The sequence below is a fragment of the Mycoplana sp. MJR14 genome (assembly GCF_029210525.1).
GTDB lineage: Bacteria > Pseudomonadota > Alphaproteobacteria > Rhizobiales > Rhizobiaceae > Mycoplana.
The window spans coordinates 114,417-166,772 of sequence record NZ_JARGEO010000011.1; the positions used below are offsets into that span (position 1 = coordinate 114,417).

At 67.4% G+C, this 52,356-nt stretch carries 52 protein-coding genes, 2 pseudogenes and 1 riboswitch (1 of these 55 cut by a window edge); of the genes and pseudogenes, 21 read left to right on the forward strand and 33 right to left on the reverse strand.

Annotated features, from left to right (window positions below; genetic code table 11):
* The 3 genes in view from P0086_RS21300 to ccoG are tightly spaced (each overlapping or abutting the next) and all read right to left on the reverse strand, a layout consistent with a single transcriptional unit that may run on beyond the window.
* Positions 1-702, reverse strand: partial view of a heavy metal translocating P-type ATPase gene (locus P0086_RS21300; protein ID WP_275789712.1) — the 5' portion only. It extends 1,602 nt beyond the left edge of the window; only the first 702 of its 2,304 coding nucleotides appear in the window; the start codon lies at positions 700-702; its stop codon lies off the left edge, out of view.
* Complete coding sequence (locus P0086_RS21305) at positions 699-1,202, reverse strand: FixH family protein (protein ID WP_112612557.1); 504 nt, start codon at positions 1,200-1,202, stop codon at positions 699-701. Before P0086_RS21305 ends, P0086_RS21300 begins: the two co-directional genes overlap by 4 nt.
* The gene (gene ccoG, locus P0086_RS21310; RefSeq protein WP_275789715.1) at positions 1,199-2,782 is read right to left on the reverse strand and encodes a cytochrome c oxidase accessory protein CcoG; all 1,584 of its coding nucleotides are present in this window, start codon (positions 2,780-2,782) and stop codon (positions 1,199-1,201) included. The genes P0086_RS21305 and ccoG overlap by 4 nt, the downstream gene beginning before the upstream one ends.
* A 138-nt stretch (positions 2,783-2,920) precedes the next feature.
* Between ccoG and P0086_RS21315 the strand changes: the two genes are divergently transcribed.
* The 3 genes from P0086_RS21315 (at position 2,921) to P0086_RS21325 (ending at position 4,370) form a co-directional block, all read left to right on the forward strand.
* On the forward strand, positions 2,921-3,334 hold the full coding sequence (locus P0086_RS21315) for an SRPBCC family protein (RefSeq protein WP_275789717.1): 414 nt from the start codon (positions 2,921-2,923) through the stop codon (positions 3,332-3,334).
* The gene (locus tag P0086_RS21320) at positions 3,334-3,690 is read left to right on the forward strand and encodes a VOC family protein (RefSeq protein WP_275789719.1); all 357 of its coding nucleotides are present in this window, start codon (positions 3,334-3,336) and stop codon (positions 3,688-3,690) included. Before P0086_RS21315 ends, P0086_RS21320 begins: the two co-directional genes overlap by 1 nt.
* Before the next feature lie 272 nt (positions 3,691-3,962).
* Complete coding sequence (locus P0086_RS21325; RefSeq protein WP_275789721.1) at positions 3,963-4,370, forward strand: type II toxin-antitoxin system VapC family toxin; 408 nt, start codon at positions 3,963-3,965, stop codon at positions 4,368-4,370.
* 13 nt (positions 4,371-4,383) lie between these two features.
* On the opposite strand, the gene ccoP is transcribed toward P0086_RS21325, so the two are convergent.
* The 4 genes from ccoP to ccoN are packed head-to-tail and all read right to left on the reverse strand — an operon-like array spanning position 4,384 to position 7,803.
* Entirely contained in the window at positions 4,384-5,262 is an 879-nt protein-coding gene (gene ccoP, locus P0086_RS21330; RefSeq protein ID WP_275789723.1) for a cytochrome-c oxidase, cbb3-type subunit III, read from the reverse strand.
* Between the two features lie 4 nt (positions 5,263-5,266).
* On the reverse strand, positions 5,267-5,419 hold the full coding sequence (locus P0086_RS21335) for a cbb3-type cytochrome c oxidase subunit 3 (protein WP_112599491.1): 153 nt from the start codon (positions 5,417-5,419) through the stop codon (positions 5,267-5,269).
* A gap of 10 nt (positions 5,420-5,429) precedes the next feature.
* Positions 5,430-6,161: a cytochrome-c oxidase, cbb3-type subunit II gene (gene ccoO / locus P0086_RS21340; protein WP_112600889.1), complete on the reverse strand. Its 732-nt coding sequence runs from the start codon at positions 6,159-6,161 to the stop codon at positions 5,430-5,432.
* Positions 6,162-6,171: 10 nt separating this feature from the next.
* Positions 6,172-7,803: a cytochrome-c oxidase, cbb3-type subunit I gene (ccoN, locus tag P0086_RS21345; RefSeq protein ID WP_112599493.1), complete on the reverse strand. Its 1,632-nt coding sequence runs from the start codon at positions 7,801-7,803 to the stop codon at positions 6,172-6,174.
* A gap of 181 nt (positions 7,804-7,984) precedes the next feature.
* On the opposite strand from ccoN, the gene P0086_RS21350 reads away from it, so the two are divergent.
* Entirely contained in the window at positions 7,985-8,476 is a 492-nt protein-coding gene (locus tag P0086_RS21350) for a hemerythrin domain-containing protein (protein ID WP_275789726.1), read from the forward strand.
* Positions 8,477-8,492: 16 nt separating this feature from the next.
* On the opposite strand, the gene P0086_RS21355 is transcribed toward P0086_RS21350, so the two are convergent.
* From P0086_RS21355 to P0086_RS21380, 6 genes are all read right to left on the reverse strand, one after another.
* Positions 8,493-9,446, reverse strand: coding sequence for a lipid A biosynthesis lauroyl acyltransferase (locus P0086_RS21355; RefSeq protein ID WP_162714785.1), 954 nt, complete (start codon positions 9,444-9,446; stop codon positions 8,493-8,495).
* A complete protein-coding gene (locus P0086_RS21360) occupies positions 9,443-10,471 on the reverse strand; it encodes a zinc-binding dehydrogenase (RefSeq protein WP_112599496.1) in 1,029 nt (342 codons plus the stop codon). The genes P0086_RS21355 and P0086_RS21360 overlap by 4 nt, the downstream gene beginning before the upstream one ends.
* Before the next feature lie 272 nt (positions 10,472-10,743).
* A complete protein-coding gene (locus tag P0086_RS21365; RefSeq protein WP_275789729.1) occupies positions 10,744-12,030 on the reverse strand; it encodes a beta-ketoacyl-ACP synthase in 1,287 nt (428 codons plus the stop codon).
* Between the two features lie 12 nt (positions 12,031-12,042).
* On the reverse strand, positions 12,043-13,245 hold the full coding sequence (locus P0086_RS21370; protein WP_275789731.1) for a beta-ketoacyl-ACP synthase: 1,203 nt from the start codon (positions 13,243-13,245) through the stop codon (positions 12,043-12,045).
* Between the two features lie 12 nt (positions 13,246-13,257).
* Positions 13,258-13,734 (reverse strand): 3-hydroxyacyl-ACP dehydratase FabZ family protein, encoded by a 477-nt coding sequence (locus P0086_RS21375; protein ID WP_148179962.1) that lies wholly within the window; start codon positions 13,732-13,734, stop codon positions 13,258-13,260.
* 120 nt (positions 13,735-13,854) lie between these two features.
* Positions 13,855-14,133, reverse strand: a complete 279-nt coding sequence (locus tag P0086_RS21380; RefSeq protein WP_112599500.1) for an acyl carrier protein — start codon at positions 14,131-14,133, stop codon at positions 13,855-13,857.
* Between the two features lie 381 nt (positions 14,134-14,514).
* On the opposite strand from P0086_RS21380, the gene P0086_RS21385 reads away from it, so the two are divergent.
* A complete protein-coding gene (locus tag P0086_RS21385) occupies positions 14,515-15,240 on the forward strand; it encodes a Crp/Fnr family transcriptional regulator (protein WP_112599501.1) in 726 nt (241 codons plus the stop codon).
* 5 nt (positions 15,241-15,245) lie between these two features.
* Here P0086_RS21385 and cbiB read toward each other — a convergent pair whose 3' ends face one another.
* The 5 genes from cbiB to P0086_RS21410 are packed head-to-tail and all read right to left on the reverse strand — an operon-like array spanning position 15,246 to position 19,882.
* Positions 15,246-16,226: an adenosylcobinamide-phosphate synthase CbiB gene (gene cbiB / locus P0086_RS21390; RefSeq protein WP_275789734.1), complete on the reverse strand. Its 981-nt coding sequence runs from the start codon at positions 16,224-16,226 to the stop codon at positions 15,246-15,248.
* 17 nt (positions 16,227-16,243) lie between these two features.
* Entirely contained in the window at positions 16,244-17,248 is a 1,005-nt protein-coding gene (gene cobD / locus P0086_RS21395; RefSeq protein ID WP_275789736.1) for a threonine-phosphate decarboxylase CobD, read from the reverse strand.
* Complete coding sequence (locus tag P0086_RS21400) at positions 17,248-18,552, reverse strand: cobyrinate a,c-diamide synthase (protein ID WP_275789738.1); 1,305 nt, start codon at positions 18,550-18,552, stop codon at positions 17,248-17,250. The genes cobD and P0086_RS21400 overlap by 1 nt, the downstream gene beginning before the upstream one ends.
* Positions 18,549-19,391 (reverse strand): uroporphyrinogen-III C-methyltransferase, encoded by an 843-nt coding sequence (gene cobA, locus P0086_RS21405; RefSeq protein ID WP_275789740.1) that lies wholly within the window; start codon positions 19,389-19,391, stop codon positions 18,549-18,551. Before cobA ends, P0086_RS21400 begins: the two co-directional genes overlap by 4 nt.
* Positions 19,391-19,882, reverse strand: a complete 492-nt coding sequence (locus P0086_RS21410; RefSeq protein ID WP_275789742.1) for a cobalamin biosynthesis protein — start codon at positions 19,880-19,882, stop codon at positions 19,391-19,393. Before P0086_RS21410 ends, cobA begins: the two co-directional genes overlap by 1 nt.
* 335 nt (positions 19,883-20,217) lie before the next feature.
* Between P0086_RS21410 and P0086_RS21415 the strand changes: the two are divergent.
* From P0086_RS21415 to P0086_RS21425, 3 genes and pseudogenes are all read left to right on the forward strand, one after another.
* A pseudogene (locus tag P0086_RS21415) lies at positions 20,218-21,247 on the forward strand (patatin-like phospholipase family protein).
* Between the two features lie 43 nt (positions 21,248-21,290).
* Positions 21,291-22,745 (forward strand): annotated as a pseudogene (locus P0086_RS21420) (Na+/H+ antiporter NhaC family protein).
* A gap of 81 nt (positions 22,746-22,826) precedes the next feature.
* The gene (locus tag P0086_RS21425; protein WP_275789744.1) at positions 22,827-23,612 is read left to right on the forward strand and encodes a TSUP family transporter; all 786 of its coding nucleotides are present in this window, start codon (positions 22,827-22,829) and stop codon (positions 23,610-23,612) included.
* 20 nt (positions 23,613-23,632) lie between these two features.
* On the opposite strand, the gene P0086_RS21430 is transcribed toward P0086_RS21425, so the two are convergent.
* The 10 genes from P0086_RS21430 to P0086_RS21475 all read right to left on the reverse strand — a co-directional run bounded on the left by P0086_RS21430 (position 23,633) and on the right by P0086_RS21475 (position 36,517).
* Positions 23,633-24,442, reverse strand: coding sequence for a class I SAM-dependent methyltransferase (locus tag P0086_RS21430; RefSeq protein WP_275789746.1), 810 nt, complete (start codon positions 24,440-24,442; stop codon positions 23,633-23,635).
* A gap of 246 nt (positions 24,443-24,688) precedes the next feature.
* Positions 24,689-25,339, reverse strand: a complete 651-nt coding sequence (gene cobO / locus P0086_RS21435) for a cob(I)yrinic acid a,c-diamide adenosyltransferase (RefSeq protein ID WP_275789748.1) — start codon at positions 25,337-25,339, stop codon at positions 24,689-24,691.
* A 10-nt stretch (positions 25,340-25,349) separates the two neighbouring features.
* Positions 25,350-25,739, reverse strand: a complete 390-nt coding sequence (locus tag P0086_RS21440) for a GFA family protein (RefSeq protein WP_112600891.1) — start codon at positions 25,737-25,739, stop codon at positions 25,350-25,352.
* Positions 25,736-29,959: a cobaltochelatase subunit CobN gene (gene cobN / locus P0086_RS21445; protein ID WP_275789751.1), complete on the reverse strand. Its 4,224-nt coding sequence runs from the start codon at positions 29,957-29,959 to the stop codon at positions 25,736-25,738. Before cobN ends, P0086_RS21440 begins: the two co-directional genes overlap by 4 nt.
* Positions 29,960-30,091: 132 nt before the next feature.
* The gene (gene cobW / locus P0086_RS21450; protein ID WP_275789753.1) at positions 30,092-31,141 is read right to left on the reverse strand and encodes a cobalamin biosynthesis protein CobW; all 1,050 of its coding nucleotides are present in this window, start codon (positions 31,139-31,141) and stop codon (positions 30,092-30,094) included.
* Between the two features lie 4 nt (positions 31,142-31,145).
* Positions 31,146-31,673: a bifunctional adenosylcobinamide kinase/adenosylcobinamide-phosphate guanylyltransferase gene (cobU, locus tag P0086_RS21455; RefSeq protein ID WP_112599588.1), complete on the reverse strand. Its 528-nt coding sequence runs from the start codon at positions 31,671-31,673 to the stop codon at positions 31,146-31,148.
* On the reverse strand, positions 31,673-32,455 hold the full coding sequence (locus P0086_RS21460) for a CbtA family protein (protein ID WP_275789755.1): 783 nt from the start codon (positions 32,453-32,455) through the stop codon (positions 31,673-31,675). The genes cobU and P0086_RS21460 overlap by 1 nt, the downstream gene beginning before the upstream one ends.
* Positions 32,456-32,467: 12 nt before the next feature.
* Complete coding sequence (locus P0086_RS21465; protein ID WP_112599586.1) at positions 32,468-32,644, reverse strand: CbtB-domain containing protein; 177 nt, start codon at positions 32,642-32,644, stop codon at positions 32,468-32,470.
* A 42-nt stretch (positions 32,645-32,686) separates the two neighbouring features.
* Positions 32,687-32,996: riboswitch (cobalamin riboswitch) on the reverse strand.
* A gap of 105 nt (positions 32,997-33,101) precedes the next feature.
* A complete protein-coding gene (locus tag P0086_RS21470; RefSeq protein WP_275789759.1) occupies positions 33,102-34,874 on the reverse strand; it encodes a peptidoglycan-binding protein in 1,773 nt (590 codons plus the stop codon).
* A 182-nt stretch (positions 34,875-35,056) separates the two neighbouring features.
* Entirely contained in the window at positions 35,057-36,517 is a 1,461-nt protein-coding gene (locus tag P0086_RS21475) for a cobyric acid synthase (RefSeq protein WP_275789761.1), read from the reverse strand.
* A 228-nt stretch (positions 36,518-36,745) separates the two neighbouring features.
* Between P0086_RS21475 and P0086_RS21480 the strand changes: the two genes are divergently transcribed.
* The 6 genes from P0086_RS21480 to P0086_RS21505 all read left to right on the forward strand — a co-directional run bounded on the left by P0086_RS21480 (position 36,746) and on the right by P0086_RS21505 (position 42,901).
* Entirely contained in the window at positions 36,746-36,889 is a 144-nt protein-coding gene (locus P0086_RS21480; RefSeq protein WP_112599583.1) for a hypothetical protein, read from the forward strand.
* 747 nt (positions 36,890-37,636) lie between these two features.
* Positions 37,637-38,635: an ABC transporter substrate-binding protein gene (locus P0086_RS21485; RefSeq protein WP_112599582.1), complete on the forward strand. Its 999-nt coding sequence runs from the start codon at positions 37,637-37,639 to the stop codon at positions 38,633-38,635.
* Between the two features lie 228 nt (positions 38,636-38,863).
* Entirely contained in the window at positions 38,864-39,772 is a 909-nt protein-coding gene (locus P0086_RS21490; RefSeq protein WP_112599581.1) for a proline/glycine betaine ABC transporter permease, read from the forward strand.
* Entirely contained in the window at positions 39,765-40,814 is a 1,050-nt protein-coding gene (locus P0086_RS21495; protein ID WP_112599580.1) for a glycine betaine/L-proline ABC transporter ATP-binding protein, read from the forward strand. The genes P0086_RS21490 and P0086_RS21495 overlap by 8 nt, the downstream gene beginning before the upstream one ends.
* Before the next feature lie 360 nt (positions 40,815-41,174).
* Entirely contained in the window at positions 41,175-42,194 is a 1,020-nt protein-coding gene (gene bmt / locus P0086_RS21500) for a betaine--homocysteine S-methyltransferase (protein WP_148190379.1), read from the forward strand.
* Positions 42,195-42,559: 365 nt separating this feature from the next.
* Positions 42,560-42,901: a hypothetical protein gene (locus tag P0086_RS21505; protein WP_112599578.1), complete on the forward strand. Its 342-nt coding sequence runs from the start codon at positions 42,560-42,562 to the stop codon at positions 42,899-42,901.
* A 108-nt stretch (positions 42,902-43,009) separates the two neighbouring features.
* Here the strand turns inward: P0086_RS21505 and P0086_RS21510 are convergent, their stop codons facing one another.
* The 4 genes from P0086_RS21510 to P0086_RS21525 all read right to left on the reverse strand — a co-directional run bounded on the left by P0086_RS21510 (position 43,010) and on the right by P0086_RS21525 (position 46,400).
* Positions 43,010-43,753 carry a phosphodiester glycosidase family protein gene (locus tag P0086_RS21510; RefSeq protein ID WP_275789769.1) on the reverse strand — a complete coding sequence of 248 codons (744 nt, stop codon included), beginning with the start codon at positions 43,751-43,753 and terminating at the stop codon, positions 43,010-43,012.
* A complete protein-coding gene (locus P0086_RS21515) occupies positions 43,750-43,959 on the reverse strand; it encodes a hypothetical protein (RefSeq protein ID WP_275789771.1) in 210 nt (69 codons plus the stop codon). Before P0086_RS21515 ends, P0086_RS21510 begins: the two co-directional genes overlap by 4 nt.
* Positions 43,960-44,025: 66 nt before the next feature.
* Entirely contained in the window at positions 44,026-44,718 is a 693-nt protein-coding gene (locus P0086_RS21520) for a ferredoxin (protein ID WP_275789773.1), read from the reverse strand.
* A 107-nt stretch (positions 44,719-44,825) separates the two neighbouring features.
* Entirely contained in the window at positions 44,826-46,400 is a 1,575-nt protein-coding gene (locus P0086_RS21525; RefSeq protein ID WP_275789775.1) for a trimethylamine methyltransferase family protein, read from the reverse strand.
* A gap of 305 nt (positions 46,401-46,705) precedes the next feature.
* Between P0086_RS21525 and P0086_RS21530 the strand changes: the two genes are divergently transcribed.
* Positions 46,706-47,404: a B12-binding domain-containing protein gene (locus P0086_RS21530; protein WP_112599573.1), complete on the forward strand. Its 699-nt coding sequence runs from the start codon at positions 46,706-46,708 to the stop codon at positions 47,402-47,404.
* 68 nt (positions 47,405-47,472) lie between these two features.
* On the opposite strand, the gene P0086_RS21535 is transcribed toward P0086_RS21530, so the two are convergent.
* Positions 47,473-47,631 carry an entericidin gene (locus P0086_RS21535; protein ID WP_112611991.1) on the reverse strand — a complete coding sequence of 53 codons (159 nt, stop codon included), beginning with the start codon at positions 47,629-47,631 and terminating at the stop codon, positions 47,473-47,475.
* 17 nt (positions 47,632-47,648) lie between these two features.
* On the opposite strand from P0086_RS21535, the gene P0086_RS21540 reads away from it, so the two are divergent.
* The 6 genes from P0086_RS21540 to P0086_RS21565 all read left to right on the forward strand — a co-directional run.
* Positions 47,649-48,305, forward strand: coding sequence for a DUF1638 domain-containing protein (locus P0086_RS21540; RefSeq protein ID WP_112611990.1), 657 nt, complete (start codon positions 47,649-47,651; stop codon positions 48,303-48,305).
* A gap of 130 nt (positions 48,306-48,435) precedes the next feature.
* Complete coding sequence (locus P0086_RS21545; protein WP_275789780.1) at positions 48,436-49,281, forward strand: formyl transferase; 846 nt, start codon at positions 48,436-48,438, stop codon at positions 49,279-49,281.
* Positions 49,282-49,440: 159 nt separating this feature from the next.
* Entirely contained in the window at positions 49,441-49,743 is a 303-nt protein-coding gene (locus tag P0086_RS21550; protein ID WP_112599569.1) for a virulence factor, read from the forward strand.
* The gene (locus P0086_RS21555) at positions 49,736-50,311 is read left to right on the forward strand and encodes a methylenetetrahydrofolate reductase C-terminal domain-containing protein (RefSeq protein ID WP_112599568.1); all 576 of its coding nucleotides are present in this window, start codon (positions 49,736-49,738) and stop codon (positions 50,309-50,311) included. The genes P0086_RS21550 and P0086_RS21555 overlap by 8 nt, the downstream gene beginning before the upstream one ends.
* Positions 50,312-50,314: 3 nt before the next feature.
* Positions 50,315-51,409: a methylenetetrahydrofolate reductase gene (locus P0086_RS21560; protein ID WP_112599567.1), complete on the forward strand. Its 1,095-nt coding sequence runs from the start codon at positions 50,315-50,317 to the stop codon at positions 51,407-51,409.
* Between the two features lie 82 nt (positions 51,410-51,491).
* The coding region (locus P0086_RS21565; protein ID WP_275789783.1) for a methyltetrahydrofolate cobalamin methyltransferase at positions 51,492-52,356 on the forward strand (865 nt) is incomplete at its 3' end.

Sequence of the window (52,356 nt, forward strand, 5' to 3'; positions counted from 1 at the left end):
GTCCAGCGTCCGGCCGATCAAGAGAAAGAACAGCAGGGTCACCGTCGCGTCGAACCAGGCATGCTCGCCGTGATGGATCGTCTCCCACAGCGAGACGCAATAGGAGAGCGTCACCGCCAGCGAGATCGGCACGTCCATGTTGGTCCGCCCGTGCTTCAGCGCCCCCCAGGCCGAGCGATAGAAGAACCGCCCGGCATAGATCAGCACGGGCCCCGCGATCAGCGCCGAGATCCAGTGGAACAGGTCGCGCGTCGACGCCTCCGCCCCGGACCAGACCGAGACGGAGAGCAGCATGATGTTCATCGCCGCGAAGCCCGAGACGGCGACGGCGCGGATCAGTTCGTTGCGCAGCGCATCGTCGGCGGCCAGCGGGGCGGTGAAGAGATGGGCGGTATAGCCGGTCCTGGCGATCGCGGCAGGGATCGCCTGCGGATCGAAGCCCATATCGTCGCGCCAGCGCACCGACACGCGCTTCGCCGTCAGGTTGACGCGGGCGCTTTCGATCCCGGCGACCTTCGAAAGCGCGCCCTCGATCGTGGAAATGCAGGCGCCGCAATGGACGCCGGGCACGCTGAGATCGCTCTGGCGCAGGCCCTCGCCCAGATCCCGCGCCGCTAGCCGCATCTCCTCGGAGGACGGCAGCCCGCCGGCCGGCGAGGCAGCGTCGATCGCGCCCTCGGTTCCGGGTGCACAGCAACTCATGGCCTGCCTCCTGCGACGACCGTGCGGATCGTCTGGTGAAAGATCGCCTGCCCGCCCCGGACGCTCGCGATGTCGGCAATCCACTGGCCTTCGGGCAATGTCCGTGCGGCAGAGTAGTTTCCCGCCCCGTCGGCGACAAGCGCCAGCCGGAAATCTTCCCGCTCGTCGGTCGGGCGCTTGAAGGTGACGGTCACCTCGTCGGCGGCGACGGGCGCGCCCCCCGCGTCATGCAGGCGGTAGCGGACCCGGCCGTCGGCGATCGTAAGCTCGCCGGCGAAACCGCTCGCGGCAAAGGCCTTGGCCTTCTCGACCTTGCCGTTGAACTCCTGGCTGGCGACGTAGGTGTTCTGCACCACGAGCCCGCTCCAGCTGCTGATCGCGCTCCAGGCCATCACCACGTTGACGGCGATGATCGTGCCGAAGAAGAGCACCATGACCCCCAGCATGTGCCAGCCGGTGAAACGGAAACGAGATTCTTCGGACTTGGTGGTCGGGGTCATCTTGCGCCTCCGGGCACGTTGAAACGGGCATCGTAGGAACCGCGCTCGCCGCCCGGCCTGTCTTCCGCGACCAGGCTGAAGCCCTGTTCGGCCTCGGCACGGAAATCTTTAGGCAGGGTGACGAACACCTTGACCGCCGTCACCTTGTCGGGCTGGACGGGGATGTCGAAGCTGCGCCCGTCGCCGCCTTCCTGACCGGAGATGCGCATCGTCGCATGCGGCAGTCCCTCGATCGACAGCGTGATGACGCGGGGTTCCGGGATCATGTTCAAGAGCTTCACCTCGTAGCCGTTGCGGATCGATCCGTCGGATTCGACGACGAACTGCGGGTTCCGGTCATGGATGACGTTGAGCCCCAACCTGTCGCGCGAGACCAGCGCGAAGACGAGCCCGAGCCCGGCCAGCATCCATATGGCGAAGTAGAACACCGTCCGCAGCCGGAGGATGATGCGCCAGTCGAAGTGCCGCACCTGGTCCGAGAAGCTCCCGTCGGCCGCGCGGATGCGCGCGGGATCGATCGGCCGGGTGCCGCCGTCGGTCGCAAGCGCCATGTTGGCGGAATAGTCCGAAAGCGTCGCATAGGCGATCAGTCCCCGCTCCTTGCCGATCTTGTCCATCACCGCGTCACAGGCATCGATGCAGAGCGCGCAGGTGATGCATTCGAGTTGCTGGCCGTCGCGGATGTCGATGCCCATGGGACAGACGGCAACGCAGGCATTGCAGTCGACGCAGTCGCCGACGCTGGCACCCGCCGCTGCCGCCTTCTTGGCATGCCGCGACCGCGGCTCGCCGCGCCAGTCGTTGTAGGTGACGACCAGCGAGTTCTCGTCCACCATCGCCGCCTGGATGCGCGGCCAGGGACACATGTAGGTGCAGACCTGTTCGCGCATCAGGCCGCCGAAGACATAGGTCGTCGCCGTCAGCACGGCGACAGTGATATAGGCGACAGGCGCCGCCTGCAGGGTGACAAAGCTCGCAAGCAGTTTCGGCGCGTCGGCGAAGTAGAAGATCCAGGCGCCGCCGGTGGCGACCGCGATCGCAAGCCAGATGCCATGCTTGGTCACCCGCTTGCCGAGTTTGTCCAGCGTCCAGGGCCCGGCGTCGAGTTTCATCCGCGCGTTCCGGTCGCCTTCGATCGCCCGCTCGACGACGAGGAACAGATCGACCCACACCGTCTGCGGACAGGCATAGCCGCACCAGGCGCGCCCGATCGCCGATGTGACGAGGAACAGCCCGAAGCCGGCCATCACCAGCAGCCCCGCGACGAAGAAGAACTCCTGCGGCCATATCTCGATGAAGAAGAAATAGAAGCGCCGGGCGGCGAGATCGACGAGCACGGCCTGGTCCGGCGCGTGCGCGCCGCGGTCCCAGCGGATCCAGGGCGTCAGGTAGTAGATGCCGAGCGTGATCAGCATCACGATCCACTTGAAGCGGCGGAACCGGCCCTCGGCCCGTTTCGGGAAAATCTTCTTCCGCTTCTCATAGAGCGGCCTGCGCACCTTGGCGGAATTGACCGCCTCGGCGTCCAGCCGCTCGATCGCGGCATCCTGTGAGCGTTCAAGCGCGTTGTAGATATTCATCGGTGCACCATTTCCAGGCCCCGTTTGTGCGCCGCCCACCCGCCTCACTCCTTGACTTAAGTCAAAGATCAGGGTTGCGGGGCGCCACGACGGATGCGACAAAACGGCTATCGAAGCGGCGACAGGGAGGAACCGGGGATGACGACGATGCCCGCCCGCATCATCCATGCCTCGATCGCGCGCCCGTGGTCCGAGGTCTATGACTTTGCCGTCAGACCGGAGAACATGCCGCTCTGGGCCTCCGGTCTCGCCTCGGGGCTCAGGCGCGACGGAGAGGACTGGATCGCCGACGGCGGCCCCGTCGGCAACGTCCGGGTTCGCTTTGCTCCGAAGAACGACTTCGGCGTGATCGACCACCGCGTGACGATGGAGGACGGCCTCGTCGTCGAGAATGCCTTGCGCGTCGTGCCGAACGGAGATGGCGCGGAAGTCATGTTCACGCTTCTTCGCCTGCCCGGCATGGACGATGCGGCCTTCGAGGCCGACGCGGCACATGTCGCCCGCGATCTCGAGACGCTGAAGACATTGCTGGAGAAAGAGGGAGCGAACTGATGGCCACCGCCGGCAAGGATCGCAAGATCGACTACATCGAGTTCAACGTCGGCGACATTGGCCGCGCCAAGACGTTCTACGGCGGCGCCTTCGGCTGGACCTTCACCGACTACGGTCCCGAATACTGCGAGTTCCAGGACGGCCGCCTCACCGGCGGCTTCACCACGCTGGCGCCGGTGAAGGCTGCGGGCGGCCCGCTGGTGATCCTGTTCGCTGACGACCTGGAAGACGCCCTCGCCCGCGTGACCAAGGCCGGCGGTACCATCGTCAAGCCGATTTACACCTTCCCCGGCGGCCGGCGGTTCCAGTTCACCGATCCCGACGGCTACGAACTGGGCGTGTGGTCGGACCGGTAGGGAGCGGTTCTGAGCTAGTTTTCGTTGTCGACAACCTGTAGGATCTCCCGCAAGTAATCGGAACGAACAGTCATGGGTGCAAAAGCAAGGCAAGATCATAACCTCGCGCAACCCCGGAAGGGCGGTGCGGATGATCGGGATATGTCACCCGCCCAGCCGTCAGACAGGATTCGACGACTGCGTGCGATCCTGAAATCAACTGAACAGAGCCGCCTTCACCTTTCGGAAGAGGAAGTCTTGCGGCAGGTAGCCGAAGTCCGCGGCGACTGAGAATGCCGCAACGCGTCTATATCGACAGCAATGTCTTCATCTACCTGATCGACGGCGACAACGACATGCGCCGACGCGCGCTCACGATCTTGCAGGACTTCGATCAACAGAATGCGAGCCTGCACACGTCACATCTGACGATCGTCGAATGCACCATCGCGCCGATCAGGGATCAACGTACGGAAATCGTTGCGGCATTCCACGCTCTGCTCGAACAGTCAGAGATCGTTGAATTGGTTGCGATCACGCGCGAAACCGTCGGGCAGGCAGCGATCACCGCCGCGCACCTTCGATTGAAGTTGCCTGACGCCATCCACGTCGCCACCGCCGAAGCGCTGCAATGCGACGTCTTCCTGACGAACGACCGGGGCATTCGCGCCCCGGCCACGATCGAGATCCGTCACCTCTAGGCCTTCGGGCGGGTTACTCCCCGCCGCCCAGCGAATGCACGAACACGGCGAGCTGCTTGACCGTCGGCTCGCCCAGCCGCGGCAGCCAGGCGGGCATGACGCCGTGCTTCGGGGCGCGCACCTGGTTGGCGATCGCCTCCTCGCCCTCGCCCTTCAGCCAGATCGCGTCTGCAAGGTTCGGTGCGCCCATCTCGCGATTGCCCTTGGCGTCCTCGCCGTGGCACGAGGCGCAGTTGTCGGCGAAGAGCTGCTTGCCCGGCTCGACCAGGCTCGCGTCATGCGGCGTGCCCGTCAGGCTGACCACATAGGCCGCGACCTGGCGGATCTCCTCCGGCTGCAGCATGTCGCCGAAGGCCGGCATCTCGGAGACGTGCGTGTCCGCATCGCCCTCGAAGCGGATGCCGTGGGCGATCGTCGTGTAGATCTCGTCGATGCTGCCGCCCCAGACCCAGTCGTCGTCGTTCAGGTTGGGGAAGCCTGCGGACCCTGCCGCACCCGAGCCATGGCACTGGGCGCAGTTGACCTTGAAGGCCGAGGCGCCGCCCGAGATCGCGAACTGCGCAAGCTCGGGGTCGGCGACGATGTCGGCGAACGGCGCCGCGGCGATCCGGTCCAGATAGACGGTCTGGGCGGCCTTGGCGACCTGCAGGTCCTGCGCCACGTTCGCCCGGCTGGAATAGCCGAGCACGCCGCGCGTCGCCTCGCTCAGCATCGGCCAGGCCGGATAGGCGATCGTATAGCCGAGCGCCCAGACGATGGTCGCATAGAAGGTCCACACCCACCAGCGCGGCATCGGGTTGTTCAGTTCGCGGATCCCGTCCCACTCGTGGCCGGTGGTCTCGACGCCCGAGATCTCGTCGATATGCTTTTCGGCCCCATGTTTGTCGGCCATGATGTCAGTCCTCCTTGAGAGGGATTTCGGCGGCGCTCTCGGCGGCCTTGCGCGCGCCGGGCCGGAAGGTGAAGAGGACGACGCCGACGAAGAAGATCGTCATGGCGAGCAGTCCCCAGCTGTCGGCGAAATGCCGCAAGGCGGTGTAGGTCTCCATGGCCGCGCCCTCACCGATAGCCGCTGGCATCGTCATAGGTGGAGAAGTCCACCAGCGTGCCGAGCATCTGCAGGTAGGCGACCAGCGCGTCCATCTCCGTCAGCGTCTGCGGATCGCCGTCGAAGTCGCCGACCTTGGCCTTCGGATAGCGTTCCAGAAGCGCGGACGTATCGGCATTCGGATCGGCCTGCGCGGCAAGGTCGGCGGTTGCGTTTTCGAGCATCGCGTCGTCATAGGGCACGCCGACCGCCCGGTTCGCCTTCAGGTTCATCGTGACGTCGGTGACCTGCAGCGGCGTTTCCTTCAGGAAGGCGTAGCTCGGCATGACCGATTCCGGCACGACCGAGCGCGGCTCGACCAGGTGCTGGACGTGCCACTCGTTCGAGTAGCGGTCGCCGACGCGCGCAAGGTCCGGCCCGGTGCGCTTGGAGCCCCACTGGAACGGGTGGTCGTACATGCTCTCCGCCGCCAGGCTGTAGTGGCCGTAGCGCTCCACCTCGTCGCGGAACGGCCGGATCATCTGGCTGTGACAGACGTAGCAGCCCTCGCGGATGTAGATGTCGCGGCCGGCGAGCTCCAGCGGCGAGTAGGGCCGCATGCCCTCCACCTTCTCGATCGTGTTCTCGAGGTAGAAGAGCGGCGCGATCTCGACGATGCCGCCGATGGTGACGACGAGCAGCGAGCCGACCAGAAGCAGCGTCGCGTTGCGCTCGAGAAGGACGTGTTTGTCCAGGATTGACATGCTCTCTCTCCTATTCGGCAGGCTGGGCGACGGCCGAGCTGCCGGGAATGGCTTCCTCGTCGCGCTGGTAGCCGAGGATGGTCATGGTGACGTTGAAGGCCATGATCAGGGCCCCTGCGAGGAACAGGCCGCCGCCGACGGCGCGCAGGACGTAGTAGGGGAACATCGCCGCCACGGTCTCGGCGAACGAGTAGACGAGGAAGCCCTGCTCGTCGTATTCGCGCCACATCAGACCCTGCTGGATGCCGGCGACCCACATCACGGCGGCGTAGACGACGATGCCGAGGGTGGCGAGCCAGAAGTGCCAGTTGACCATGCGGATCGAATAGAGCCGCTCGCGGTTCCACAGTTTCGGCACCATGTAGTAGATTGCGCCGAAGGTGATCAGGCCGTTCCAGCCGAGCGCGCCCGAATGCACGTGACCGATGGTCCAGTCTGTGTAGTGGCTGAGCGAGTTGACCGCGCGGATCGACATCATCGGCCCTTCGAAGGTGGCCATGCCGTAGAAGGCGACGGCCATCACCATCATGCGCACGATCGGATCGGTGCGGACCTTGTCCCAGGCGCCCGAGAGCGTCATCAGGCCGTTGATCATGCCGCCCCAGGAGGGCATCCAGAGCATGATCGAGAACACCATGCCGAGCGTCTGCGCCCAGTCGGGCAGTGCAGTGTAGTGCAGGTGGTGCGGACCGGCCCAGATGTAGAGGAAGATCAGCGCCCAGAAGTGGATGATCGACAGGCGGTAGGAATAGACGGGCCGGTTCACCTGCTTGGGAATGAAGTAGTACATCATCCCGAGGAAGCCGGCGGTGAGGAAGAAGCCGACCGCGTTGTGGCCGTACCACCATTGCGTCAGCGCATCCTGCACGCCCGAGAAGGCCGAGTAGCTCTTCACCCCGAGGAACGAGACCGGCACCGCCAGGTTGTTGACGATGTGCAGCATCGCGATCGTGACGATGAAGGACAGGAAGAACCAGTTCGCCACGTAGATGTGCGGTTCCTTGCGGGTGAGGATCGTGCCGAGGAAGGCGACCAGGAAGGCCACCCAGACGACGGTGAGCCACAGGTCGACATACCATTCCGGCTCCGCGTATTCGCGCGCCTGGGTGATCCCCAGCAGATAGCCGGTCGCCGCCATGACGATGAACAGCTGGTATCCCCAGAAGACGAACCAGCCGAGATCGCCGCCGAACAGCCGCGCCCGCGAGGTGCGCTGGACCACGTAGAACGCCGTGGCGATCAGCGCGTTTCCGCCGAAGGCGAAGATCACCGCCGAGGTGTGCAGCGGGCGCATCCGGCCGAAATTGAACCACGGCTCGATGTTGAGGTCGGGAAAGGCCAGCTGCAGCGCCACGACCACGCCGACCAAAAAGCCGACGACGCCCCAGAACACGGTCGCGATCACGCCGTACTTGACCACCTCGTCGAAATAGGGGCTGGCGGCCCCCTTCGGCAGGCTGTCGCCCGGTACGCGGTAGGGCGCGAAGGAAACGCGCCTGATCATCACCACCGTGCCGGCGAGCAGCACGAAGAACAGCACCCACATGTGGGCCTGGAACTGGTTGTCGTGGGCGAAGGCCGCGCCGAGCAGCGCCAAGAACGCGCCGACAGCCAGAAGCCCTGTCTCTAGTCCGTATTTCATCGTTGGATCCCCAACTCGACGAGCGTTGCAAGCAGCGGGGACGGACACGAATCCTTCCCCTGCAATCAGCCCACTGCTCGCAGATGCAGCAAGGATCGGCCTTGACGCAGATCAAGGAGAAGCCCCGATCGCAGGCGCATCAATGCACCAGCTTGCCGTCACTCAGGGAGGAATGGATGCGATGACGCCGGAGAACGGGGAACAGAACAGGGTCTGCCACCTTCTTTCCGCCATGCCCAGCGACGCGGTGTCGCTCGACTGGCTGGCGGGCGCCCATCGCGAGCAGTTGCGTCTGTGCGACGCACTGGAAGAGATCGCCGACAGCCTGCCGGCAAGCGTGAACCGGCAGAAATGCATCTACGCGGCCATGGTGCTCGGCCCGCTGATCCACGGCCTGCACCGCTACGAGGAGCAGGTGCTGTTCCCCCACTTGACCGCGCGCGCGAAGAGCAATCAGCTCCTCGCCGAAACGCTGAAGCGGCTGAAGTTCGAGCACTGCGAGGACGAGTGTTTCGCCGAGGAACTGATCGACACGCTCCTGAAGCTCGGCAGCGGCGCCGAAGACGTCAATATCGAGGCGGCCGGCTACATGCTGCGCGGCTTCTTCGAGACGATCCGCCGCCACATCGCCTTCGAGCGCGACCATCTGCTGCGCGGTCTGTACAACGCCTGAGGCGGCATCGTCGCCGTCAGGCCTTCGCCTTCCGCAGCGCCTTCTTGATGTCCCAGCGGTCGTGGTACCAGAGCCACTGGCCGGGATACTCGCGCACCCACTGCTCGACCTTGTCGTTGAGCTTCTGCGCCGTCGCCTCGACGTCGATGGCGCCGTCGGCCCGGCGGGGGATCTCCATCGCCGGCTCCAGCTCCAGCCGGAAGCGGTTGTTCGGCAGCCGGATGCAGCGGGCCGGATAGACCTCGCATTCGAACTGCCGGACCAGCTTGGCGAGCAGCGGATTGGTTTGCACGGGACGGCCGAAGAAGGTCGTCGACAGCCCTTTGCGGTATTTCTGGTCGACGAGGACGCCCACCGGCTCGCCGGCATCCAGCTTGCGGGCGAGTGCGAACGACGAGCCCGCATGCGAGGGCACCAGATTGCCCATGCGCGCGCGGCGGAACTCGAACACCTTCTCGGCGATGTAGGGGTTGTTGGGCGGACGGAACAGCACCGTCACCTCGATGCCGAAGGCCGCCCCTGCCACCGGCAGCATCTCGAAATTGCCGGTGTGGCCGGTGAAGACGATGAAGGGGCGCCGGTTCTCGTAGAGGTCGATGAAGATCGGGATGCCGTCGACCTCGACGCGCCCGACCTTGTCGCTGAACGGATCGAAGTCGAACAGACGGTCGAGGAAGACGTATTCGGCCGCCATCCGCCCCATGTTGCCCCAGCTCTCCATGGCGATCGCTGAAAGTTCGCTCTCGGATTTTTCCGGAAAGGCATTGCGCAGGTTGGTCAGCATCAGCTGGTGCCGGGCGGTCTTCGGCCCGACGAAGCGGCCGAAGCGGTCGGCGAAGTTCATCGCGCCATCGGCCGGAAACAGCTTCAGCACGTTGAGCAGCCCGAACACGAACTGGGCGACCAGCCACTGCTCGAAACTGCGCAGTCCGAGAACGGCGCGGGTGATGAGGCGGCGCACGGGGGTCAATCCAGCCGGAGCACGATCTTGCCGAAGATCTGGCGCGATTCCATCCGCTCCAGCGCCGTCGCGATCCCGTCGAAGGTCACCTCGGTGTCGATCACCGGATGAACGATGCCGCGGGCCATCTTCTGCATCGCGTTCGCCATGTTTTCCATGCGGCAGCCGAACGAGCCGAGCAGCTTCAATTGCTGCTGGAACAGCATCATCAGGTTCATCTCGGTGGAGACGCCCGAGGTCGAGCCGCAGGTGACGAGCCGCCCGCCACGCTTCAGGCACAGCATCGAGCCGGCCCAGGTGTCCTTGCCGACATGCTCGAACACCACGTCCACACCCTTCTTCTTCGTCAGCTTGCGCACGACGCCCTCGAAGCGGTCCTCGCGGTAGTTGATGACGTGGTCGGCGCCGAGCGCCTTGGCCTTCTCGATCTTGTCGTTGGAACCGACCGTGGTGATGACGGTGCAGCCGATCTTCTTGGCCAACTGAATGGCCGCCGTGCCGATGCCCGAGCCGCCGGCATGGACGAGGATCGTCTCGCCGGGCTCGAGCCTGGCATTGTCGAACAGCATGTGCTCGACGGTGCCGAAGGTGACGGGCGCCAGCGCTGCGGCAACCGCGTCGATGCCGGGCGGCGCCGGAACGAGCTGGCGGGCGGGAAGGTTGATCTTCTCCTGCGCAAATCCGTCGAGATGGAAGCCGTGCACGCCGCCGACATGTTCGCAGAGGTTGTCGCGACCCTCGCGGCAGGGCTTGCACAGACCGCAGATGCGCGCGCCATAGACCGAGACGAGCTGGCCGGGGAGCACGTTCGCCACACCCGGTCCGATCCGGTCGACGACGCCGGCCGCCTCCGCACCGATCACGAGCGGCATCTTGCGCTTGGCGAACGCCATGCCGCGCCAGCCCCAGACGTCGATGTGGTTCAGCGCCACCGCCTTGACGCGGAGCGTCACCTCGCCGGGGCCGGGTGCTTCCGGTTCGGGGATATCGGTCAGCTCGAGCTTGCGGTCGTCGAGAAGCTGCAATGCGCGCATGGTCTTGTCCTTTGCCGCCGGTCGCGGCCTGAATTTCGTCGCTTGTGGCATCCGGGCGTGCCGTGCGGCTCTCACCGGATGCGAGGCGCTGGACTGACGGCCGCCGGCCGCCCGCTCGCCCCGATTGGGATCGATGCTCTAGAGCAACGGGCAGGCAAATGGAACCTCTTTCCCGCTGCAACCGGCAGGAAAGTCGCGCGTTGACGCCACCCGGTGCATTCGTGCCGCAGCCGGGCGGCAGGGACAGGCGGCCCCCTGCCCGCCCCTCCGCGTCAGGCCGGCTCGGCTGTCATCACCAGGCTGGCGTTCTGGCCGCCGAAGCCGAAGGAGTTCGACAGCACGGCCGAAACCTGCTTGTCGCGCTTCACGTTCGGCACGACATCCAGGACGATCGTCGGGTCCGGGTTCTGGTAGTTGATGGTGGGCGGCAGCGTGCCGGTCAGCATCGTCTGCAGCGAGAACACCGCCTCGATCGCGCCCGCAGCCGTCAGCGTGTGGCCGATCATCGACTTGTTGGAGGAGACCGGGATCTTCGACAGCCCCTCGCCGAACACCGTCGACATGGAGAGGTACTCCATCTTGTCGTTTTCCGGCGTCGAGGTGCCGTGCGCATTGATGTAGCCGATGCCGTCCTCGGCGATGCCGGCGTCTTCCAGCGCCGCCCGGATCGTCGCGATCGCGGGCCCCCCGTCCGGCGAGGAGCGGGTGCGGTGGAAGTGGTCGGCCTTCTCGCCGCAGCCCTTCATGATGCCGAGCACGCGGGCGCCGCGGGCCACCGCCGATTCCAGCGATTCCAGCACGAGCGTTGCCGCCCCTTCCGCGATCACGAAGCCGTCGCGATCCTTGGTGAAGGGCTTGGAGGCCTTCTGCGGCGGGTCGTTCTGGGTGGAGAGCGCCGAGAGCAGGGCAAACCGGATCAGCGCCTCGGCGGTTACCGAGCCGTCCGTGCCGACCGTCAGCGCCCGCGCCGTGCGGCCCTGGCGGATCGCCTCGACGCCGAGCTGGATCGCGGTCGCGCCCGAAGCGCAGGCCGTCGACAGCGTCACCGGCAGGCCGCGCGTGCCGAACCGGTCGGCGAGCCGCTCGGAGATCGCGCCGAACAGCCAGGCCTCGTAGAGCGCCGGATCGGGCTTGCCGCGCAGCACCGAAAGGAAGCGGTCATAGGCATCGCCCGGCCGCTGCGAGGCCGGCGCCCGGTCGGCGAGCGCAAAGCGCGCGCTCCATTCCGGCTCGATCGGCGGGGCGGCGAGGAACAGCGGCCCGCCGAAGTCGCCGGCAATCCCGGCCTGCGCCAGGGCTTCCTCAGTGGTCTCGCGGGCGTAGAAATAGGAGCGCTCGACCGGGTTCTCGGCCGGCAGCTCGACGAAATCGACCGTTCCGGCGATCCGCGTGTTCAGCCCGTCGACCGGAAAGCGGGTGATGCCGTGAATGCCGGACACGCCGCCCGAAAGCGCGGCCCAGTTGTCCTTCAGCCCCTGCCCGAGCGAGGTGATGACGCCCATGCCGGTGACGGCGACGATCGGACGTCCGAGATGATCCCTGTAGGCTGCCTTGCTCATGCGCCCGTCCTCTTACTTCTCTGCCTTCAGGATGGCGACGCCCTCGCCGCGGTGGTGGCCGACCGTGGTCACGATCGCCGTCTCGGCAGGCTTTTCCATCGCCGTCTCGCCTGCCGCATCGAACGCCGGAACCTTTGCCCCGCTCGCAAGCGCAAGCCCGGCGAGCGCCAGGCCCAGCGGGAACTGGCTCTCCAGCGCATGGCCGGTCACCCCCGCATAGCCGCGCACCGGAGTGCCGGGGAAACGCCGGTCGAGCCAGGCCTTCTCGCGGCCGGACAGGCCCTTGATGCCCGATGCTCCGGAGAAGACGACCGTCGAGCCGGCCGCACCGTCCGCCCGTTCGGCAAGCGCATCGAGCCGGCGCTCCAGCCGGCCGTCCTCGCGGCTGCCGCGGTCGCCGCCGATGTCCTCGATCGTCGCATAGATGCGCGCGCCACGCGCCTCGGCATGCGCCCGCTGCTCCAGCACCAGGAAGGCGCCGGCGGAGCCGGAGACGATGCCGCCGCCCTCGCCGTCCTCGCGCGACCATAGCGGCGTCCAGCCGCCGGTCGCATGCGCGCCGAGCGCTTCGTAGAGCAGGATGACGTCCGGCCGTTCGGCGACGAAGCCGCCGCCGACCAGCGTATGCGTCGACTGGCCGGCGCGGATGCGCGCGAACGCCGTCTCGATGGCGCTGATGCCCGCCGCCTCCTCGCCCATGAAGGTGCGCGAGGAACCGGTGACCTTGTGGACGATCGAGATGTTGCCGGCCATCAGGTTCGACAGCTGGGCGAGGAACAGCGTCGGCCGCAGTTCGGTCGTCAGCTTCTCGTTGAGCAGCTGTTCGCGGTCGTTGCGCTTCAGGCCCTCGTCGACGATCAGAGAATCGACGTTGATGTCGCGCTCGCCGCCGCCGGCGGCCACGATCATGTCCATCGTGCCGCAGGCCTCGGCATCGTCCTTCAGCCCGGCATCGTCGAGCGCCAGGCCGGCGGCGAACACGCCGAGCCGCTGCCAGTTCTCCATCTGCCGCTGGTCGCCGCGTTTGGCGATCTGCTGCGACCAGTCAATCTCCGGCATCGGATGGACCGGATAGGGCGCGAACCGCTCCGCCTCGATCTTCAGCTCCGGTGCGCTTCCGGCCTTCAACAGCGCGATATGCGGCTCGGTGCCGACACCTTGGCAGGTGACGATGCCGATGCCGGTGATGACGACGTCGTTTGGCGCCTTCGTCATGTCAATTCCTCTTCAATGGCCGGTTGCGGCAAGCGCAGCCATCAGGCCGAGTTCCTCGGCCCGCTTGCGCACGAGGTCGCCGAGCGGCACCTCGCTGAACGGCATGGTGCGCAGCTTCAGTTGCGCATCGCAGACCTTCTTGCCGCCGGAGGTGATCTTCGCCTTGGTGACCGCGAAACCCGAGCCGTCGTGCTCCAGCACCGCCTCGATGTCGAGCACTGTGTCGGGCTCGACGAAGGTGCGCATCTTGGCGCCGTCGACCGACATCAGAAACGGCATGGCGGCAAAGTCGGTGGCGGCCAGCACCAGGAAGCCCGAGGCCTGCGCCATCGTCTCGATCAGGAGCACGCCGGGCACCAGCGGCATGCCGGGGAAATGCCCTTCGAAGACCGGGCTCTTCGCAGGAACGACGGACCGCGCCGTCAGCGTCCTGCGCTCGGCGTCCACCGTTTCCACCCGGTCGATCATCTGGAAGTATTCAAGCAGCATTGAAAACCTATGTTACTGCCGTGTTACCGCGTCCCGGAACGTGAAAGGCCTGCCCTATGCGGCAGGCCATCAGCGCCCCTCAACGGATGCGGTAGAGCCGCAGGTGGCGGCTCCTTGCCCTCACGCCTTGGCGGCGCGCAACTCGTCGATCTTGGCGCAGAGGTTCTTCAATACGAAGTATTCCTCGGTCGCCACCTTGCCCTCGTTGACGTCCTGCGTCCACTGCTCGAGCGGGATCTTGATGCCGAACTCCTTGTCGATCGCAAAGACGATGTCGAGGAAGTCGAGGCTGTCGATGCCCAGATCGTCGATCGTGTGGCTCTCGGGCTTGATCGTTTCGCGATCGATCTCGCTGGTCTCCGCGATGATGTCGGCAACCTTGTCGAATGTAGCTGTCACGCCTGTACCTCTTAAAATCCTTTGTTGCGCGATCCTATAAGTAAATTGGGCGGAATTGCCAATGCCCTGTTCCAGACACGCTGCAAATTGGCTGTGGCCTGTTGCGGGAACAGCGACCGGGCTTTCGGCCGGCCCTGCGCAGAACCTTTGCGCCTGCCTTTGCGAAGTTGTTCCGGGCAGCTTTCCATCGAATTCTTCCGGAGACACGCGCCGATTTGATTTCGATCAAGTCGGGCGGCGGCAATCCGACTTAACAATTATCAAGAGCGGTCCGGGAATCGGCCGGGGAGAGGCGGGCGACAATGTCGCATTGTCTCCATCCCGATTCTCGTACACAGGTGATTAGGCGGCGATTGTTCCGCGGCAGGAGAGGCGATACCGATGGATATGCAGCGCAGCGAGATCCACAGCTCCGACATACCGGTCGTCTGCCGTGCCTGCGAGGCGCGCCACGGCGGCGCCTGCAGCGCGCTCTCGCCGCAGGAGCTGGGCGAGTTGAACAAGCACTCGAGCCGCAGACGCCTGCAGGCCGGCACCGAGGTCGTCGGCCAGGGCGAGGAAATGGCGACCTGCGCCAATATCATGCGCGGCGTCGTCAAGCTCACCCGGATGATGCCCGACGGCCGTCAGCAGATCGTCGGCCTCCAGTTCGCCCCCGACTTCCTCGGCCGACCGTTCACGAGCGAGAGCCCGCACAGCGCCGAGGCGGCGACGGACGCGGAGATCTGCACCTTCCCGCGCTACCTCCTGGAACGGATGGTGACCCGCTCGCCGGACCTGGAGCACCGGCTGCACCAGCAGGTGTTGAAGGAACTGGACGAGGCCCGCGACTGGATGCTGACGCTCGGCCGCAAGAACGCCCAGGAAAAGGTGGCGAGCTTCCTCTTCCTGATCGCCACGCATTTCGATCCCGAGACCGTCGACGGCTCCGCCTTCGACCTGCCCTTGTCGCGCGCCGACATTGCCGATTTCCTCGGCCTCACCATCGAGACCGTCAGCCGCCAGTTCACCAAGCTGCGCAAGGAAGGCGTCATCAGCATCGAGAACAACCGGCATGTCACGGTGCCCGACATCGAGCGCCTGCAGCAATTCGCCGGCATCGACTGAGGCGGCTAGAACAAGGTCGCCAGGGCGGCGCCGGCGAGCGCCAGGACCACCAGGGCATCGCAGGCATATTCGAAGACCCTGATCCCGCGGCCGATATCGGCCGGCTTGGCCGTGGTCCGCCCGGACGCGTTCATCATCGGTTCGTCCACCTTGACGCCGCCATAGACGCGCGGGCCGGCAAGGCTGACCCCGAGCGCTCCCGCCATCGCCGCCTCCGGCCATCCCGAATTGGGCGAACGGTGCAGGCCGTTGTCGCGCAGGCCGACATCGAGCGCCGCCCGCGCCGCGGCCCCGCCGATCGCAGCCCGGGCGCCCGCGGCGATCAGGAGGATGGAGAGCCGCGCGGCCGGCCAGTTGGCGATGTCGTCGAGCCGGGCCGCGGCCCAGCCGAACTCCAGGTATTTCGCGTTCCTGTGTCCGATCATGGAATCGGCGGTGTTGAGCATCTTGTAGGCCAGAAGTCCCGGCAGCCCCAGCAGCACGTACCAGAGGGCCGGCGCCACGACGCCGTCGGAAAAATTCTCGGCCAGGCTCTCGATCGCGGCGCGGCAGACGGCCGGCTCGTCGAGCGTCGCCGGATCGCGACCGACGATCATCGAGACCGCCTCGCGCCCGCCCTCGAGCCCGCGCTCCCTGAGACCGACCGCCACCGCCCCCACATGGTCGGCGAGGCTCTTGCCGGCGAGGAACAGCGCGACGACGAGCGCTTCGAGGACGAGCCCCGGCCAGCCGAGCAGCCCCAGCAGTTCGTGAAGGAGGTATCCGGCGAACAGGCTTGCCGCCAACAGCGCGCCGATCGCCACCGCGCCGTTGAAGCGGCGCGTCTCCGGCGTCATCCGCTTGCCGTTGAACATCCGGTCGAGGAAGGAGATGGCCCAGCCGAACACCACGACCGGGTGCGGCACGCGCGCCCAGAGCCCCGGCGGATCGCCGACGAAGCGGTCGATCACGAGGGCGGCGGCAAGGACGATCAGCGTGAGGGTCATGGGTCGAAGCTCATCGATCAGGGGTCGAACGCAGCCAGTGCCCGGGCCAGCCGGCGATCGGCTGCCGCATCGGGGGCGAGCCCGAAACGCAGCCATGTCGGATCATAGGCGAACGGGCGCACGAGGATATGCTGCCGGCAGAGCGCTTCGAAAAGGGTGCCGGCCTGCGGATGCGACACCAGCGAGAAGAGCGCCGTTCCGCCGATGACGGCCAGTCCCGCCTGCTGCAGCACCGCATCGAGCGCCGCCTTGCGTTCGGCGATCCTCTCCCGGATCGGGGCGCAATCGCCCGCCATCAGGCCCGTCGCGATCGTCAGGGCCGGGCCGGACACCGCCCAGGGGCCGAGCCGCTCGGCAAAGTCCGCAAGCAGACCCTCCTCGCCCAGGACGAAGCCGAGCCGGAGGCCGGCAAGGCCGAAGAACTTGCCGAACGAACGAAAGATCACGAGCCCGTCCAGGCCGCCCGCATGCGCGGCAAGCGAAGCCCCGGGCGCCATGTCGCCGAAGGCCTCGTCCACCAGCAGCATGCCACCCGATCGCACCAGCCGTTCGCGCAGCCGCAGCAATTCTTCCGGCGGATACAGACGACCGTCGGGATTGTTCGGGTTGACGACCACCACGAGCCCGTGCTCGTCGCGCACCTCGCCCAGCGTTGCGATCGCATCGACCTCATGGCCGGCCGCCCGCAGCACGCGCGCGTATTCGCCATAGGTCGGCGACAGGATCGCGACGCGCCGTCCCGGCGGAACCAGCCGCGGCAACAGTTGGATCGCAGCCTGCGTCCCCGGCACCGGCAGCGGCAGGCAGTTCTCGCTGCGATAGTAACGCATGGCCGCGCGCCGTGCCGCGTCGAGGCGGCTGCGGTCCGGCAGGCGATGCCAGGCGGCGGGATCGATGGCCGGCAACGGCACCGGGCAGGGATTGATGCCGGTGGAAAGGTCCAGCCAGTCCTCCGGCCGCCCGCCATGGCGTTCGGCCGCAGCCGAAATGCCGCCGCCGTGCTGGATCGGCGCCTCGCCCATCACGTTCCCTCCGCAAGGTCGATCAGGTGCATGTAGGAACCGGCGACGTTGCCCCGGCGCAAGCCCGCCTGGCCCAGGTCCTGCCCCGTCGCATCGGCCACCGAGAACAGCCGCTCCGCGTCACCTTCCTCCGCCACCGTCGAATAGTGGAATTCATGGGCGGTCATCGCCTGCGGGAACCCCGACCCCGGAAGCGGGCTCACCCGCCGGTAGCCCAGGTGACGCCGGCGCTCCGCGAAGCTGGTGACGAGCGGCAGCAGGCCGAGCATCCGGTGACGGGTGCCGGCCGCATCGATCAGCCCCTCCCCGAGCGTCATGAAGCCCCCGCATTCGCCATAGATCCGCGCGCCGCGCCGGGCGGCGGCGAGCATGCCGTCGCGGAACCGGCTTGCGCCGGCAAGCCGCTCGCCATGCAGTTCCGGATAGCCGCCCGGCAGGAACACCGCGTCGCAGGCTTCCGGCGGCGGCTCGTCGGCGAGCGGCGAGAAGAAGGAGATTTCCGCCCCCTGCCCGATCCAGCCGGCGAGCAGGTGCGGATAGATGAAGGCAAAGGCATTGTCGCGCGCGACGGCGATGCGCTGCCCAAGCGGCGGCAGGCGGGCGACGTCGGCCCGGCCGGCCGACACCCGGCCCTGTCCGGCCATCGCAAGCAGCCGGTCCAGATCGACGCTGCGACGCACGATCTCCGCCGCCCGTCCGATGAAGGCCTCCAGCCCCGCATGCTCGCCGGCCTGCACCAGGCCGAGATGGCGCTCGGGCAGGGACAGCGCGGGATCCTGCCGGATCGCGCCGAAGACCGTGACGCCCGCCGCCTCCAGCGCCGCCCTCAGCATCGCCTCGTGGCGCTCGCTTCCGACCTTGTTCAGGATCACGCCGCCAACCTGCACGTCGTTGCGGAACCGCGCATAGCCCTGCACCAGGGCTGCGATCGAATGCGACATCCGGCTGCAGTCGACGACGAGCGCAACCGGCAGCCCGAGCATCGCGGCGAGATCGGCCGGCGAACCGTTGCCGTCGGCCGCGCCGTCGAACAGGCCCATCATCGCCTCGACCACGAGCAACCGGCCGCCCCGCTGCTGCGCGGCCGCGTTGTCGGCGAGCAGGCCCGGCCGCATCGCCCAGGGATCGTAGTTCAGGCACTCCGAACGGCTGGCGGCGGCATGGAAGGCAGGATCGATATAGTCGGGGCCGGCCTTGCCGGGCGAGAGCGCGACGCCCGCGTCCGATAGCGCCCGCAGGAGCCCGAGCGTGACCGTCGTCTTGCCCGAGCCCGAAGCCGGGGCGGCGATCATCAGCCCGCTCATGCGGGGTCCTTCAGCGTGCGGGCACCGAGCGGATCGGGCACCAGCACCCTGCCCTCGCGCAAGGCGCCGAGCCAGTCGAGCGAGCCGCGCAGGCGGACGACCTCGCCGATCACCACGATCGCCGGCGGCTCCAGCCCGGCCGCAGCGGCATCCGCCTCCGCCCGCGAGAGTGTCGTTTCCAGGACGGACTGGCCCGCCGTCGCGGCATTGCAGACGAAGGCGACGGGCTCGTCCGGCGCCCGCCCGGCCGCGATCAGCTTCGCCGAGATCTGGCCGATGTGCTTCATCGCCATGTACATGACGATCACCGGCGAGCCGGCAGCGACCGCTGCCCAGTTGATGCGGTCCGGCACGACGCCCGAGGAATCGTGGCCCGTCAGGAACGTCACGGCGTGGTTGACCTCGCGATGCGTCACCGGGATTCCGGCATAGGCGAGCCCGCCGATGCCGGCGGTGATGCCCGGCACGATGCGGAAGGCGATCCTGTGCTCGACCAGCGTCAGCGCCTCCTCGCCGCCGCGGCCGAAGACGAACGGGTCGCCCCCCTTCAGCCGCAGCACCCGCTTGCCGGCGCGCGCCAGCTCGACGAGCCGAAGCGAGATGTCGCGCTGCCGCGGCGATGGCTTGCCGCCACGCTTGCCGGCGAATTCGATGACGGCATCCGGCCTTGCGAACTGCAGGCATTCGGCATTGACGAGCGCATCGTGGACGATGACGTCGGCCTGGCGCAGCCCGTGCACGGCCAGCAGCGTCAGCAGCCCCGCATCGCCCGGCCCCGCCCCGACGAGCCAGACGCTACCCGGTTCCAGGTCCGGCAGGGATGAGAAAACAGCATCCATCAGACAGTCCTCAGGGATGCGGGACGGGCACTGGCGGAAGCGGATTCACTTTCTGAAAAATCGCCCGCAACAGCCTGAAAAACCTCCGCGATCGCAGCCGTCGCATGCGCCGATTTCATCTTCGGGACCAGCAACCGCCCCGCGGCGCCGGCTGCCGCAAGCGCCGAGGCCTCGGCCACGCCATGGCAGCCGGTGTGGCGGAAGACGGTATCGGAGGGATGGGCGAGCCGCGGCGTCTCGGCCTCGAGCGTTGCGGCGTCGAATGTGCGGAAGGGAACGGCGAAGTGGCGCGCGGTGGCGGACATGGCTGGCTCCTCGGCGCGCGTGTCGAGCGAGGCGACGACGGCAAGCCGGCAGCGGTCGCGCCCGGCGGCACGCAAGGCGTCTTCGGCAAGGGCGATGACCTCCTCGACCGCCGTGCCGCGCTCGCAGCCAAGGCCCAGAACGAGCGCGTGCGTCGCGCCATCGTCTACCTGCACCGCATCCGTCATCGCACTGTCCTCGTTCCCCCTGGACATGCGCGGTGCGGGCGATCCGTCTCGGCAGCCCCGGATCTGGCCCCCTCCAGGGTCGACCGCTCCAGGCACCAGTCCGGCCCGAACAAGGGCACCGCCGCATGTCCGACCTGTTTAGCGAAGCGGCATTTCGCGGTCAAACGGGATTGCGTCGTCGGATGAACCGGAAACGCCATCGCCAGCGAAAGCAACAGCCGAGCAAGTCCGGGCAAATGGGATCGACTGAGGCCCGTTTGACGCGTAAGAATATTGCAGGCGCGTTGCTGCGGTGCAGGATGGCACCGGCTCGATGGAGTTTGCTCTTGAGTACGATGCCCAGGCCCGATCCTCGCAAGTCCTGCCCCATCGACCTCGCCCTGCAGGGCGGCGGCTCGCACGGCGCCTTCACCTGGGGCGTCCTCGATCGCCTGCTGGAGGAGGACTGGCTGAAGCTGGAAGCCATCTCCGGCACCTCCGCCGGCGCGATGAACGCGGTCGTGCTGGCGGACGGATACGAGCACGATGGCCCCGCCGGCGCCCGCAGGGCGCTCGAGACCTTCTGGCGCAAGGTTTCCGACGCCGCCCGCTTCAGCCCCTTCCAGCGCACGCCGCTCGATCCTGCTCGGCCGCTGGACACTCGACAGTTCCCCCGCCTATCTCATGATGGACATGATGGCGCGCCTCGTCTCGCCCTACCAGATGAACCCGGCCGGCAAGAACCCGCTGACGGAGATCCTGGAGGAGTGCGTCGATTTCGGCCGGCTCGTCGCCTCGCCCGTGCGCGTCTTCATCACCGCCACCAATGTCGAAACCGGCCGCGGCCGCGTCTTTCGCAATGCGGAACTGTCACCGCAGGTCCTGCTCGCGTCGGCGTGCCTGCCGACCGTCTATCAGGCCGTCGAGATCGACGGCGTTCCCTACTGGGACGGCGGGTTCTCCGGCAATCCGACGCTGACGCCGCTGATCGAGGACTGCGCCGCCGAAGACACCATCCTCGTCCAGATCAACCCGATCGAACGCCCCGGAACGCCGAGGACCGCCCGCGAGATCCAGAGCCGGATCAACGAGGTCTCCTTCAACGCGGTGCTGCTGAAGGAGCTCCGCATGGCGGCGATCATGCGCAGGGTCGCCGATGCCGGCCATGCCGAAGGATCGCGATGGGGCTCCATGCGGCTGCACCGCATCGCCAGCGACATCATGCTGGACCTCGGCTCCTCCTCCAAGATGAACGCCGAGTGGGCCTTCCTGACCATGCTGCGCGACAAGGGACGCGAGGCCGCGGACGCCTTCCTGCAGGAGCACGGCGACGACATCGGTAAGCGCCCCTCCTTCGACCTCGACGAACTGATCCGGGATCACTGATCTTGGCTGCGGACTGACCAGGCAACCTTCCGGGGGATTTGACATGGGGCTTCTCGGCATCGCCGCCGGCCTGGCGCTTCTGATCGCACTGGCTTATCGCGGCTGGAGCATCCTGCTGCTGGCGCCGCTGGCAGCCCTCCTCGCCGCCGCCTTCTCCCGCGAGCCGCTCCTGGCCAGCTGGACCCAGGTCTTCATGCCCAATGCGGCAGGGTTCTTCGCCCAGTATTTTCCGCTCTTCCTGCTCGGGGCGCTGTTCGGCAAGCTGATGGAGGAGACGGGCTCGATCCGGGTGATCTCCCGCGTACTGATGGACAGGCTCGGCGAACGCCGCGCGATCGCGGCCGTGATCCTGGCCGGCGCGCTCGTGACCTATGGCGGCGTCAGCCTGTTCGTCGCCTTTTTCGTGATCGCGCCGATGGCGATGGACCTGTTTCGGCGGGCCGGCATTCCAAGGCGCCTGATGGCGGCGACGATCGTGCTCGGGACCTCGACCTTCACCATGTCGGCCATGCCGGGCACGCCGTCGATCCAGAACGCCATCCCGATGCCCGTCTTCGGAACGACCCCCTTCGCAGCACCCGGCCTCGGCCTGATCGCCTCCGCGATCATGGCGGCATTCGGGCTCTGGTGGCTGGGCCGCATGGAGCGCGCCGCACGCGCACGCGGCGAGGGCTTCGGGGAGGACGATCCGCAGCCGGCGCGCGACATCGCCGACGATCCGAACCTGCGCGAGCACGCCAACGTGGCGCGCGAGTTCGACCCTGCCGAGATCCGGCGCGGCAAGCCGGCGGACGTGGAACCGTCGTTCCTCGCAGCGGCAGCGCCGCTCGCGATCGTCATCGCCGGCAACATGCTGCTGTCGCTGCTCGTGATCCCGTCGATGGACGCCGATTTCCTGGCCGAGCCGCGCTGAGGCGAAACGACGCTTTCGGCCGTCGCCGGCGTCTGGGCGGTCGTGGCGGCGCTCGCAGCCGGCATCCTGACGGCGCTGGGGCTGAACGTCCGGCGTCTGCCGAAACTGCGCGACACGATCGACGCCGGCGTCAACGCATCGGTTCTGCCGGCGATCAGCGTCTCCAGCCTCGTCGGTTTCGGTGCCGTCATGGCGGCGTTGCCCGCCTTCGGACTGGTGCGGGAATGGGTGCTGGATATCGGTGGCGGCCCGGCCGTGGCGCTTGCCGTGGCGACCAACATCCTGTCGGCCCTGACCGGCTCCGCCTCCGGTGGCCTGACGATCGCGCTGGAAGCGCTCGGCCCGACCTTCATCGACCGCGCGAACGCGGCCGGGGTCGAACTGGCGCTGCTTCACCGCGTGGCGGTCATATCCTCGGGCACGCTGGACACCCTGCCCCACAACGGCGCGGTGATCACGCTTCTGGCCGTGTGCGGCACCGGCCACCGGGAGAGCTACCGCGACATCGCCGTTGTCAGCATCGGCGGCGCCATCCTGGCGCTCGTAGCCATTCTGCTGATCGGATCGACCCTCGGCACGTTCTAGGGGCGCTTTCGGCTTTGCATTTGCGGACGGGTTCTGACATGGAGGGCGCGATATTCCTCCTGCCTGCCCGGACTCCTACGCGTGGTCGACGTCACACTGCAGCTTCTGCTTCTTCTCTTTCTCGCAGCCTTCATCGCCGGTTTCATCGATTCGATTGCCGGCGGCGGCGGGATGATCACGATCCCCGCCATGCTGATCGCCGGGATACCGCCACTCGAGACGCTCGGCACCAACAAGCTGCAGTCGCTGTTCGGTTCCGGCTCCGCCACGGTCGCCTATGCCGACGCCGGCTATATCGAGGTCAGGCGACAGCTGCCGATGGCGGCGCTCGCAGCAGTCGGGGCGGCGTTCGGGGCGGCCCTCGCCACGATCATCCCCGGCGAGGCGCTGCGCGCGGTGCTGCCGTTCCTGCTCCTCGGCATCGCGCTCTACTTCGCGCTGAAGCCGAGCATCGGCGACGTCGACAAGCATCGCCGTCTGTCGGAGATCGCCTTCGCGGCGACGGTCGTTCCGCTGATCGGCTTCTACGACGGCGTCTTCGGCCCCGGCACCGGTTCCTTCTTCATGCTCGCCTTCGTCTCGCTTGCCGGCTTCGGCGTCCTGAAGGCGACGGCCAACACCAAGTTCCTGAACTTCGGCTCCAATATCGGCGGCTTCGCCTTCTTCCTCGGCTACGGCGTCGTGCTGTGGAAGGTCGGCATCACCATGGGCATCGGCCAGTTCCTCGGCGCGCAGGTCGGCTCCCGCTTCGCCATGCGCAAGGGCGCAAGCATCATCAAGCCGCTCCTGGTCCTGACCAGCATGGCGCTCGCCATCCGCCTGCTCGCCGATCCCGCCCATCCGCTGCGGGCCTGGCTGGGTATCTAAAGCCTGTCGCGCCTCGGGCTTTAGCGCGCCTCGGGCTTTCGCACGACGACATAGAAATACTCGAGCTCCGGACCAGCCGTCGCGGCAAGCGGGCGACCGTCGAGGTCGAGCAAGGCAGTCGGAGCCTCGAAGCCGGCAGCGTGAAGCTGCGCTTCGGCCTGGGCCGGCGTCGTCGCATAGACCAGGATGCCGAAGTCGTGCGCCCCGTGCAGCATGATCGCATGCTCGGCGTCCCGCTCCTCCAGCCGCGCGTTGCGGAACTTCCGCCACAGGCCGGTCGCCGAGCGCGTGGCATAGGCGCCCGCCCGCAGCACGAGCCGGACGGGATCGCGGGTCCACACCAGCCGGCGATAGCCGATGCGCCGGCTGAAGCCGTCCCAGCCGCGATGGAAGGTGGAGAAGACGAAAACGCCGCCCGGCGCAAGCACCCGCGCGACCGAGGCCATCACCGCAAGCCGCCCCTCCGCATTGACCGAATCGATGCCGTTGTAGCTGAACAGCACGACGTCGAAGCCCTCGGCCGGCAGGCAGGAGAGATCGCGCGCATCCATCAGCTCAAAGCGCAGGTCGGGATGCTTCCGGCGCGCCAGCCTGATCATCTCGGGCGTGTAGTCGATGCCGAGGTAGGTCTCCGAGCAGTCGCGCAGCAGCGCCGACGTGCGGCCGCCCCCGACGCCGATGTCGAGCACGCGCCTGCCGGCGGTGGCGGCAAACGCCACCCGAAGCGCTGCCGCCTCGCCTTCGTTGAGATAGCCGCCGCCGTTCTGGTAGTCCCTGAGCGCGAACGGGTCGCTCCAGGTCTTCCGGTTGATTCGCTCCATGGCGTGCATCGCCGTCTCCTTCTGATGCCGACCTCCCGCGTGGCGCAGGATCGGTACGGATCATAGGAGACAAGCAGACAGCGTCCGGTCACAACCGCGTTAACCGGCTGTTTACGCTGCCGATATGCTTAACACGCAAAGAAACGGGCTGATTCCGGCACGCCGGCGACCGAGGGCCCGCCGCAAACCGGGACACCCGTCCCGTCGCCGTCCCGATCCGGCACAGCCTGACGTTCCGGGACAGCGCGGGCGACTTCAGAACTCGACGCCGATCTGCGCCTTGATCCCGGAGCGGAAGGGATGCTTGACGAGCTCCATCTCGGTGACGAGATCGGCGATCTCGATCAGTTCGTCCTTGGCGTTGCGCCCTGTCAAGACGACATGCGTCATGTGCGGCTTCTGCGTCTGCAGGAAGGCCACGACCTCGTTGACGTCGATATAGTCGTAGCGCAGCGCGATGTTGATCTCGTCGAGCAGCACCATCGAGTTGCGCGCGTCGCAGATCAGTTCCTTCGCCTTCTCCCAGGCCTTCTGCGCCATGGCGATGTCGCGCGCCCGGTCCTGCGTCTCCCAGGTGAAGCCCTCGCCCAGCGTATGGAACTGGCAGAGATCGGAGAAATGCCTCTCGATCAGCTCGCGTTCGCCGGTGACCATCGCGCCCTTGATGAACTGCACGACGGCGCAGGGCTTTCCATGGGCGATGTGCCGGAAGATCATGCCGAAGCCGGCCGTGGATTTGCCCTTGCCCTTGCCGGTGTGGACGATGATCAGGCCCTTCTCGTCCGTCTTGGTGGCCATGATCTTTTCGCGCGCCTGCTTCTTCTTGGCCATCTTCTCCGAGTGGCGCGCGAGCTCGGCCTCGGTCATGCCGGCCTCGGCCTGGGTGTCGGTGTCGGTCTCGCTCATGGCGTGCTCCTCAATTGTCATGCTTGGGCAGGTCGTCGTCGCAGGAAAGCCAGGCGACCCGCTCGCTCCAGAACCAGTGCTGGCTGACGGTCACGCCCGAGGCATCGTCGAGCGTGGCGACGTAGAGATCGATCTCGCCGGGCCGCTTGTCCGTCGCAAAGCTCATCGGCGAGCCGCAATTGCCGCAGAAACCGCGCGACACCCCGGGCGAGGAGGCAAAGTGGCGCAACGCCTCCCCTTCGAAGGCGACATCCGCAGTCGCGACGCAGAAAAAGCTCGTCACCGGCGAGGACGTCGCCCGCCGGCAGCTCTCGCAGTGGCAATGGCCGGTGTGGATGATCGGGCCGGAAACGCGATAGCGCACCGATCGGCACAGGCAGCGTCCGGAAAGGCCGCTCATGACGCCCTCCTGTCCCCGGCGATCTCTCCCAGTTCGAACCGCGCCGAATTGGAGCGCGGCGCCCACAGTCGACGGTCGATCGCCTCGACCAGACGGTCGGACATCTCCTTCAGCGCCGCCGGGTTCTTCTCGGCCATGAAGGCGCGCACGCGCTCGTCCAGAATATACGCCTTGTAGACCGCTTCGAAATGATGGTCTTTCACCGCCCCGGTCGTCGCGGCGAAGGCGAACATGAAGTCGACGGTCGCCGCCAGCTCGAAGGCACCCTTGTAGCCGTGGCGCATCACGCCCTCGATCCACTTCGGATTGACGACGCGGGCGCGGACCACACGCCCGATCTCGTCGTCGAGGGTGCGCACGACGGGCTTTTCCGGGCGCGAATGGTCGTTGTGGTAGACCGTCGGCTGCGCCCCCGTCAGGTGCGCGACCGCCGCCGCCATCCCGCCCTCGAACTGGTAGTATTCGTCGCTGTCGAGCAGATCGTGCTCGCGGTTGTCCTGGTTCTGGATAATCGCCTGCAGGCTCCTCATCCGCGCCTCCAGCCGGTCGCGGCTGGAAACATCCTCGCCCTCGCCGGCATAGGCATGCGCGCCCCAGGCGAGCCACGCCTCGGCGAGATCGCCCCGATCCTGCCACAGCCCTTCGTCGATCATCGTCTGCAGGCCGGCGCCGTAGCTGCCCGGTTTGGCCCCGAAGACGCGGTATCCGGCCCTGGCGACCGCCTCGCCCGCGCTGGCGCCGTCGGCAGCAAGGGCTGCGGCCTCGGCCCGCATCCGCGCTGCGATCGGATTGTCCGCACTGTCCTCGTCGAGCGCGCCGATCGCGCGCACCGCGCGGTCGAACAGCGCGATCTGCTCGGGAAAAGCGTCGCGGAAGAAGCCGGAGATGCGCAGCGTGACGTCGACCCGCGGCCGGCGCAGCAGGGCGGGCGGAATGATCTCGTAGCCGGTCACCCGCCGCGACAGCGTATCCCATACCGGTTTTGCGCCGATCAGGGCGAGCGCCTGGGCGATGTCGTCGCCGCCGGTGCGCATGTTCGACGTGCCCCAGGCGGTGATGCCGAACGCCGTGGGCCATTCGCCATGGTCCTGCGCATAGCGCGTCACCAGCAGCTCCGCCGACTTCCGACCCAGTTCCCAGGCGGCGGGCGTCGGCACGGCGCGGCTGTCGACGGAATAGAAGTTCCGCCCGGTCGGCAGCACATCCGGCCGTCCCCTGGTCGGCGCGCCGGAAGGCCCCGGCTCGACAAAGTGGCCATCCAGCCCGCGCATCAGCGCCGCCATCTCGGCCGCGCCGCAGGCTTCGATCGCCGGGCGGATCGTCGCGTCGACCTCACCCAGCACCGCCCTCGTGGCATCCCAGCCCTCCGGGCACGGTACCGCGCCGCAAACGAGCTTCGCCGCCAGCAGTTCGATCCGCTCGACCGTATCGCCGGCAGACCGCCACGGGGCGTCGGAAAGGCCGGCGAGAATGTCCGGTCGCGGACCGGTCCATGGCGCCGAGGGGACGCAATCGAGCGGGTCGAAGGCGGATGGTCGAGTGGGCGCCTCAAGCGATGTGGTCGGCGAAGGAAGCACCGTCGCTTCGCCCAGCGCATCCGCCGCGATCGCCCGCTGCAGGCTGGCGTCGCCGCCCTCGCCGAGACCGCGCGGCACACGCGCCAGAGCCAGCGTCAGGTCCGTCAGGAGCCGGCCCGACGGCGATACGCCAAAGACGTGCAGGCCGTCGCGGATCTGCATCTCCTTCAGGTCGCAGAGATAGGCGTCGAGCTTCTGCAGCGCCGTCTGCTCGCCGTCGGATTTCGCGATCCCCGCATCCTGGTCGAGGCCGATGTCGCGCACGAGATCGAGGATCTGCCGGCTGAGCAGCCGGAGCCGCCGCGGGTCGCCGCCGGAGGCGTCGTAATATTCGTCGACCAGCGCCTCCAGGTCCTTCAGCGGGCCATAGCTCTCCGCCCGCGTCAGCGGCGGCGTCAGATGGTCGATGATGACGGCGGCGGAGCGGCGCTTGGCCTGCGTGCCTTCGCCCGGATCGTTGACGATGAACGGATAGAGATGCGGCACCGGCCCGAACACGGCCTCCGGATAGCAGGCCTCCGACAGGGCGAGCGCCTTGCCCGGCAGCCATTCGAGGTTGCCGTGCTTGCCGACATGAACGATGGCATGGACGCCACGGACCGCGCGCAGATAGGCATAGAAGGCGAAGTAGCCGTGCGGCGGCACGAGGTCCGGGGAATGATAGGTCTCCTTCGGATCGATGCCGTAGCCGCGGGCCGGCTGGATGCCGACCAGTGTTTCGCCGAAGCGGGCGAGCGGCAGCGCGAAGACGTCGCCCGTCACGAAGGGATCGGCCTCGGGCGCACCCCAGCGGGCCGTCACCTCGTCCTGAACCGATTTCGGAAGTGTCGCGAAGAAGCGCCTGTAGTCGCTCAGGGAAAGCGTCTCGCGGATCTCGCGGCCGTCGCGCGCCGCATTGGTCGGCCCGGCCATCAGATGCGCCATCAGCGCGTCACCGTCGGCCGGCAGTTCGCCGGTCGCATAGCCCTCGCCCTGCATGGCGCGCAGGATCTGAAGCGTGCCTGCCGGCGTATCCAGCCCGACGCCGTTGCCGAGCCGCCCGTCCCGGTCGGGATAGTTGGCCATGACGAGCGCGATGCGCCTTTCGGCAGCCTGGGCGCGGCGCAGCCGCGCCCAGTTGGCCGCAAGCCGTGCCGAAAACCGGATCCGGTCCTCGGCCGGTTCGAGGCTGACGATGTTGGTCTCCACCGCCGCGTCCCAGCGCGCCGCCGCCTTGAACGAGACCGCCCGCGACAGCACCCGTCCGTCCACCTCCGGCAGCGACACGTTCATGCCGAGGTCGCGCGCCGTCAGCCCCTGTCCGGACGCCTGCCAGGCCTCGCGGGAGGAGCCGGAAAAGATCACCTGCAACACCTGCGCACCGGCCTCGTCCAGGACCGTCGGCTTGCGATGGGCGCCGGGCGCGGAGACGGCGAAACTCGTGGCGTTCAGCACGACCTCGGGACGGGCGGCCGCAAAGGCGGCCCGGACGGTCTCGATCGACGCGGGATCCTTGAGGCTGGAGACGAACACCGGCAGCGCCCGTACGCCCTCGGCCGCCAGCGCCTCGACGAGAAGCTCCACCGGCCGCGTCTCGCCGCTCTGGACATAGGCGCGATAGAAGCAGATGGCGACGGTTGGCGGACCGGATGCCGGGCCCGCAGCCACGCGTCCCGCCGCAGCACTCAGTTGTCCCTGCGCGAGATCGCCCCCCTCTGCCCTGCCGGGCATCTCCCCCTCGAGGGGGGGGGAGATCGATGGAGCCGCGGCCCGCCCGCCAGGCAAAGCTGAAGTCTGCGGACCTTCGACCGTGGTTTGCTGTTGCAAGACAGCCGAATTGTGCCTTCTTGCGTCGATCACGGCGCTCTCCACGCCCGCAACGACCCGCGGTGGCCCGATCTCCCCCCTTGAGGGGGAGATGTCCGGCAGGACAGAGGGGGGTGCCGCGGGCACACCGGTCGCGTCCGAAAGCCCCTCATCCGCCCTTCGGGCACCTTCTCCCCGCAAGCGGGGCGAAGGGGAGCCGTCGGCGGCCGCAACCGCCCCCTCTCCCCGTTCACGGGGAGAGGGCTGGGGTGAGGGGCAAACCTCACTCCATGTCGCGATATCGACGACACCCCGCCCCGGCCACCAGATGCCGGCCTTTGAAAGCGGCACCGCCGGTGCCGGCCTGTCGCCGCCGAAGACGAGCGCGTCGGCATAGGCGAGGAAGCGGCCGGCATTCTCCGCGCCGCCCTCGGTGAGATAGGCCCAGAGCCGCAGCCGGTCTTCGTCCGCAATCCGGTTGAACGGCGCCAGCCCGTCGTCCGGCCGGTCGTCGCCCGGCAGCGCCACGAGCGCGATGTCGTTCGCCACCGCGGTCGCATGCAGCGCCTCGAGCACGTAGCGGAAATAGCTGGCGCCGCCGAGCGCGCGCACGACGATCAGCCGCGCATGCCGCGCCGTCCGCTCGACATAGGTGTCGACCGACATCGGGTGGCTGAGCGCGGCAAGGCTGGCAAGCCGCAGGCGTGTCGCCGTGCGCCGGCCGCTATGGGCGGCGGCGATCGACGCAAGCTCGGTATCCGCCGCCGACAGGAACAGGACCTCGCCCGGCGATTGTCCGAGATCGATCGCCTCCTTGCCGTCGGCGATCGTCCCCTTCTGGGCTAAGAGCAGGTGCATGCGCTCCCCTCCATCCGTCCGCCGCAATCATCCCCGGCCCGAGGATCGTCCGGCCCGGCCCGCCCGCTCCCGCCCGCTCGCAGATGCGACGCAGGCCGCGGCGAGCGATGTGGCCGCGCCCCCATGCCCGGATCACACCGCAGCGGCGATCGCCGCGCGCACGGCCTGTTCGTCCATGTCGTGCAGGCCGATGACGACGAGGCGGGTGCCGCGGGTCTCGCCCGGCGCCCAGGCGCGCTCGAAATACTGGTCGATGCGGCTGCCGACCGCCTGGATCAGGAGCCGCATCGGCTTGCCGGGCACGTCGGCAAAGCCCTTGACGCGCAGCACGTCGTGCTCGGCGATCACGCCCTTCAGCCGCTCGACGAAGGCGGCCGGATCGGCGACAGCACCGACTTCGACGACGAAGCTGTCGAACTCGTCGTGATCGTGCGCCTCGCCGTTCTCGTGTTCCAGCTCGTGGTGCGACTTGCGGTTCTTGATGTCGTCCTCGGTGCCGACGCCGAGCCCGAGCAGGACGGCGGCGGCGACGTCGCCGTTCCTCGCCTCGATCATTGTCGGCTTGCGGGAGATCCGGGCGGCGACCTCGTCGCGCACCGTCTTCAGCCCGGCGGCGTCGATCAGGTCGGTCTTGTTGAGCACGATCAGGTCGGCGGCGGTCAGCTGGTCCTCGAACAGTTCCTCCAGCGGGCTCTCGTGGTCGAGGTTGTCGTCGTTGACGCGCAGCGCGTCCACGCGGTCATGGTCGTCGGCGAAACGCCCGGCGGCGACGGCGGCGCTGTCCACGACGGTCACCACGCCGTCCACCGTCACCTGCGTCTTGATCTCCGGCCAGTTGAAGGCGGCGACCAGCGGCTGCGGCAGCGCCAGGCCGGAGGTCTCGATGACGATATGGTCGGGGCGGTTCTCGCGCTCCAAAAGCTTCGACATGGTCGGGATGAAGTCGTCGGCGACGGTGCAGCAGATGCAGCCGTTGGTGAGCTCGATGATGTCGTCCTCGCTGCAGGCCTCCGCACCGCAGCCCTTCAGCACGTCGCCGTCGACGCCGAGATCGCCGAACTCGTTGATGATCAGCGCAATCCGCCGGCCGTTGGCGTTCTGCAGCAGGTTGCGGATCATCGTCGTCTTGCCCGCACCGAGGAAACCGGTGATGACGGTGGCGGGGATCTTTTGCTGGAGCATGGGCTCAACCCTTCATTTTCAGCGGCAGGCCTGCCGCGACAAAATAGACTTCGGAAGCGAGCTGCGCCACCTGCTGGTGCAGCCTGCCGGCGTGGTCGCGGAATTCGCGCGCCATCTGGTTGTCCGGGACGATCCCGAGCCCGACCTCGTTGGAGACGAAGATGAGCCGCCCGGGCGCGGTGACGACGGCGGCGGCGAGATCGTCGAAGGCTGCCGCCATGTCGTGCTTTTCGAGCATCAGGTTCGTCACCCACAGCGTCAGGCAATCGACGAGCAGCACCCGGTCCTCGCGCGCCGTGTCGTTGATGCGCTCCGGCAGCGCCAGCGGCTCCTCGTGCGTCACCCAGCCATGGCTGCCGCGCTGGGCCTTGTGCTGGTCGATCCGCGCGCGCATCTCGTCGTCCCAGGCGCGGCCGGTGGCGATGTAGTGCTTGGCAAGTCCGCTCTCCGCAGCCAGCCTTTCGGCGAATGCGGATTTTCCGGAACGCGCACCGCCCAGAACCAGGACGGCTCCGGGCGATGTCGTTTTCATCAGTCTGCCTTTGCGATCTTCTCGTTGGCGTAGCCCAGCGACAGGCCGAGCACGATCCAGAAGAACAGCGTCGTGGCGAGTGCGGCCACGGCGAACTCCGCCCCCAGCACGGCCGGCACGTTGCTGGCGATATCGGCCGGCTGCGGCGCGCCGTAGACCTGCGGCGCCGCGATCAGCGCGATGCCCGCGACCTTCGCCGCAAACCCGTCCTTCAGGATCACGAGATACAGCCCGACGGCCGATAGCACCACGGTCGCGACCCACCAGACCTGCCGGTCGCCGAGCTCGGCTGCCGGAAAGCCCGGAAGCTCCGGCGGCAGGCCGATCGACGGCAAGAGATGGACGGCGAGCCAGCCGGCAGCACCCCAGAGCGCACCGTTGGCAACCGTGATCGCATTGCCCGTCACAAGGCTGACGCCCGCCAGAAGCAGGGCGAAGCCGGCGCCGGTCACGAGATTGGCGAGCAGGGTCCCGGAAAAGCGGCTCATGCCGAACATGATGCCGCCCTCCTCATGCTCGCCCTCATGGGCATAGGCGACCGAGATCGGCGACAGATAGGCCGCGACCTCCGACAGCGCCGCGCCGATGCGCAGCGAGGAATGCTCCGCCTCCGGCTGAACCTCGGTGCCGGTCGCCGCGGGCGCGGCAGGCTCCGCCTCGCCACCCTCGTATTCCTCGGCATGCAGAATGAGCGGAATGACGCGCGCCTCCTGGGCGACCGTCATCAGGGCGCCGGAGAACAGCCCGGCCACCAGAGCGGCCAGGAGATACTTCACGATCATGACGTCAACTCCTCAGTGGCAGGGAAAGCCGTAGGAGTGGCGGGTATCGTGTGCGGTGTCGTGCAGCACGGACGAATTGGCAAGGCCTGCGCCGAATACCAGAAATCCGCCGACGAGAAGCGCAAAGAGACCGGCATAAAGACGATCGTTGAGGGAAAGCGAAACAGAAGAGACGTTCGAAGCAGCCATGACAACCTCCGTGCTGGCAACGGGGAAATCCCCAGGTCGGGCACCATGCCCTCATTGGCCGGCAGGTCTCCTGGCTCGCGGCGTCGGGCGCAATTGCGCCTGCGGCCCATCCTCGCCTTCCCGGGTGGAGCGCGGCATGAAAGGCGGACGATTCGTAGAAATAGAGGCGTCCAGACCCCGGTTCATCATGCCGCCACCCAGTGGCTTTTCCGGTCGCAACGACCGGTCGGATAGGCCTCGCCACTCTACAGTCGCGGGGTCGGCCGTGATTGGAGCGCCCTGATTGGGTCCACCCCGTCACGTTCCCATTTAAGCGCCCGTCCATCACTGGACCGGCGCACCTTCCAATAGTGGCGATGATTATGCCTGAGCAGGATGGAAGTCAATTGGCAGGAAACGGCGTCCGCCGCGTCGAATGCGTCGCCGCGGCGGATGCTCGATCAGGTGCCCTGGTCGCTCAGTAGCCCGGTCCGCTGATCGTCAGGTCGCCGCTCGGGCCGTAGCCGCCCCCGACCGGGCCTTCGAGGTAGTAGCCGTCGACCGGCCCCTCGTAGACGCCATAGCCGTCATTGTAGTAGCGGTCGCGCCGGGCGCGCTGGCGGGCGACGTATTCGCGGCTGCGGGCCTCGGCAAAGCGTGCCGACTGGCGCAATTCGCGGTACTGCTTGCGCGTCAGGTAGCCGTCCGGAGCATAGCCGGCCGAGCGCTGCCAGGCGGCGATCGCAGCACGCGTGCGCGGCCCGAAGACGCCGTCCGCCCCGCCGGTGCCGTAGCCGAGCGCGCTCAGCCAGCGCTGGGACTGCGCGCGCGTGCCCGTGTCGAGATAGGCCTCGCGCACGTCGGCCGGCGTCTGGTAGACCTTCGGTTGCTGGCCGGGCGCAGCCGGCGACTGACGCACGAGCGGCTCCGTTCCGGCTCCGAGAGGCGCAGCCGTGGCGGGCGCGTTGATGGCAGGCTCCCGGGTAGCGACGTCGCCCGGAGCCTCTTCGCTGCCGGCTGTGTTGCCGCCCTTTTCCAGCGCGGCGAGACGCTGGCGCGCCTCGTCGGCAAAACGGCCTTGCGGGAATTCGCGCAGGTAGCTCTCGAACGCCTGCGGCCGGCCGTTCAGCACGGCACGGCTCCAGCTGTTGTCCTCGCGGCGGGCCAGCCGCTCGGCCTCCCCGTCGGCTGCCGGGGCGCCGTCCGGGTTCGCCGCGGCGGTCGCAGCGGCATCGCCATCGGTGGGAAGCGCCTCGGTGTCGAGCGCGTCGGCCACGCTGCCGTCGGCGACAGGCGGTGCTGCGCTCGCAGCTTCCGCATTTGCCCGCTCCGCGTCAGCCTCGGCCGCTGCCGCCTCGGCCTTGGCCTTTTCGGCAGCGGCGGCATCCTCCCGCGCCTGCGCTTCCGCGGCGGCACGGGCCTCTTCCTCGGCCTTCGCCTTCTCGGCCTGTTCAGCGGCGAGCGCGCGTGCGCGTTCAGCTTCGGCTTCCGCAGCTGCCCGTTCCGCTTCCGCCCGTTCCGCCTCGGCCCGCGCGGCAGCGGCCGCCTCGGCCTGAGCCTTGGCTTCCGCCGCAGCCTTTGCTTCCGCTTCCGCCTTCAGCCGGGCCTGCTCGGCCTTCGCCTCCTGCTCGGCCCTCAGCCGTTCCGCCTCCGCCGCTTCGGCGGCGCGCTTGCGCTCGGCCTCGGCCGCCTGCCGTTCGGCTTCGGCCTTTGCCTCGGCGGCACGCCTGGCTTCGGCCTCGGCCCGCGCCTGCTCTTCCTTGCGCTGCCGCTCGGCCTCTTCCACGCGTTTGCGTTCGGCTTCCGCGGCCAGCCGCTCCTCTTCCGCCCGCTGCTTTTCGGCCGCGACCCTCGCCTCCTGCTCGGCCTTCAGCCGCGCGGCCTCGTCGGCCTTGCGTGCGGCCTCTGCCTTTTCCTTGTCCGAGGCGGCGGCGGTGGCGGCAACCGAGGGATCCTGCGGCTTCTGGTCGCCCGCGCCTGCAGCACCGCCCACGCCCTTGGCGTTCAGCTCGGCCAGCCTGAGCCGGGCCATCGAGGCAAAGGTGCCGTTCGGATAGTCCTTCAGATAGGTCTCGTAGCCCGCCGGGTCGCTGCTGGAGGACACCTTCTGCCAGAGGGAAAACTCGTTCTCCCAGCGCTTGCTGGCGCTGACGGGCGGCTTGGTCTCGGCCGCCTGTGCCGCCGGTCCGCCGGCGATCGCAAGCCCGATCAGCCCCGCCCACCCGAGTTTCGCAAACCGGCCACTGGTCATTCGAATTTCCCTTTCGATCGCATGCGACATCCCCCGACAGATAGCGGCGAGGCGATGGCCCTCAAGGTCCTTGCATCGGATTCTGGCGCAACTTTGGTGGTAACCTTAACCGACGAAGATGACGAAACCGCTTCGCCACCCGCCGGAAAAGACGTCTCACCGTCCCTTATTAATCGGGGCCCTCAATCACTTTCCATCAGCGTCGAAAGCCACTTGTGATCGAGCACCGCCTCCAGCTCGGCAGCGACCCCGTCGAGCGCCTCGTCCACCGCCCCTCGGTAGTCGAAGCCGCCGCCGGCGATCCCGAATTCCGCAAGCAGCCGGCTGCGGAAGGCGTCGCTCGACAGGAAGCCGTGCAGATAGGTGCCGAAGACCCGGCCGTCCGCCGACGTCGCCCCGTCGCCCCTGCCGTCGATGGCCACGGGCGGCCGCGCGCAGTCGGGTCCGGTGGTCCGGCCGAGATGGATCTCGTAGCCCGCAAGCGGGACGTCATAGGCAAGCGAGTGCGCGCGGCTGTTGCGCACCGTCTTTTCCGGCGCCATCTCGGTCTCGACGTCGAGCAGGCCGAGCCCTTCCACCGCCCGGTCGCTGCCTTCGATTCCCAGCGGGTCGTGCACGGACCGGCCGAGCATCTGGTAGCCGCCGCAGATGCCGATGATCCGCCCGCCCCTCCGGTGATGCAGCGCGAGGTCCCGGTCCCAGCCCTGCGCGCGAAAATCCTTCAGGTCGCCGATGGTGGATTTCGAACCCGGCAGGATGACGAGGCCGGCATCCGCCGGCAGCCGCTCGCCGGCGCGAACGAAGACGAGCTCCACGTCCGGCTCCTGCGCCAGCGGATCGAGATCGTCGAAATTGGCGATGCGCGGCAGCACCGGCACCGCCACCTTCAAGGCGCCGGGCCGGCCGGAGGCCAGCCGCTCCAGCACCACCGAGTCTTCCGGCGGCAGTTGCCGGGCGTGCTTCAGCCAGGGCACGACGCCGAGGCAGGGCCAGCCGGTGTGCTGCCCGATCGCCGCAATGCCGTCGTCGAACAGGCTGATGTCGCCGCGGAACTTGTTGATCAGGTAGCCCGAGACCATGGCCCGATCCTCCGGCGGCAGGATCGCCTTCGTGCCGACCAGCGAGGCGATCACCCCGCCCCGATCGATATCGCCGACCAGCACCACCGGAACGCCCGCCCGGGTCGCAAAGCCCATGTTGGCGATGTCGCCGGCGCGCAGGTTGATCTCGGCGGGCGAGCCGGCCCCCTCGACGACGACGAGATCGGCATCCGAACAGACGCGCTCGAAGCTCTCCATCACCGCATCCATCAGCCTCGGCTTCAGCGCCTGGTAGTCCCGCCCCTTCGCCTGGCCGAACACGCGGCCCTGGACGACGATCTGGCTGCCGGTGTCGGATTGCGGCTTCAGAAGCACCGGGTTCATGTGCACCGATGAGGGCGTGCGCGCCGCCATCGCCTGCAGCCATTGCGCCCGCCCGATCTCGCCGCCGTCGTCGGAGACGGCGGCGTTGTTCGACATGTTCTGCGGCTTGAACGGCCGCACCCTCAGTCCGCGGTTCGAGGCGATCCGGCACAGTCCTGCGACCAGTACCGTTTTTCCGACATCGGAGCCGGTTCCCTGCAACATGATCTTTCGTGTCATGCCGCTTCCCTAGCACCGCGCCGGGGCACCGCAAAGGCCTGAAAGCGCCGCGATGAGGACACAGGCGGCGCGGCGCTCGGCGGCCTGCGACAAAAGTGCTGATATGCATGTTCCGTTTGCGACATGCGATGGCGGCGGCAATCGCGGTTCCGGCCCGCGCCGGGCCTATACGGCAGGGATCGGAGCAGCGGAGAAAACCGCCGCCGGAAACCCCAAGGACCCAAGACAATGCTGTTCATCTTCAGCAAGCCCAATTTCGTTCAGATCGCCTGGAACGGCAAGGCTCCCGAGCGCCAGTCGCGCGTGCGCAACCTGGTCGCCGAGACCCCGCTCGGCCCGCTCAGCATCGTGCGGACCCGCAACGTCGGCTGAGCCTCACCGAACGGAACGAGCAACGGGCGCCCTTGCGAAAGCGGGGGCGTTTTTCTTTGTCGGGACGACAATCGGCGAGAGAAAGACGGCAAGAGCCGCGGACCGCCCTGCGGACGCTCCACGGCCGGTCCGATACGCGGACGACACCGGCAGAACGCACCGGCGAAAGATCGACCCCGGTACGCACTACCTGACCCGGGGCCGGCAGGGATTGCCTGCGCACGCCGATTGATAGCCTGACATCGTTACCGGATGGTTATCGCGCGCCTCGCCAGACGCGATTTGCGCATTTTTAGAGCGAAAGCGACGTTTTTTTCCGGAAAGCTGCCTGCGGCGTATTCAGGACAGCATTTGTCCCGATCGGGCTACCCGCATATCCGTTTGCGACCAGCGCGATACCAGGGCATGCCCAGCGGTGAGCAAAAGCTCATTTTTTGATCGCGCTCCTGCCGCAAATGCGGCATCCGCACATCCCGCAGCGCGCCGCCGTCGGCCTTCCATCCTCCCTCGGCGGTTGATTTCTTTGTCGGAATCCTTACGCTGCCTCCAGCGACGAAATAAGCTCTTGCGGTGACAGGGTTCCGCCGCAAGACGACAAAACCAGTGTCGCCGAGAGCAGGATGGCGAGCGGCCTGACGGCGTGTTCGGTCCTGCCTGCAGACTGTAATCGATCGGGCAGCCAGGTGTTGCAGTGCCCTGACCCGCCCCGGATGAATTGCTGCCTTCAGACTGGGAGATAACAAGATCATGAAGAAGCTGCTCGCTTCAACCGTCCTCGCCGCCGGCCTCTATGCCGGCGCCGGCACGGCGCAGGCTGCCGATTGCGGCAGCGTTTCCATTGCCGAGATGAACTGGGCTTCGGCCGGCGTTGCCGCCTATGTCGACAAGATCATTCTCGAAAACGGCTACGGCTGCACGGTGACGCTCGTCACCGGCGACACGATGCCGACCTTCACCGCCATGAACGAGAAGGGCGAACCGGACGTCGCCCCCGAGTTCTGGGTCAATTCGGTGCGCACCGCGCTCGATGCGGCGATCGCCGAGGGCCGGCTCATCCAGGCGGCGCCGCTGCTGTCGGAAGGCGGCGTCGAGGGCTGGTGGATCCCGAAGTTCCTGGCCGACGCCCACCCCGACATCAAGACCGTGCAGGACGCGCTGAAGCACCCCGAGCTCTTCCCCGCCCCTGAGGATCCCTCACGCGCCGCGGTCCACAACTGCCCGTCGGGATGGAACTGCCAGGTCTCCACCGCCAACCTCTACAAGGCGCTGAACGCCGAAGGCGCCGGCTTCGACCTGATCGACACCGGCTCCGCCGCCGGCCTCGACGGCTCGATCGCCAACGCCTTCGAGAACAAGACCGGCTGGCTCGGCTACTACTGGGCGCCGACCGCCATCCTCGGCAAGTACGAGATGACCAAGCTCTCCTTCGGCGTCGAGCACGACAAGAAGGAATGGGACGCCTGCACCGCCATTCCCGACTGCCCGAGCCCGAAGGTCAACGCCTACCCGGTCTCCGACGTCTACACCGTGGTGACCAAGGCCTTCGCCGAAAAGGCCGGCGTCGCCATGGACTACATGAAGACGCGCCAGTGGGACAACCAGACGGTCGGCAAGGTGCTCGCCTGGATGGTCGACAACCAGGGCACCAACGAGGACGGCGCCAAGCATTTCCTGGAGACCAACGAGGAAATGTGGACCAAGTGGGTCACCCCCGAGGTCGCCGAGAAGGTCAAGGCCTCCCTCTGAGCTGCCGTTTTGCGACGGGGCCGGCGGCGCATGGCCGGCGGCCCTTTTTCGTTGCCCGGCAAATGGAAAACGCAAGGTCGCAATCAGTACATGATGCAACGGCGGTTCATGGGAAAAGACAAGGATAACGAAAAGCCGGTGCGAAGAAGCACAACGACGGGCATGGACGCGAACGCCACGAGCGCGGCCGCCTGAAGCCACCGCCGGCGAAAATAAAAGGGGATTGATATGGCACTGTGCGACTACTTGCCGGCACTGCTTTGCAAGTTTCCCGCGCTCAGCGACACGACCATACGCGCCGGCCGCAAGACGATCGACGACGGCTTCCGCGGCTTCGTCCGCTCCTACAGCTCGATCATCGACGCCGCCGTCCAGCCGCTGCAGGTCTTCCTGAACTATCTCGAGCGGCTCTTCGTCACCTCGCCCTGGCCGATCATCCTGATCGTGATGCTCGTCATCGTCTACCTCGGCAGCCGCAGCCTGCGGGTCACGATCGGCACCGCCCTCGCCATGTATTTCATCGGTCTGTTCGGGCTGTGGAACGATGCCATGGTCACGCTCGCCATGACCACCGTCTGCACCATCTTCGCTATCCTGCTCGGCATTCCGATCGGCATCCTGATGGCGCGCTTCGACCGGGTGCAGGCGGTCGTCAACCCGGTCCTCGACGTCATGCAGACGATGCCGAGCTTCGTCTACCTCATCCCCGTCGTCATGATCTTCGGCATCGGCAAGGTGCCCGGCATGATCGCCGTCGTCATCTACGCCGTGCCGCCGATGATCCGGCTCACTAACCTCGGCATCCGCCTCGTCGACAAGGAGGTTCTCGAAGCGGCCGACGCCTTCGGCTCGTCCGGCTGGCAGAAGCTGAAGAACGTCCAGATCCCGCTGGCGCTGCCGACGATCATGGCCGGCATCAACCAGACCATCATGATGTCGCTGGCGATGGTGGTGGTTGCCTCGATGGTGGGTGTCGGCGGGCTCGGCAAGAACGTGCTCGGCGCCATCAACAACCAGTTCTTCACCGTCGGCTTTCTCAACGGCTTCGCACTGGTTGCGATCGCCATCATTTTCGACCGTACCAGCCAGGCCTTTGGCAAGCGGCTGCAGAAGCATTCGGAGGTAATCCATGGCTAGTCACGCCATCGAAATCAAGAGCCTTTACAAGATCTTCGGCCCGCGCGGCGCCGACTATATCGACCAGGTCAAGGCAGGGCTCTCCAAGACCGATCTGAATGCCCAGTACGGCCACGTGCTCGGCCTGCAGGACATCAACATCGCCATGCCCGCCGGCGGCGTCATGGTGGTGATGGGCCTTTCGGGCTCCGGCAAGTCGACCCTGATCCGCCACATCAACCGGCTGATCGAGCCGACCTCCGGCGAAGTGCTCTACGACGGCGTCGACGTCTGTCGCATGAACGAGCGCGACCTGCGCGACTTCCGCCGCCACAAGACCGCGATGGTGTTCCAGAAATTCGCGCTGCTGCCGCACCGCACCGTCGTCGAGAACACGGTCTACGGCCTCGAGATCCAGGGCGTGCCTGCGGCCGAAAGCGAGAAGCGCGCGCGCTACTGGATCGAGCGCGTCGGGCTTTCGGGCTTCGAGCACCACTATCCGAACCAGCTCTCGGGCGGCATGCAGCAGCGCGTCGGGCTTGCCCGCGCGCTGACCAACGACGCCGAGATCCTGTTGATGGACGAGGCCTATTCGGCGCTCGACCCGCTGATCCGCGTCGACATGCAGACCGTGCTCCTCGATCTGCAGAAGGAACTGAAGAAGACCGTCGTCTTCATCACCCACGACCTCGACGAGGCGCTGCGCCTCGGCGACAAGATCGCGATCCTGCGCGACGGCCGCGTCGTCCAGCAGGGCACAGGCCAGGAGATCGTGCTGAACCCCGCCGACGACTACATCACCGCCTTCGTCAAGGAGGTGAACCGCGGCCGGGTCATCAACGTCGAGACGATCATGAAGCCGCTCTCCGGCAATCCGGAAGGCATGCCGATCGAAAGCGGCACCGTGCTGGAAGCCGCCGCCCGCGCGATGACGGCGGCGGGCCAGTCGAACGCGCACGTGGTCGACGCGGCCGGGCGGCCGGCCGGCGCCCTCGCCCTCGATACGATCATCGCCGCCATGGTCACCCCCACCAGCCACGACGAGGCGCAGCGGGCGGCCTGACCGTCCGCACCGACGACCTTGCCGTATCGCCTTCGCAGGGCGCCGCTTTTGGGCGCCCTGCCCGTTGCCCCCGGCGCCGCATTGCCGCACCGGTGAGCGTACCCGTGGCACACATGCCGCCGGGAATCGGATACGTCACGACAATGCAGCGGCCGGCCGCGACATCGGGCATCGCCGCAATCGCCCGCAAGCTCGATAGGCGCAGTCAGTCCGGTCGCCGCGCCATGCCCTCACCCCGCTTCAGCGCTTGCAAGGACATAAAGAAATCTTTATATCTGAATGCAAGCATGACCTCACGCCGAGATGACACGATGCCTTCGACCGCGCGCCGGTCCGGGGATGGACGGGAAAGTTGAACCGATGACGACCGAAAACAATGCGCTTGCTGCGCTGCTCGCCGAAAAGCCCTTCCTGCTCGCCGACGGTGCCACCGGCACCTCGCTGTTCGCCATGGGGCTGGAGGCCGGCGAGGCGCCGGAGCTCTGGAACGAGGCCAAACCCGACAACATCACCAGGCTGCATCAGGATTTCGTCGACGCCGGCGCCGACATCATCCTGACCAACACCTTCGGCGGCACCCGCCACCGGCTCAAGCTGCACCACGCCCAGGATCGCGTGTTTGCGCTCAACAAGCGCGCCGCCGAGATCGCCCGCGCCGTTGCCGACAAGGCGCCGCGCAAGGTGATCGTGGCAGGCTCCGTCGGCCCGACGGGCGAGCTCCTGGTGCCGCTCGGCGCGCTGACCTATGACGACGCTGTTTCGGCCTTTGCCGAGCAGATCGAGGGCCTGAAGGCCGGCGGCGCCGACGTCGCCTGGATCGAGACCATGTCGTCGCCCGAGGAGATCCGTGCGGCCGCCGAGGCCGCCGTCAGGGTCGGCCTGCCCTTCGTCTATACCGGCTCGTTCGACACCGCCGGCAAGACGATGATGGGCCTGCATCCGAAGGACATCCACGCCGTCGCCGGCGACATCGGCGCCGGTCCGCTCGCCGTCGGCGCCAATTGCGGCGTCGGCGCCTCCGACATCCTCTCCTCGCTGCTCGACATGACCGGCGCCGATCCGTCCGCGACCATCGTCGTCAAGGGCAACTGCGGCATCCCGGAATATCGCGGCGCCGAGATCCACTATTCCGGCACGCCGCCGCTGATGGCCGAATATGCCAGGCTCGCCCGCGACGCCGGCGCCCGCATCATCGGCGGCTGCTGCGGCACCTCCTGCGAGCACCTCGCCGCCATGCGCCAGGCGCTCGACGCCCACGAGCCGCGCCAGCGCCCGACGCTGGAAACGATCATCGAGGTGATCGGGCCGATGCGCAACAAGACCGCCGACGAGGCAGCCGCCGCCCCGGTGCGCGAACGCGGCCGCCGCAGCCGGGGCTGAACAGCCGGCGCCAGATCCGTCATTCTGCGCACGATCAACCCGGCCCGGAGCGTCGCTCCGCCCCCTCAAGGAAAGGCTGGCGCCTGACTATGACGCTCGCACCGCAAGCGGGACGTGGCGCTTGCGGCCCAAGCTCTCTTCTCCCCTGCCGGGAGATGTGCCGAGTGCATGCCAGGCGATGAAGGGGGCATCCGCACCGCTGCCGCCCCGCGTCCGGCGCTACGCGCCACCTTCTCCGCGATGGGGAGGAGAGGACGGCCAACATCGCCATCCTTTCCATGGGCGTCCGCATATTTCCGCGCTTGCACGCCCCCTCGCCCTCCACTATCCGGGATTCCGAAAGAGATTCGCTGGAGACCGAGCCGATGAACGCAGCCGCCTTTCCCGACCGGGACACGATCGCCGAAAAGCTGTCGGCCCTGGGAGAGGCCGACCAGTCGTTCCTCCGGCTGCTGATGGAGAACCCGCCGCAGGACGAGAACCTTCTGGCCGGGCTCGACCTGCATCTGGCCCGCGCCTCCGAGGGACGGTTCCTGAATTCGCTGAAGCTGGAGAAGCTCGGCGAATGGCTCGGCAACGCCGCCCCCGCCCGCCTGCAGATGCGCCTGATGGAGGCCGCCCGCTCCAGCCAGCATGCCGCCCACCAGGCCTTCCGCACCGGCCTGACCCGCTCGGGCGGCCTCGACCGGGCCTACCCCAAGGTCTGAGCCTTCCGGCCGCAACCGCACCAGCAGAGCCTCCCGACCAGCATCGGGCGCATGCCTCGGAGCCTACCGGCCGCACCCTCCCGCCCGGGGCCGGAACGAACCGGTGCATCAATAAGGCAACGCGCCCGCCACGGCGATCACCGTCCCCATGCGCGAGAACCGGTCGTTGCGCCTGACCTCCGGCGCATAGAGGCTGGAAATGCTGCCGTCGAGAAAGAGCGCGTTGCGGCAGCCGAGCACATCGCGAAAGAGCGTGGCGAAGTCGTGGAAGCGCACGGCGTTTCGCGAGATCGCAAACGCCACCCGTCCGTCCGGCAGGATGCCGACGCCGTTGCGTATGTAGAGGCTGTCGCTGTCCGGCAGGAAACGCGGATGGATGCGGCCGTCTATGACCAGCATCGGCCCCGACTGGGTGGCGAACCGGACCGCGGGCCGCGCCCTTGCAAAGGCGTCCGTCTCCATCACGCCGGCCATGCCCTCCCCGACGAAGAAGACGCCGTTCGGCTTGAGGAAGAAGTTGCCCTCGCCTGCGTCCCGGTTCAGGGGATGGCGCTCGCGACCGTATTCGACGAGGAGCCCGACCGGCGAGTAGCCCGGATGATACATGCCGCCGTTCATGCCGAAGACGAGGAACTCGCGATCCTGACGCAGGATGTCGCGCACGGCGCCATAGGTCAGCGGCGCGCTCGAACCGTCCGGCACGCCGTAGACGCGGATCGTCTCGCGCGCCGGATCGAAGGTGCAGACGATGTAGCTGTCGGCGAGATGGCGGATGTCCTCGCAGGCCGCAGAGGCCGGGCCTGCGACGAATGACGAGGCGGCGAGCGCGAGGCCGAGCAGGCGGCGCTTCATGGGGTGTCGAGTTCCGCGATCGGAACGACGAAGGCCTGGTCGTCGTCCACCTGAGCGCTGTCCCGCGCGGCCTCCGGCTGACGCCGCGCCGCCGCCGCAAGCAAGGGCGAGCGGACCGCCGGGACTACTGGAGCGTGCAGCACCGATGCGCCGGACCGGCGGCGCCGTTCCGCCGTCTCCGGCGGCTCTAATCCGCTACGCTTCATGGCGTCCCTCCCGATGACAATCTCCAGATCGCCCGTCAGCCTCGCATCTTCGCCGCTCCGCCGCAATCAAAGCTGCAGCGCCGCCATGTGGAAGCGCAACTGGTCGTCGCAGTAGCGATAGTCGGCGCCGACCGGACAGGCGCTGCGGGCGAGGCAGCCGGAGGCCATGCAGCCTTCCCGGCCGGCTTCCGTGCGCAGGTGCCCGCGGCAGGCGGCGACGTCGAAGCCCGCGTCCGTCACCGCGCCGGCCGGACAGCGGTTGAGGCAGGGCCGGTCGCGACAGCTGTCGCAGGGATGCGGGCCGGACGACGCCGCCTCGGTCGCCAATGGATGGGGAAAGCCGAGCGCGCCGCGATAGCCGTGCCAGAGGCCGTAGACGGGGTGAATCAGGATACCGAGCGGCGAGGCCCGCAATCCTTCGGCCCGCATCGCCCATTGCTGGAACGGCTGCCAGGGCGGATCGGAGGGAAAATAGGCTGTCGCGCCGAGCTCCGCCGCAAGCGGCCCGATCACCGCCTTCGACCAGGCATCCAGCGGATTGTCGCCGCCGCGCTTCGGCGCCGCATGCTGCCAGGCGCGGAAGTGCGGCCAGATCGCGCTGCCGACATTGCCGACCAGCACGACACCCGCCGCCCGCCGGCCGTCGACCAGCGCCGGCGCCGTCTCGCTGTCGGCGAAGTTCACGACGCCGCGCAAAAAAAGACCGTGCGGCCGCAAGGCCGCACGGATCGTCTCGGTCGCGGGGCGTCCCGCCGTCATTTCGGCTTCGGCCCGTGCAGTTCGTAGTGCGGCCGCCAGACTTCCTTCTGGATCATGTCGGCCACCTGTGATGCTCCGCCTTGCTCCCTGGCGCGTTCGGGAGCCTTTCAGGTGAAGGCGTCAGGCATCGATTCCTTGCGCTTGGCCACGTAGGCGAGCAACGCCTCGTCGATCGAAGGATCGAGATAGGGCGCCTCGTACTGCTCGAGCCAGGTGCGGCAGAGCGCGTTGGCGCGCTGCTCGATGCGCTTGCTGCCTTCGATCTCCCACTGCTCGAACGAGTTGTTGTCGGCGAGCGGCGAGCGGTAGAAGGCGGTCTGGAAGTTCGCCTGGGTATGGGCGCAGCCGAGATAGTGGCTGCCCGGCCCGACCTCGCGGATCGCATCGAGCGCCTGCGCATCGACGGACAGGTCGACGCCTTCGGCCATCTTCTGCATCATGCCGAGCTGGTCCTGGTCGATCATGAACTTCTCGTAGGACGACACCAGGCCGCCCTCAAGCCAGCCGGCCGCATGCAGCACGAAATTGGTGCCGGCCAGCAGCGTCATGTTCAGCGTGTTGGCGCTCTCGTGCGCGGCCTGCGCGTCCGGAACCTTGGAGCCGCAGAGCGAGCCGCCGGTACGGAACGGCAGGCCGAGACGGCGGGCGAGCTGGGCCGCGCCATAGGAGACGAGCGACGGCTCCGGCGTGCCGAAGGTCGGCGCCCCCGACTGCATCGAGATCGAGGCGGCGAATGTGCCGAACAGCACCGGCGAGCCGGCGCGGATGAGCTGGGTGAAGGCGGCGCCCGCCAGCACCTCGGCGAGAATCTGCGTCAGCGTGCCGGCAACCGTGACCGGGCTCATGGCGCCCGACAGGATGAACGGCGAGACCACCGAGGCCTGGTTGTGGCGGGCATAGACCTTGAGCGCACCGACCATCGTCTCGTCGAAGACCATCGGCGAGTTGGCGTTGATCAGGTTCAGCGTCACCGTGTTCTTCTCGACGAAGTCCTCACCGAAGACGAGCTTCGCCATCGCGATCGTGTCCTCGGCGCGCTCAGGTGCGGTCACCGAGCCCATAAACGGCTTGTCGGAATATTTGATGTGGCTGTAGACCATGTCCAGGTGACGCTTGTTCACCGGGATGTCGACCGGCTCGCAGACCGTGCCGCCCGACGAATGCATCGACGGCGCCATGTAGGCGAGCTTCACGAAGTTGCGGAAGTCCTCGATCGTCGCATAGCGGCGGTTGCCCTCGAGGTCGCGCACGAAGGGCGGGCCGTAGACGGGCGCGAACACGGTGGCCTTGCCGCCGATCTCGGCGTTGCGCACCGGGTTGCGCGCATGCCAGGTGAACGTCTTCGGCGCGGTCTTCAGCAGTTCGCGGCAGAGCCCTTTCGGGAAATGCACCCGCTCGCCCTTGATCTCGCAGCCGGCCTCCTTCCACAGCGCCAGCGCCTCGGCGTCGTCGCGGAACTCGATGCCGATCTCCTCCAGCACCGTGTCGGCGTTGCGCTCGATCAGCTGCAGGCCTTCCTCGTCCAGAACCTCGTATTCACGGATCTTGCGGGTGATGTAGGGCAAGGACGGGCCCGGTCCGCCGCCGGATCGCGATGCCCGGCGTGCCGCGGCCCCGCGTCCTTCGCCGCGTACGCGGCGGCCGCCACCCTCGCCTTCCGGCTGCTCTGTCGTCAAACTCATGTCCGTGTTTCCTCACGTTTTGAACGGCGCTCCGTCGCCTGTTGCCCATATGCTACCAAGCGATCGACTCGGGACGGGTCTCAATGCGCCAACAGGTGGCGCAGGGGAGACACCGCTTGAACCTCCAGTCGCCGCTTTGTTTTGCCCTGTCAATCCCGGCCCCGAGCCGCTACCATCGCCGCGCATGCGTCGTCGCTTTTTGCTCTGCGCGACGTCGCTTTCGAAATCGGATTTTAAGGGCAACACGGCTAACACTTGAACGCCCGGCCCGTGCCTGCCGTGCCAATGGAGACGAGGAGACACTTATGGCAGACGACGAAATCATCCTTGCCGACCTCTCCGACGAAGAGCTCGTGCAGCAGATGCACGACGATCTCTACGACGGCCTGAAGGAGGAGATCGAGGAAGGGACGAACATCCTGCTGGAACGCGGCTGGACGCCCTACGACATTCTCACCCAGGCGCTGGTCGAAGGCATGCGCATCGTCGGCATCGATTTCCGCGACGGCATCCTCTTCGTGCCGGAAGTTCTCCTCTCGGCCAACGCCATGAAGGCCGGCATGGCGATCCTGCGCCCGCTGCTTGCCGAAACCGGTGCGCCGAAGCTCGGCAAGATGGTGATCGGCACGGTCAAGGGCGACATCCACGACATCGGCAAGAACCTCGTCGGCATGATGATGGAGGGCGCGGGCTTCGACGTCGTCGACCTCGGCATCAACAACCCGGTCGAGAACTATCTCGAGGCGATCGAGCGCGAGCAGCCGGACATCCTCGGCATGTCGGCGCTCCTCACCACCACCATGCCCTACATGAAGGTCGTGATCGATACGCTGAAGGAAAAGGGCCTGCGCGACGACTATGTCGTGCTCGTCGGCGGCGCGCCGCTGAACGAGGAATTCGGCAAGGCGGTCGGCGCCGATGCCTATTGCCGCGACGCTGCCGTGGCCGTCGAGACGGCCAAGGACTTCATGAAGCGCAAGCACAACATGCTGGCCGGCGCCTGAGCCGAAAGCGGATACGAAAAGGCGGCGTCGGCTTGCGCCCGCGCCGCCCCGGTATCATATGTTGATGGTTACTGGGCTGCGCGGGCCACATCCCTGCCGGCAGCCTCGGTAGCGTTGACGGTATTGGCCGCGTCCTGGCCGATGCCGCGGATCGTGTTGCCGCAGGCGGAAAGCGTCGCCAGGGCTGCAAGCACGAGGCTGATCTTGGACAGGGATTTGATCGTCATGGTCGGGGTTCCTCTCGATGAATGCCAACAGCAATGAAGTATGGGACGACAATTCTCCGCTTCAACGCGCGAATGACGAAAAAGTTCGCGTCATCGCATGTGGCGCCATCGCGCGCGAGGTGATCGCCGTCTGCAAGGCCAATAGCCTCGACCACATCGACCTGCAATGTCTTCCCGCCATCTGGCACGCCTATCCGGAAAAGATCGCGCCCGGCGTCGAGCAGGCAATCGCCGAAGCCCGCGCCGAGGGCATCGAACGCATCTTCGTCGGCTATGCGGATTGCGGCACCGGCGGCCTGCTGGACGCGCTCTGTGCCCGCGAAGGCGTCGCCCGGATCGAAGGCCCGCACTGTTATTCCTTCTTTGCCGGCAACGAGGCGTTTTCCAGAAACGACGACGACGTCACGTCCTTCTTCCTGACCGACTTCCTCGCCCGCCAGTTCGAGGCCTTCGTCGTCGAGCCGCTCGGCCTCGACCGGCATCCGCAGCTTTTGCCGATGTATTTCGGCAATTATCGCAAGCTCGTCTATCTCTCGCAGGTCGAGGACGAGGAACTGCAACGCAAGGCGCGCGCGGCGGCCGACTATCTCGGCCTCGAATACGAATACCGCTTCACCGGCTATGGCGATCTCGCCCCTGCCCTGACCGGTCTGCGGACGCCCTCCGGCAACTGAGCCCGCCTTTCCGCCGCGTGTCGGGCCCAATCTGCACGCAGCGCATGCACGATTTGAAAAGGTCCCGCCGCTAAGGTTCGCCGCGATGGGCCCGACGGCGAGCGGCGGGCATGTTCAACGGCGGGCAGAGATGACGGACATTGCAGGACAGGTCACGCCGGCCACGGCAACGGATGGGCAAGCAGACGCCTTGCGGCGGGCTGATGTCCGACCCGGCCGCGTCGTCGTCCTCACCCAGGGCGGTCCCAACCCGGAAATCATCATCAATGCGCTGAAGCGCCGCTTTCCCGATCTCGTCGTGATCGCGGAGAAGCCGGAATCGAAGACGGCGATGCTGCGGCAGAAGGCGCGCCGTCTCGGCTGGGCGACGGCGCTCGGGCAGATCGCGACCATGGCGGTGTCCAAGTTCGGCAAGCCGCTCGCCCGCCGCCGTTCGGAGGCGATCATCCGCGAATTCGGCGTCGATGCCGTGGCCGACCCGGCGCTGCGGCGCATCCAGGTCGACAGCGCCAACGGCGAGGCGTTCCGGCGCGCGATCGCCGAGCTGAAGCCGGCCGTGCTCTTCCTCGTGAGCTGCCGCATGCTGAAGGCGCAGACCCTTGCGGCCATCCCCTGCCCGGTCCTCAACTACCATGCCGGCATCAATCCGCAGTATCGCGGCCAGCAGGGCGGCTACTGGGCGCGGGTGATGCGCGACGAGGCCAATTTCGGCGCCACTGTCCATCTCGTCGATGCCGGCGTCGACACCGGCGGCGTCCTGCACCGGGTCCGCGTGACGCCGTCGCGCGGCGACACGATGCACACCTATCCCCTGCTTCTGACGGCCGCCGGCACCGAGATCGCCGTGCGCGCGGTCGAGGACGCGCTGGCCGGCCGGCTGCAGCCGCAGCCGGCTGCGGGCGAGCCCTCGCGGCAATGGTATCATCCGACCGTGTGGCGCTGGCTGTGGACCGGCGTGACGCGCGGCATCTGGTAACCCGGGCCATTCGTTGCGGTTTGCCAGGGCGATCCACAGCGGTTGCGGCCGCCGTCCGCGCACGGTCAAATCCGACGTCGCTTTTGAGCGATGCCCGGTCGTGGCGAGCGCAGCCAGCGGGCCCTGCAGCAAGCATTGTCGGGACCGAGGAGAATATTCATGGCAGACCGCATCATCGTCTATTGGCGTGACATCCCCGCCCAGGTCATCATCAAGCAGGGTCGCAGGACGGCCAAGCGCGAGCTGTCGCTGCGCTTCACCGAGGCGATCGACATGTGCGCCATGCGCACCGGCGCCGCCGAGACCGACGACTACCTCGCCGAATGGCGCAAGGCCGATCCGGTGCCCGTCTCCGACGACCTGGAGGCCGAGGCCGACAAGGCGGCGGCGGAGCTCGAGGCCGCCTACGGCCGCGAACGGCTGGTGGCGCTGGTCAAGGCCGGGGGCCGCGACGATGGCTGACCCCAAGCCCGGCAACGCCGCACCCGCGCAGAAGGCCGCCACCGGCGCCTACACGCCGGCCGGCGTCTCGCCGAACCGCCGCTCCCGCCACAAGTACACCGTCCGCCTCTGGGCTGTCCGCCATTCCCGCTTCTTCGAGTGGTTCTACAATCGCTTCGCCGCGACCTTCCTGCTGCTGCACCCGCTCTGGAAGCGTCTCGGTTACGAGCGCGTCGAACGGCCGGTGACCTTCGTCGAGCGCCATGTGAAGGGCTTCCTGTTCGACTGTCGCATGTGCGGCCAGTGCGCACTGTCGTCGACCGGCATGTCATGCCCGATGAACTGTCCGAAGCAGTTGCGCAACGGCCCCTGCGGCGGCGTGCGCGCCAACGGCAATTGCGAGGTCGAGCCGGACATGCCCTGCGTCTGGGTCCAGGCCTGGAAGGGCTCGCAGAACATGGCGAAGGGAAATGCCATCATGAACGTGCAGAAGCCGGTGAACCAGTCGCTGCGGGAGACCTCGTCCTGGCTGCGCGTCACCGCCGAAGCCGCCGCCGCCCGCGAGGCGGCTGCCGGAAAGGACGCCTGAGCCATGGCCCATATCGACGAAAATCCGCTCGGGCCGCACCTGCCGCTCGATCCCCTGCCCGGCCACTCCTCGCTCGGCCGGCTGGAGCGCGTGCTGCGCCGCGGCGAGTTCGCCGTCACCGCCGAACTGAACCCGCCCGACAGCGCCAACCCCGAGGACGTCTACGAGCGCGCGGCGATCTTCGACGGCTGGGTGGACGGCATCAACGCCGTCGATGCCTCCGGTGCCAACTGCCACATGTCGTCGGTCGGCATCTGCGCGCTGCTCACCCGCATGGGCTATGCGCCGATCATGCAGATCGCCTGCCGCGACAAGAACCGCATCGCCATCCAGGGCGACGTGCTGGGGGCGGCGGCCATGGGCGTCTGCAACATCATGTGCCTGACCGGCGACGGCGTGCAGGCCGGCGACCAGCCGGGCGCCAAGCCCGTCTTCGACCTTGATTGCATGTCGCTGCTGGAGACCGTGCGGATCATGCGCGACAATGCCAAGTTCCTCTCCGGCCGCAAGCTGACGACGCCGCCGAAGGTCTTTCTCGGCGCTGCCATCAACCCCTTCGCGCCGCCCTACGACTTCCGCCCCTATCGCCTTGCCAAGAAGATCGAGGCCGGCGCCCAGTTCGTGCAGAGCCAGTACTGCTTCGACGTGCCGATGTTCAGGGAATACATGAAGAAGGTCCGCGACCTCGGCCTGCACGAGAAGTGCTACATCCTCGTCGGCGTCGGCCCGATGGCCTCTGCCAAGACCGCCCGCTGGATCCGCTCCAACGTGCCCGGCATCCACATTCCCGATTCGGTCATCACCCGCCTCGAAGGCGCGCAGGACCAGAAGAAGGAAGGCAAGCAGCTTTGCATCGACATCATCAACGAGGTGAAGGAGATCGAGGGCGTGTCCGGCATCCACGTCATGGCCTACCGCCAGGAGGAATACGTGGCCGAGATCGTCCACGAATCCGGTGTGCTCAAGGGTCGCAAGCCCTGGCGGCGCGAGCCGAACCCCGTCGACCAGCTGGTGGCCGAGCGCATCGAGGAGGTGCGCGAGGGCAAGGAACAGAACCAGCAGGAAATGGCCGGGATTGCCGCCCACCATCCGCATTGACCTTCGGCCCGATCGGCCGCTCCGCCTTGTAACCGCAATTTTCGCGCGATAGCTTGTCGCCGACCCGACCAGAGGAACATTCATGACCCGCACCATCGTCGCTTCCGCCACCCGCGAAATCGTCATCGGCTTCGACCAGCCGTTCTGCGTCATCGGCGAGCGGATCAACCCGACCGGCCGCAAGAAGCTGGCGGCCGAGATGGTGGAGGGCAATTTCGACACCGTGATCAAGGATGCGCTGGAGCAGGTCGCGGCCGGCGCCACGATGCTGGACGTCAATGCGGGCGTCACCGCCGTCAACCCGAACGAGACCGAGCCGCCGCTTTTGGTCAAGACTCTGGAGATCGTCCAGGGCCTCGTCGACGTGCCGCTGTCGATCGACAGCTCCGTCACCGCCGCGATCGAGGCCGGCCTCAAGGTCGCCAAGGGCCGGCCGCTGGTCAACTCGGTCACCGGCGAGGAGGAGAAGCTCGAGGCGATCCTGCCGCTCGTCAAGAAGTACAACGTGCCGGTGGTGGCGATCTCCAACGACGAGACCGGCATTTCGATGGACCCCGACGTCCGCTTCGCCGTCGCCAAGAAGATCGTCGAGCGCGCCATGGATCACGGCATCAAGCCGGAGGACGTCGTCGTCGACCCGCTCGTCATGCCGATCGGCGCGCTCGGCGACGCCGGCCGCCAGGTCTTCGCGCTGCTCCGCCGCCTGCGCGACGAGCTGAAGGTCAACACCACCTGCGGCCTCTCCAACATCTCCTTCGGCCTGCCGCACCGCCACGGCATCAATGCCGGCTTCATCCCGATGGTGATCGGCGCCGGCATGACCAGCGCCATCATGAACCCCTGCCGCCCGCAGGAAATGGAGGCCGTACGCGCCGCCAACGTCCTGAACGGCACCGACGCCAACTGCACCAACTGGATCATGACCTACCGCGACCACAAGCCCGCCG

Bases quoted from the DNA above. Each gene is read 5' to 3' on its own strand.
- ccoG (WP_275789715.1), bottom strand. From the start codon at position 2,782: ATGAATATCTACAACGCGCTTGAACGCTCACAGGATGCCGCGATCGAG.
- P0086_RS21545 (WP_275789780.1), top strand. From the start codon at position 48,436: ATGACGGACATTGCAGGACAGGTCACGCCGGCCACGGCAACGGATGGG.
- P0086_RS21515 (WP_275789771.1), bottom strand. From the start codon at position 43,959: ATGAAGCGTAGCGGATTAGAGCCGCCGGAGACGGCGGAACGGCGCCGC.
- P0086_RS21560 (WP_112599567.1), top strand. From the start codon at position 50,315: ATGGCCCATATCGACGAAAATCCGCTCGGGCCGCACCTGCCGCTCGAT.
- P0086_RS21530 (WP_112599573.1), top strand. From the start codon at position 46,706: ATGGCAGACGACGAAATCATCCTTGCCGACCTCTCCGACGAAGAGCTC.
- bmt (WP_148190379.1), top strand. From the start codon at position 41,175: ATGACGACCGAAAACAATGCGCTTGCTGCGCTGCTCGCCGAAAAGCCC.
- cobU (WP_112599588.1), bottom strand. From the start codon at position 31,673: ATGAAAACGACATCGCCCGGAGCCGTCCTGGTTCTGGGCGGTGCGCGT.
- P0086_RS21400 (WP_275789738.1), bottom strand. From the start codon at position 18,552: ATGAGCGGGCTGATGATCGCCGCCCCGGCTTCGGGCTCGGGCAAGACG.
- P0086_RS21385 (WP_112599501.1), top strand. From the start codon at position 14,515: ATGGATATGCAGCGCAGCGAGATCCACAGCTCCGACATACCGGTCGTC.
- cbiB (WP_275789734.1), bottom strand. From the start codon at position 16,226: ATGACCCTCACGCTGATCGTCCTTGCCGCCGCCCTCGTGATCGACCGC.
- P0086_RS21370 (WP_275789731.1), bottom strand. From the start codon at position 13,245: ATGACGAAGGCGCCAAACGACGTCGTCATCACCGGCATCGGCATCGTC.
- P0086_RS21440 (WP_112600891.1), bottom strand. From the start codon at position 25,739: ATGAGCGGCCTTTCCGGACGCTGCCTGTGCCGATCGGTGCGCTATCGC.
- P0086_RS21325 (WP_275789721.1), top strand. From the start codon at position 3,963: ATGCCGCAACGCGTCTATATCGACAGCAATGTCTTCATCTACCTGATC.
- P0086_RS21495 (WP_112599580.1), top strand. From the start codon at position 39,765: ATGGCTAGTCACGCCATCGAAATCAAGAGCCTTTACAAGATCTTCGGC.
- cobN (WP_275789751.1), bottom strand. From the start codon at position 29,959: ATGCACCTGCTCTTAGCCCAGAAGGGGACGATCGCCGACGGCAAGGAG.
- P0086_RS21490 (WP_112599581.1), top strand. From the start codon at position 38,864: ATGGCACTGTGCGACTACTTGCCGGCACTGCTTTGCAAGTTTCCCGCG.
- P0086_RS21365 (WP_275789729.1), bottom strand. From the start codon at position 12,030: ATGAGCAAGGCAGCCTACAGGGATCATCTCGGACGTCCGATCGTCGCC.
- P0086_RS21540 (WP_112611990.1), top strand. From the start codon at position 47,649: ATGAATGCCAACAGCAATGAAGTATGGGACGACAATTCTCCGCTTCAA.
- ccoP (WP_275789723.1), bottom strand. From the start codon at position 5,262: ATGGCCGACAAACATGGGGCCGAAAAGCATATCGACGAGATCTCGGGC.
- P0086_RS21305 (WP_112612557.1), bottom strand. From the start codon at position 1,202: ATGACCCCGACCACCAAGTCCGAAGAATCTCGTTTCCGTTTCACCGGC.
- P0086_RS21465 (WP_112599586.1), bottom strand. From the start codon at position 32,644: ATGGCTGCTTCGAACGTCTCTTCTGTTTCGCTTTCCCTCAACGATCGT.
- P0086_RS21335 (WP_112599491.1), bottom strand. From the start codon at position 5,419: ATGGAGACCTACACCGCCTTGCGGCATTTCGCCGACAGCTGGGGACTG.
- P0086_RS21555 (WP_112599568.1), top strand. From the start codon at position 49,736: ATGGCTGACCCCAAGCCCGGCAACGCCGCACCCGCGCAGAAGGCCGCC.
- cobO (WP_275789748.1), bottom strand. From the start codon at position 25,339: ATGAGCGAGACCGACACCGACACCCAGGCCGAGGCCGGCATGACCGAG.
- P0086_RS21320 (WP_275789719.1), top strand. From the start codon at position 3,334: ATGGCCACCGCCGGCAAGGATCGCAAGATCGACTACATCGAGTTCAAC.
- P0086_RS21475 (WP_275789761.1), bottom strand. From the start codon at position 36,517: ATGACACGAAAGATCATGTTGCAGGGAACCGGCTCCGATGTCGGAAAA.
- P0086_RS21350 (WP_275789726.1), top strand. From the start codon at position 7,985: ATGACGCCGGAGAACGGGGAACAGAACAGGGTCTGCCACCTTCTTTCC.
- P0086_RS21535 (WP_112611991.1), bottom strand. From the start codon at position 47,631: ATGACGATCAAATCCCTGTCCAAGATCAGCCTCGTGCTTGCAGCCCTG.
- P0086_RS21460 (WP_275789755.1), bottom strand. From the start codon at position 32,455: ATGATCGTGAAGTATCTCCTGGCCGCTCTGGTGGCCGGGCTGTTCTCC.
- P0086_RS21470 (WP_275789759.1), bottom strand. From the start codon at position 34,874: ATGACCAGTGGCCGGTTTGCGAAACTCGGGTGGGCGGGGCTGATCGGG.
- P0086_RS21375 (WP_148179962.1), bottom strand. From the start codon at position 13,734: ATGCTGCTTGAATACTTCCAGATGATCGACCGGGTGGAAACGGTGGAC.
- cobW (WP_275789753.1), bottom strand. From the start codon at position 31,141: ATGCTCCAGCAAAAGATCCCCGCCACCGTCATCACCGGTTTCCTCGGT.
- P0086_RS21505 (WP_112599578.1), top strand. From the start codon at position 42,560: ATGAACGCAGCCGCCTTTCCCGACCGGGACACGATCGCCGAAAAGCTG.
- ccoO (WP_112600889.1), bottom strand. From the start codon at position 6,161: ATGTCAATCCTGGACAAACACGTCCTTCTCGAGCGCAACGCGACGCTG.
- P0086_RS21410 (WP_275789742.1), bottom strand. From the start codon at position 19,882: ATGACGGATGCGGTGCAGGTAGACGATGGCGCGACGCACGCGCTCGTT.
- P0086_RS21485 (WP_112599582.1), top strand. From the start codon at position 37,637: ATGAAGAAGCTGCTCGCTTCAACCGTCCTCGCCGCCGGCCTCTATGCC.
- P0086_RS21510 (WP_275789769.1), bottom strand. From the start codon at position 43,753: ATGAAGCGCCGCCTGCTCGGCCTCGCGCTCGCCGCCTCGTCATTCGTC.
- P0086_RS21480 (WP_112599583.1), top strand. From the start codon at position 36,746: ATGCTGTTCATCTTCAGCAAGCCCAATTTCGTTCAGATCGCCTGGAAC.
- cobD (WP_275789736.1), bottom strand. From the start codon at position 17,248: ATGGGCGAGGCGCCGATCCAGCACGGCGGCGGCATTTCGGCTGCGGCC.
- P0086_RS21430 (WP_275789746.1), bottom strand. From the start codon at position 24,442: ATGCACGCCATGGAGCGAATCAACCGGAAGACCTGGAGCGACCCGTTC.
- ccoN (WP_112599493.1), bottom strand. From the start codon at position 7,803: ATGAAATACGGACTAGAGACAGGGCTTCTGGCTGTCGGCGCGTTCTTG.
- P0086_RS21315 (WP_275789717.1), top strand. From the start codon at position 2,921: ATGACGACGATGCCCGCCCGCATCATCCATGCCTCGATCGCGCGCCCG.
- P0086_RS21520 (WP_275789773.1), bottom strand. From the start codon at position 44,718: ATGACGGCGGGACGCCCCGCGACCGAGACGATCCGTGCGGCCTTGCGG.
- P0086_RS21360 (WP_112599496.1), bottom strand. From the start codon at position 10,471: ATGCGCGCATTGCAGCTTCTCGACGACCGCAAGCTCGAGCTGACCGAT.
- cobA (WP_275789740.1), bottom strand. From the start codon at position 19,391: ATGGATGCTGTTTTCTCATCCCTGCCGGACCTGGAACCGGGTAGCGTC.
- P0086_RS21525 (WP_275789775.1), bottom strand. From the start codon at position 46,400: ATGAGTTTGACGACAGAGCAGCCGGAAGGCGAGGGTGGCGGCCGCCGC.
- P0086_RS21550 (WP_112599569.1), top strand. From the start codon at position 49,441: ATGGCAGACCGCATCATCGTCTATTGGCGTGACATCCCCGCCCAGGTC.